The 57,671-nt window shown below is 61.0% G+C and carries 42 protein-coding genes (1 of these 42 running past the window's edge); 11 read left to right on the plus strand and 31 right to left on the minus strand.

Annotation, left to right across the window (positions count from 1 at the left end; all coding sequences use genetic code 11):
- Positions 1-287: 287 nt before the first annotated feature.
- A complete protein-coding gene (locus I4W07_RS05605) occupies positions 288-1,409 on the plus strand; it encodes an IS110 family RNA-guided transposase (protein ID WP_196025890.1) in 1,122 nt (373 codons plus the stop codon).
- A 426-nt stretch (positions 1,410-1,835) separates the two neighbouring features.
- Here I4W07_RS05605 and I4W07_RS05610 read toward each other — a convergent pair whose 3' ends face one another.
- Both I4W07_RS05610 and I4W07_RS05615 read right to left on the minus strand, forming a co-directional pair.
- On the minus strand, positions 1,836-2,393 hold the full coding sequence (locus tag I4W07_RS05610) for a hypothetical protein (RefSeq protein ID WP_035136614.1): 558 nt from the start codon (positions 2,391-2,393) through the stop codon (positions 1,836-1,838).
- 236 nt (positions 2,394-2,629) lie between these two features.
- On the minus strand, positions 2,630-3,166 hold the full coding sequence (locus tag I4W07_RS05615; RefSeq protein ID WP_035136613.1) for a PTS sugar transporter subunit IIA: 537 nt from the start codon (positions 3,164-3,166) through the stop codon (positions 2,630-2,632).
- 584 nt (positions 3,167-3,750) lie between these two features.
- Between I4W07_RS05615 and I4W07_RS05620 the strand changes: the two genes are divergently transcribed.
- Positions 3,751-4,923, plus strand: a complete 1,173-nt coding sequence (locus I4W07_RS05620; RefSeq protein WP_055310776.1) for a Fic family protein — start codon at positions 3,751-3,753, stop codon at positions 4,921-4,923.
- Positions 4,924-5,276: 353 nt separating this feature from the next.
- Here the strand turns inward: I4W07_RS05620 and pyrE are convergent, their stop codons facing one another.
- Positions 5,277-5,957 (minus strand): orotate phosphoribosyltransferase, encoded by a 681-nt coding sequence (gene pyrE / locus I4W07_RS05625; RefSeq protein ID WP_055310632.1) that lies wholly within the window; start codon positions 5,955-5,957, stop codon positions 5,277-5,279.
- Between the two features lie 437 nt (positions 5,958-6,394).
- Between pyrE and mgtA the strand changes: the two genes are divergently transcribed.
- Complete coding sequence (gene mgtA, locus I4W07_RS05630; RefSeq protein WP_196025891.1) at positions 6,395-9,163, plus strand: magnesium-translocating P-type ATPase; 2,769 nt, start codon at positions 6,395-6,397, stop codon at positions 9,161-9,163.
- Between the two features lie 181 nt (positions 9,164-9,344).
- Here mgtA and I4W07_RS05635 read toward each other — a convergent pair whose 3' ends face one another.
- Positions 9,345-10,889 carry a helix-turn-helix transcriptional regulator gene (locus I4W07_RS05635; RefSeq protein ID WP_196025892.1) on the minus strand — a complete coding sequence of 515 codons (1,545 nt, stop codon included), beginning with the start codon at positions 10,887-10,889 and terminating at the stop codon, positions 9,345-9,347.
- 375 nt (positions 10,890-11,264) lie between these two features.
- Here I4W07_RS05635 and I4W07_RS05640 point away from each other — a divergent pair, with 375 nt between their 5' ends.
- From I4W07_RS05640 to I4W07_RS05655, 4 genes are all read left to right on the plus strand, one after another.
- The gene (locus tag I4W07_RS05640; protein ID WP_055310636.1) at positions 11,265-12,002 is read left to right on the plus strand and encodes a DUF4428 domain-containing protein; all 738 of its coding nucleotides are present in this window, start codon (positions 11,265-11,267) and stop codon (positions 12,000-12,002) included.
- A 24-nt stretch (positions 12,003-12,026) separates the two neighbouring features.
- A complete protein-coding gene (locus I4W07_RS05645) occupies positions 12,027-13,349 on the plus strand; it encodes a hypothetical protein (protein ID WP_196025893.1) in 1,323 nt (440 codons plus the stop codon).
- A gap of 48 nt (positions 13,350-13,397) precedes the next feature.
- Positions 13,398-14,636 (plus strand): SPFH domain-containing protein, encoded by a 1,239-nt coding sequence (locus I4W07_RS05650; RefSeq protein WP_196025894.1) that lies wholly within the window; start codon positions 13,398-13,400, stop codon positions 14,634-14,636.
- Positions 14,637-14,716: 80 nt separating this feature from the next.
- Positions 14,717-15,559, plus strand: coding sequence for a hypothetical protein (locus I4W07_RS05655; RefSeq protein ID WP_196025895.1), 843 nt, complete (start codon positions 14,717-14,719; stop codon positions 15,557-15,559).
- 110 nt (positions 15,560-15,669) lie between these two features.
- On the opposite strand, the gene I4W07_RS05660 is transcribed toward I4W07_RS05655, so the two are convergent.
- The 7 genes from I4W07_RS05660 to I4W07_RS05690 all read right to left on the minus strand — a co-directional run bounded on the left by I4W07_RS05660 (position 15,670) and on the right by I4W07_RS05690 (position 23,183).
- Complete coding sequence (locus tag I4W07_RS05660) at positions 15,670-16,290, minus strand: response regulator transcription factor (RefSeq protein ID WP_195363254.1); 621 nt, start codon at positions 16,288-16,290, stop codon at positions 15,670-15,672.
- Positions 16,287-17,780, minus strand: a complete 1,494-nt coding sequence (locus I4W07_RS05665) for a sensor histidine kinase (RefSeq protein WP_328291087.1) — start codon at positions 17,778-17,780, stop codon at positions 16,287-16,289. The genes I4W07_RS05660 and I4W07_RS05665 overlap by 4 nt, the downstream gene beginning before the upstream one ends.
- 2 nt (positions 17,781-17,782) lie before the next feature.
- Positions 17,783-19,582, minus strand: coding sequence for a histidine kinase N-terminal 7TM domain-containing protein (locus I4W07_RS05670; protein WP_196025897.1), 1,800 nt, complete (start codon positions 19,580-19,582; stop codon positions 17,783-17,785).
- Between the two features lie 253 nt (positions 19,583-19,835).
- Entirely contained in the window at positions 19,836-20,480 is a 645-nt protein-coding gene (locus I4W07_RS05675) for a DUF4867 family protein (RefSeq protein WP_161115218.1), read from the minus strand.
- A 144-nt stretch (positions 20,481-20,624) separates the two neighbouring features.
- The gene (locus tag I4W07_RS05680) at positions 20,625-21,113 is read right to left on the minus strand and encodes an S-ribosylhomocysteine lyase (RefSeq protein ID WP_195503029.1); all 489 of its coding nucleotides are present in this window, start codon (positions 21,111-21,113) and stop codon (positions 20,625-20,627) included.
- 102 nt (positions 21,114-21,215) lie between these two features.
- Positions 21,216-22,190 carry a nucleoside hydrolase gene (locus I4W07_RS05685; protein ID WP_138374336.1) on the minus strand — a complete coding sequence of 325 codons (975 nt, stop codon included), beginning with the start codon at positions 22,188-22,190 and terminating at the stop codon, positions 21,216-21,218.
- A 30-nt stretch (positions 22,191-22,220) separates the two neighbouring features.
- Positions 22,221-23,183, minus strand: a complete 963-nt coding sequence (locus I4W07_RS05690) for a ribokinase (protein WP_196025898.1) — start codon at positions 23,181-23,183, stop codon at positions 22,221-22,223.
- A 186-nt stretch (positions 23,184-23,369) separates the two neighbouring features.
- Here I4W07_RS05690 and I4W07_RS05695 point away from each other — a divergent pair, with 186 nt between their 5' ends.
- The gene (locus I4W07_RS05695; RefSeq protein ID WP_196025899.1) at positions 23,370-25,586 is read left to right on the plus strand and encodes an acyltransferase family protein; all 2,217 of its coding nucleotides are present in this window, start codon (positions 23,370-23,372) and stop codon (positions 25,584-25,586) included.
- Positions 25,587-26,130: 544 nt separating this feature from the next.
- Here I4W07_RS05695 and I4W07_RS05700 read toward each other — a convergent pair.
- From I4W07_RS05700 to trhA, 8 genes are all read right to left on the minus strand, one after another.
- Positions 26,131-27,327 (minus strand): Nramp family divalent metal transporter, encoded by a 1,197-nt coding sequence (locus I4W07_RS05700; RefSeq protein WP_006235731.1) that lies wholly within the window; start codon positions 27,325-27,327, stop codon positions 26,131-26,133.
- Between the two features lie 74 nt (positions 27,328-27,401).
- Positions 27,402-29,246, minus strand: a complete 1,845-nt coding sequence (locus I4W07_RS05705; protein WP_196025900.1) for a magnesium transporter — start codon at positions 29,244-29,246, stop codon at positions 27,402-27,404.
- Positions 29,247-29,566: 320 nt separating this feature from the next.
- The gene (locus tag I4W07_RS05710; RefSeq protein ID WP_230317503.1) at positions 29,567-30,973 is read right to left on the minus strand and encodes a polysaccharide deacetylase family protein; all 1,407 of its coding nucleotides are present in this window, start codon (positions 30,971-30,973) and stop codon (positions 29,567-29,569) included.
- Positions 30,974-31,045: 72 nt separating this feature from the next.
- The gene (locus tag I4W07_RS05715) at positions 31,046-31,801 is read right to left on the minus strand and encodes a PRC-barrel domain containing protein (RefSeq protein ID WP_196025901.1); all 756 of its coding nucleotides are present in this window, start codon (positions 31,799-31,801) and stop codon (positions 31,046-31,048) included.
- Complete coding sequence (locus I4W07_RS05720; protein WP_196025902.1) at positions 31,801-32,190, minus strand: YtxH domain-containing protein; 390 nt, start codon at positions 32,188-32,190, stop codon at positions 31,801-31,803. The genes I4W07_RS05715 and I4W07_RS05720 overlap by 1 nt, the downstream gene beginning before the upstream one ends.
- 136 nt (positions 32,191-32,326) lie before the next feature.
- Complete coding sequence (locus I4W07_RS05725; protein WP_230317504.1) at positions 32,327-33,172, minus strand: cyanophycin synthetase family protein; 846 nt, start codon at positions 33,170-33,172, stop codon at positions 32,327-32,329.
- Positions 33,173-33,196: 24 nt separating this feature from the next.
- Complete coding sequence (locus I4W07_RS05730) at positions 33,197-34,570, minus strand: hemolysin family protein (protein WP_196025903.1); 1,374 nt, start codon at positions 34,568-34,570, stop codon at positions 33,197-33,199.
- A gap of 110 nt (positions 34,571-34,680) precedes the next feature.
- Positions 34,681-35,364, minus strand: coding sequence for a PAQR family membrane homeostasis protein TrhA (trhA, locus tag I4W07_RS05735; protein WP_196025904.1), 684 nt, complete (start codon positions 35,362-35,364; stop codon positions 34,681-34,683).
- A gap of 186 nt (positions 35,365-35,550) precedes the next feature.
- On the opposite strand from trhA, the gene I4W07_RS05740 reads away from it, so the two are divergent.
- Complete coding sequence (locus I4W07_RS05740; protein WP_196025905.1) at positions 35,551-36,516, plus strand: alpha/beta hydrolase; 966 nt, start codon at positions 35,551-35,553, stop codon at positions 36,514-36,516.
- Between the two features lie 251 nt (positions 36,517-36,767).
- On the opposite strand, the gene I4W07_RS05745 is transcribed toward I4W07_RS05740, so the two are convergent.
- The 4 genes from I4W07_RS05745 to I4W07_RS05760 all read right to left on the minus strand — a co-directional run bounded on the left by I4W07_RS05745 (position 36,768) and on the right by I4W07_RS05760 (position 41,419).
- Positions 36,768-37,973 carry a DUF362 domain-containing protein gene (locus I4W07_RS05745; RefSeq protein WP_196025906.1) on the minus strand — a complete coding sequence of 402 codons (1,206 nt, stop codon included), beginning with the start codon at positions 37,971-37,973 and terminating at the stop codon, positions 36,768-36,770.
- A 118-nt stretch (positions 37,974-38,091) separates the two neighbouring features.
- A complete protein-coding gene (locus tag I4W07_RS05750) occupies positions 38,092-39,297 on the minus strand; it encodes an ABC transporter permease (RefSeq protein ID WP_196025907.1) in 1,206 nt (401 codons plus the stop codon).
- A complete protein-coding gene (locus tag I4W07_RS05755; RefSeq protein ID WP_196025908.1) occupies positions 39,284-40,471 on the minus strand; it encodes an ABC transporter permease in 1,188 nt (395 codons plus the stop codon). Before I4W07_RS05755 ends, I4W07_RS05750 begins: the two co-directional genes overlap by 14 nt.
- A 9-nt stretch (positions 40,472-40,480) precedes the next feature.
- Entirely contained in the window at positions 40,481-41,419 is a 939-nt protein-coding gene (locus I4W07_RS05760; protein WP_196025909.1) for an ABC transporter ATP-binding protein, read from the minus strand.
- 199 nt (positions 41,420-41,618) lie between these two features.
- On the opposite strand from I4W07_RS05760, the gene I4W07_RS05765 reads away from it, so the two are divergent.
- Positions 41,619-42,764 carry a sensor histidine kinase gene (locus tag I4W07_RS05765; protein WP_196025910.1) on the plus strand — a complete coding sequence of 382 codons (1,146 nt, stop codon included), beginning with the start codon at positions 41,619-41,621 and terminating at the stop codon, positions 42,762-42,764.
- Complete coding sequence (locus I4W07_RS05770; protein ID WP_196025911.1) at positions 42,761-43,390, plus strand: response regulator; 630 nt, start codon at positions 42,761-42,763, stop codon at positions 43,388-43,390. Before I4W07_RS05765 ends, I4W07_RS05770 begins: the two co-directional genes overlap by 4 nt.
- 605 nt (positions 43,391-43,995) lie before the next feature.
- Here the strand turns inward: I4W07_RS05770 and I4W07_RS05775 are convergent.
- From I4W07_RS05775 to bilR, 8 genes are all read right to left on the minus strand, one after another.
- Positions 43,996-50,229 carry a Spy0128 family protein gene (locus I4W07_RS05775; RefSeq protein WP_196025912.1) on the minus strand — a complete coding sequence of 2,078 codons (6,234 nt, stop codon included), beginning with the start codon at positions 50,227-50,229 and terminating at the stop codon, positions 43,996-43,998.
- Positions 50,230-50,695: 466 nt separating this feature from the next.
- On the minus strand, positions 50,696-51,037 hold the full coding sequence (locus tag I4W07_RS05780; RefSeq protein ID WP_196025913.1) for a 4Fe-4S dicluster domain-containing protein: 342 nt from the start codon (positions 51,035-51,037) through the stop codon (positions 50,696-50,698).
- A 7-nt stretch (positions 51,038-51,044) separates the two neighbouring features.
- A complete protein-coding gene (locus tag I4W07_RS05785; RefSeq protein ID WP_196025914.1) occupies positions 51,045-52,133 on the minus strand; it encodes a hydrogenase large subunit in 1,089 nt (362 codons plus the stop codon).
- 5 nt (positions 52,134-52,138) lie between these two features.
- A complete protein-coding gene (locus I4W07_RS05790; protein WP_196025915.1) occupies positions 52,139-52,852 on the minus strand; it encodes an NADH-quinone oxidoreductase subunit C in 714 nt (237 codons plus the stop codon).
- The gene (locus I4W07_RS05795) at positions 52,852-53,451 is read right to left on the minus strand and encodes an NADH-quinone oxidoreductase subunit B family protein (RefSeq protein WP_196025916.1); all 600 of its coding nucleotides are present in this window, start codon (positions 53,449-53,451) and stop codon (positions 52,852-52,854) included. The genes I4W07_RS05790 and I4W07_RS05795 overlap by 1 nt, the downstream gene beginning before the upstream one ends.
- A gap of 12 nt (positions 53,452-53,463) precedes the next feature.
- Complete coding sequence (locus I4W07_RS05800) at positions 53,464-56,346, minus strand: proton-conducting transporter transmembrane domain-containing protein (RefSeq protein ID WP_196025917.1); 2,883 nt, start codon at positions 56,344-56,346, stop codon at positions 53,464-53,466.
- Between the two features lie 179 nt (positions 56,347-56,525).
- Positions 56,526-56,921, minus strand: a complete 396-nt coding sequence (locus I4W07_RS05805) for a helix-turn-helix domain-containing protein (RefSeq protein ID WP_196025918.1) — start codon at positions 56,919-56,921, stop codon at positions 56,526-56,528.
- 449 nt (positions 56,922-57,370) lie between these two features.
- Positions 57,371-57,671, minus strand: the final stretch of a protein-coding gene (gene bilR / locus I4W07_RS05810; protein ID WP_230317505.1) for a bilirubin reductase, long form. Its footprint extends 1,730 nt past the window's final position; the window shows 301 of its 2,031 coding nt (coding positions 1,731-2,031); its start codon lies off the right edge, out of view; its stop codon occupies positions 57,371-57,373.

The following is a 57,671-nucleotide window of genomic DNA, read 5'->3' on the forward strand; positions in this document are numbered from 1 at the left end:
CATATCGTTGGGGCCAGGCCCGATTTTGCCTCTTGACAATGTCCTGCTCATATTAAAAGGAACGTCCCCAAGTGCCGCCTTCGGCAGCGATGGCAACGCCACAGGTACAAGCGCCACTTTAAGCCAGCCAAGGGAACACCGTTGTTTTGGCAACGACAGACACTATGACCCAATCCGAGGGCGCTAAAAAGACAGGAGCCCCCGCTCGTGACCGCGGGTCGGGGCTGCGACAATGATGTTGAAGTGCCATAGGCGCAGCCGCGCCGCAACGAGGTTGGGAGGCTCCCATGCCAAAGTATTCTACCGCGTTCGGGATGGACGTCCACCTGAGGTCGACCACCGTCTGCGCCCTCGACGCGGACACCGGCGAGGCCGTGACGAGGAGGTTCCCCGGCAACCCCTGGGGCGAGATCGCCGGGTGGATGGATGGGTTCCCCGGGCCGTCGCTCGCGGCCTACGAGAGCGGCTACCTCGGCTTCGCCCCGCAAAGGGAGCTCGCCGGGCTCGGCGTCGAGTGCGTCGTCGCCGCGGTCTCGAAGATCCCCAGGTCGGCCGCCGACTCGGCCTCCAAGAACGACAGGAACGACGCCGCCAGGATGGCCAAGGCGATACTCGCCCACGACATCTCCCCCGTATGGGTCCCCTCCCCCGAGGTCGAAGGCATCAGGGACCTCGCCGGCGCCTACGACGGGGCGACCGCGCGCCTGGCGACCGCCAAGCAGCGGCTGCTCGCCTTCCTCGCAAGGCGGGGGTTCGTCTACGGCGGCACCACGCCCGCCGGCAACCCGAGGAAGTACTGGACCTACGACTTCCTGAGGTGGCTCGACAAGGTCAGGCCTGAGGACGATGGCGGGGTTCGGGCGCTCGCCGCCCTGAGGAACGAGGTCGAGGCCGCGGCGGAGGCCCGGGCGGACCTGCTCTCCGAGTACAGGGCGGCCGTGGATGCCAGCCCGATCGCCGCGGAGGTGGCCGCCCTCCAGTCGATCAAGGGCTGCGCCTTCGCGCTGGCCGCAGCCTTCTCGGCCGAGGTCGGCGACTTCACGAGGTTCCGTTCCGGAAGGCAGGTCACGGCCTATTTCGGCCTCGCGCCGAGTCAGAGGTCGAGTGGCGACTCCGTGCGGCTCGGAGGCATCAGCGGTGCGGGCAACGCGCTCGTGAGGAAGCTGGCCGTTGAGGGCTCATGGTGCTACGCCGCGGCACGGCACCAGCCGAAGCTCATGCCAAGGGACACGGGCGTGCCCCTCGAGATAAGGATGCACGGGAGGAAGGGGTCCGAGCGGCTCCTGCGGCGGCGCGAGGAGATGCTCGCCCGCGGCATGCCCGCGGCGAAGGCCAACGCGGCCACCGCGGCCGAGCTCGTGAGGTGGCTTTGGGCCCTCGGCACGATGTGCCGGGAGGGCGCGGAATAGACATAGCCCCCGTCCCGGCGAGCCGGGCGGCCTTCGGGGATACCCCCTATTTCGCTGTGCGCGCGGAGCCCTCCGCATGCGCCTCGACAGACTTGGGGAACCCCGCCGAAGGAATGGAGTGCGGGCCGACAGAACGGTATCCGCGGATATGAGACTGAGCCGAAGGCGTCGACGACATGCCGGGGCGGACCGGGACGGGTTCAACGGCAGGCCCCGCCGACCGATTGCAAGCGGTCGGCGGGGCCATTGTGGCTCTTGACAGCGGATTGGGTCATATGAGCGAAAGCCCGCCAGAGCGAGCAAGGTGCCTTGAAACGAGGCGGCATTGACCTTCTGGTCATGCCGCCGAAGTTGAAAGGCAGATTGCCGCTCTGGCGGGCTTGCAGCGTCGAGCAGTTGCGGCGTTTGGTAAAACGCCGCAACGAACTAGCTCAGCATTGCATCCATCATCTCGGAGTTGACGGAGTCGTCGGCAGACCACTCGCCGTCGTCGTTGCAGGTGTACTTGAAGATAACCGTGGTCTTCCTGGGCTCGGTGGCCTTGGTCACATCGACCATAACCTGACCGGCCATCTTGTACAGCTCGTCATCGGAAGGAACCGTATCAAGCGCGGCGACCTTCTCCTGATACTGGGTGGAGAAGTCCTCGACGATCTTGTTCATAGACTTGCAGGTGATAGAGACCTCGGCGGTCGCGACACCCTTGTCCTCGTCGACCGTCACGTCGCCGATCTTGTAGTCAAAGCCCTCGAGATAGGTCTTGGCATACTCCTTGGGATCGATACCCAGCTGCTCGAACTCGTCGCCCGAAGCCTCCTCCAGACCAGAAAGGAAGTCGTCGCCACCGTTCTTGACCTCGTCAAACTGCGTCGTAAGATCCTCGGTGATGAGCTCCTCAACCGAAGGACCTCCACAGCCGGAAAGCACGACCACACATGCAACCAAGACGGCCATGAGGGGCGCAAGCAGCAGCTTCTTTTTCATGTTGTTCCTCCCAATGAGCGGCACTGCGCTTCCCAGACGCGGCGCACGTTGTAATAAGTAAGCCCATACTATCCACTTATGAACACCCTCGGCAACGCGAAGGCGCGGTCGGTTCGTTTTAGCGTCCGAACGGTTTGCAAGCCCACCCAACGTGCAATAAAACGCTTTCCCGCGGTGCAATAAAAAAGGTGGCCGGAAAACCCGACCACCCTCGCACAGCCTTTGGATGCCGCAGTTTACTTGCGGACGACCTTGACGATGGCGTCACCGGCGGCGACGGCGGACTCTGCCTCAACGGTGAGCTCGACATCGGCAAACTCGGCGGTGTTGGACACGGCCACGACGACGCAGTCCTTGTAACCGGCAGCGGCGATCTTGGCGCGGTCGATCTTGAGTATGGGCTGGCCAGCCTTCACAACGTCGTCGGCCTTGACGAAGCCCTCGAAGCCATCGCCGTTCATGTTGACGGTATCGACGCCAACGTGCACCAGAACCTCGATGCCGCTATCGGACTGCAGGCCCACGGCGTGACCCATGGTGACGGTCACCTTACCGTCGCAGGGAGCGTAGACCAGATCGTCCTCGGGCCACACGGCACAGCCCTTGCCCAGAACCTCGCCACCAAAGACGGGATCGGGCACGTCGGCCATCTTGATGACCTTGCCCTTGACGGGCGAGCACAGCACGTCGGCGCCGGCAGAAGCAGAGATGGAGGCCGGAGCAGCGGCAGCCGCGGGCTCAGCCTTCTTCTTGAACATATCAAACAGACCCATACGTTTTCTCCTCTTGATTAAGCGCAACGTTGTGCGCATGCCTACGGTAATTATAGTGCCAAATGGTTCAAATGCTAAGGTGGGGACTCGAATCGCAAGCCCTTCCCGGTAGTGCTCGTGGGATGAGCATCTCCTTTGCATCGCGGTTCGATAAGCCGAGTATCGCCCACGCGCGGGACGGGCAGAAGCGGGCACGCCAAACCCGATACTTCTTTTCGCAGCGGCACCCCGCCGCCACCCCGCTCCTGGCACCTCCTGATACCTACCGAAACGTGCCAAAATAAACCCGTCCCTTTTTGGTAGGTTTGGCGAGTGTGGATTTTCGGACGCTTAACTAACGAGCGTGGATAATCTCCCACTTTGACTTTGAGGCCGTCACCGAGCCAAAAACGGGAGATTATCCACGTTCATTTTGGATGACCCCCCCCCGTACCAAGCCGAGCTCCATGGTCAAGTAATAACGACTTCTCATCATTAGATTGTTTACATCAATTCTAATAACTATTTAATCCTTAAACTCGTTATTAGAATTGATATGATTGGCCTAATAACGAGTTTCCGGCACTAAAGATATGGAGGGCGCGATGCAAATCGAGGAGAACGGCCAGGGAACGCTCCGCAATAATCTATCGGGGAAATTGGCTTACTATTCGTTTTTTCCAACGCCCTTGCAATCATTGAGGCAGCTAAACCTCACCGAGGAAACCTATCGCACGCTTTCCGCATGCTCACGAAAGCTTGGAGAGCTTGAAGGCATGCTCTACTTTGTTCCCAACGCCGATATGTATCTGACAATGTACGTGCGCAAAGAAGCACTCCTTTCTTCGCAAATTGAGGGAACCCAGTGCACGTTTGACGACCTACTTAGTCCATCGCAAACACAACTCCATCATAAAGATGTCGCAGACGTCGTGAATTACGTCCGTGCTGTCGACCGCGGCGTAGAACTGCTCAAAAAGATGCCCTTGTGCACGAGACTTCTTAGGCAAGTACATGCGGTCCTGCTGGACGGAGTGCGCGGAACGGAGAAGAATCCAGGCGAGCTGCGCTCCTCACAAAACTGGATTGGCCCCTCAGGCTGCACCATTGCAACCGCATCGTTTGTCCCTCCAAACATTGAAGATTTGAGTAACACGCTCCAGGACCTCGAACGCTTTATCAATGAGCCTCAAGTCGAAATGGATCCGATTGTGCGGGCGGCGCTCGTCCATTACCAATTTGAAACTGCCCATCCATTCCTAGACGGAAACGGTCGCCTGGGCAGGCTTCTCATTACACTTATGCTCATCAATGATGGCGTTCTTCATTCTTGCTTGTTCTATCCATCGTTCCAGTTCAAGAAAAATCGAAGCGAGTACTACCGGCAACTCACATCCGTAAGGGAGAGAGGCACTTACGAGGAATGGATAGAGTTTTTCTGCAACAGTCTTCTCGAAAGTGCGAAGGACTCGGTAGGGTCTTTAAAAAACCTTGTTGACCTCCATAACCGTTCCACAGCAACCATTACCGAAAATCTCGGAAGGACTGCTGCAAACGGGCAAAGGCTGTTGGGCATTCTTGAAGAGCACCCCATCGTCGACACCGCATTCATCGCTGCCCAACTCGATATCGGCAGGAGTACCGCGAGCGCGCTCGTCAAATCATTTGAAGAATTGGGTATCCTCCGTCCGCTCGACGAGTCAAGACAGAGATACCGGCAGTACGGGTATGAAGAGTATCTTTCGATTCTCAGGGAAGACGCCGAGCCGATTAGATAGGCATCGCAACCCAGGCAAATTAAAGCGAGCGTGGATAATCTCCCACTTTGAGCCTGCACACAGGCCAAAAACGGGAGATTATCCACGCTCATTCCTGAGTAGTCATTTATGAACGTCCCCAATGACTAGTCCGGCAACGCCGATGTTTCGGCAACGACAGCGAGCGAGCCGCATTCGGAGCAAGACGACGCCGCAGGTAGAGAACGGACAGCGAGCGGGTCGCATTTGAGACAAGGTGACGTGAAACGAAAGGGCGCTGACCTTCTGGTCGCGCCCTTGAAGTTGAACGTCAGATTGTCCAAATGCGGCCCGCACAGCGTCGACCGGTCCGCCGTTCGGCAGAACGGCGGAACCTACTTGACTCCGTACTGCTCGTAGTAGGCGTCGATGGCGGTCTTGAGCTCGTCGTCGATGACAACCTTGCCGTCGATCTCGTGGTTGTAGAGGGTCTCGACGACCTCAGCCATGGAGACGATGCTCGCGACGGGGAAACCGTACTTGGCCTCGATCTCCTTCTGCGCGGTGGTCACACCGCCCTTGCCGACCTCCATGCGGTTGAGGGACACGATCAGGCCCTTGATCTCGACATCGGCAGCAGCCTTGACCTTGGGATAGGTCTCGTCGATGGACTTGCCGCTGGTGGTAACGTCCTCGACCATGACCACACGGTCGCCGTCCTTGGGCTCATAACCCAGCAGGTTGCCCTTATCGGCACCGTGGTCCTTGGCCTCCTTGCGGTCGCAGCAGTACTTGACCTCCTTGCCGTACAGCTCGTGGTAGGCAATTGCGGTCACGACGGCCAGCGGAATACCCTTGTAGGCCGGTCCAAACAGCACATCAAAGTCGTCGCCAAAGTTATCGTGGATGGCCTGGGCGTAATACTCGCCCAGCTTCTTGAGCTGATAGCCCGTCACGTAAGCGCCGGCGTTCATAAAGAACGGGGACTGACGGCCGCTCTTGAGCGTAAAGCTGCCGAACTTAAGGACGTCGGACTCGACCATAAACTTGATGAACTCTTGCTTGTAAGCCTCCATGCGGGCTCCTCTCGTAATCGCGTACGTGCCTTCCAGTTTAGCGCAGGCGAAGCGTCGATGCGGGCGCGCTTTGGGGCCACGGCATTCTGTAAAGGCTTTGTCAGGGGGAATGGTTTTCCGAACAATGGGGTTGACATGTCAAACCCCCTCATCAAGAATACGGGCGGATTAAAAAGGGGTACGAGATACCCAAAGCGCGCTGCGCTCAGCCTTTAGGAGGTGTGCCATGGAAGGCAGTCCTAGTCGAAAAACCTGCATGTCGCCCTCGGCACGCCGCGAGGACTCCGCACACGCATAAACGCCACCGGCAGATCGCCAAAACCACCGCAAAGGCGCGCTGCACCCTTTGTGGGCTCAAGAGCTTGACGTGAGCGACATCTAGGTTTTTTGAAGCAAATACGACACGTACGCTAACTCCCCTCAACAAGGAGGACCCTATGCTGATGCTCAAAACCGTCACGGTACTCGAAGCCATCTCCAAGCGCCGCCGCACGGCGCGCCCTGCCGCTCATACCGGCCTGTCCAAGAACACCATATTCGCCGCCACCCATAGTGCCGAGGACGCCCTCGTACTGCTTGACGCCACGGCAAACGGCCTCACCGTCGAGCAGGCAACTGAGCGCCTGAACGCCGTCGGCCCCAACACCATCGAGGCAACGACCAAAACGCTCGCCCGCCGCATCGCCGACGCGTTCATCGATCCCTTCGCCGGCATCCTCGCCGCGCTCGCACTGGTCTCGCTCTACATCGACGTGCTCGCCGTGCCCGAACCGCAGCGCGACCCCTCCACGGTCATCGTCATCGGCACCATGCTGCTGGTATCGGGCGGCATGAAGTTTATCCAGGAAGCCCGCAGCGGCAATGCGGCCGAGGCCCTCAAGGACCTGGTCTCCAACACTTGCACCGCCCTGCGCGACGGCGAGCGCATCGAGATCCCCTTCGACGAGCTCGTCCCCGGTGATGTGATCCGTCTCTCTGCCGGCGATATGGTGCCGGCAGATGCCCGCATCATCACCGCGCGCGACCTGTTTGTGATCGAGTCCGCACTCACCGGCGAGAGCGAGGCCGTCGAGAAGACCACCGCCGTCACCGTCGTCGAGGGCGCCGACGGCTCCGCACTGCCACTCTCTGCCTGCAAGAACATCGTCTTTACCGGCACCTCCGTGCAAAACGGCGCCGCCATGGCGCTTGTCGTTGCCACCGGCTCGGACACCTACCTGGGCGGCATCGCCAAGATGCTCAACGGGCGCGGCGAAAAGAGCGCGTTTGACCGCGGCGTCTCGAGCGTCTCCATGCTGCTGGTGCGCCTGATGCTCGTTATGGCGCCGGCCGTCTTTGCCATCAACGCCGCCACCAAGGGCAACGTCATCGACGCGCTGCTGTTCGCCACGAGCGTGGCCGTGGGCATCACGCCGCAGATGCTTCCCGTCATCGTGACCACGAGCCTGTCGCAGGGCGCCAAGGACCTCGCCCGTCGCCAGGTTATCGTCAAGGAGCTGCCGGCGATTCAAAACCTCGGAGCGATGGACGTCCTGTGCTGCGACAAGACCGGCACCCTCACCGAAGACCGCATCGTGCTCGAGCGCTACCTCAACACCGATGGCAACGAGGACGCGCGCGTGCTGCGCCATGCGTTTTTGAACAGCTTCTTCCAGACCGGCCTCAAAAATCTTATCGACCTGGCCGTAATCGACCGTGCCGATGTGACGCCCTCGACCGTCGCACCCGATTCCATGCTGGGCCAGAGCCTGCGCGACCGCTACACCAAGGTCGACGAGGTTCCCTTCGATTTCTCGCGCCGTCGCCTGAGCGTAGTTGTCGCCGACGCCCAAGGCAAAACCCAGATGGTTACCAAGGGCGCTGCCGAGGAAATGCTCGAGATCTGCTCCTTTGTCGAGATCGATGGCATCGCTCAGCCGCTCACCGACGAGAAGCTCGCCCAGATTCGCAAGCAGATCGCCGGACTTAACGCCGAGGGCCTACGCGTAATTGCCGTGGCGCAGAAGACCAATCCGCGCTGCGTGGGCGAGTTTGGCATCGCCGACGAGTGCGACATGGTGCTGATGGGCTTTTTGGCCTTCCTCGATCCGCCCAAAGCAAGTGCCGCGGGCGCCGTCGCCACCCTCGAGGCCAAGGGCGTGGCGGTCAAGGTCCTAACCGGCGACAACGACCGCGTCGCCGCCACCGTCTGCGAGCAGATTGGTATCGATGCGAGCAACGTCTTGCTCGGCTCCGAGATCGATGCGCTCGATGACGCCGAACTTGCCAAGCGCGCCGAGAAAACCCACCTCTTCGCCAAGCTCTCGCCGCTGCAGAAGGCGCGCCTGGTACGTGTCATGCGCGAGATGCTCGGCCACACCGTGGGCTTTATGGGCGACGGCATCAACGACGCCGCCGCCATGCGTGCGAGCGATTGCGGCATCTCGGTCGATTCGGCCGTCGATATTGCCAAGGAATCCGCCGATATCATCTTGCTTCAGAAGGACCTGGGCGTGCTCGAGCGCGGCATCATCGAAGGCCGCCGCACTTACGGCAACCTGTTCAAGTACCTCAAGACCACGGTGAGCTCCAACTTTGGCAATGTGCTGTCCGTGACCGTCGCGAGCCTGTTCTTGCCGTTTTTGCCCATGAGCGCCCTGCAGCTGGTACTGCTGTCGCTGGTCTACGAGATCGTGTGCATCGCACTGCCGTGGGACACCGTCGATGACGCCTGGACTGCCCGCCCGCGTGCCTGGGACGCCGCATCCATCAAGGGCTTTATGCTCGAGCTGGGCCCCGTGAGCTCGCTGTTTGACATCGTGACCTTCGCCGCGCTCTTCTTTGTCGTGTGCCCCGCCGCCGTGGACGCAAGCTGGTCCGAGCTTGCCGCCGCGGGCGACGTCGCGGGTATGGCGACCTTTGCTGCGCTCTTCCAGAGCGGCTGGTTTGTCGAGTCCATGTGGTCGCAGACACTCGTGGTCCACATGTTGCGCTCCCCGCATCTGCCGAGCCCGCGCGACCACGCCGCGCCCGCATTGTGCGTTCTTACCGTGCTGGGCCTGGCGCTCGTCACCTGGCTGCCGGCAAGCCCCATCGCCGATGTGCTCGGCCTCATGCCGCTGCCCACGAGCTTTTTTGGGCTGCTCATTGGCATCGTTATCGCCTATATCGCGCTCACCCAGCTGGCAAAGTGCCGCTACATTGCCCGCCACGGCGAGCTGCTGTAGCAAGTAGACGGAAAACACCCTGCCAGCTGCCGTTGCCACTACCACAGCTGCCAACGCCGCTGCCGCTGCCTCTGCCGCCGCCGCAGTCTATCCCCCCAGCAGTTGCGGTGAAATAGTTCCTGTTTAAAGCCCCGTGACTTTAATTTAGGGACTATTCCACCGCAACTTATTGGGAGGTTAGCTAGTCCTTGGGTGTCCAGGACCAGAAGAAGTTGATAAGGGCCACACGCGAGGCGGTACCGGCCTTTTTGTTGATCGAGGAAATGTGGCGATAGAGCGTGGAGCGCGAAAGAAAGAGCGTTGTGGCGATGTCCTGAACGCTCTGGTCCGAAACGCCCAAGACCTCAAGAATATCGCGCTCGCGCTCTGTAAGCCCAAAGGTGGCGACGAAGGCATCAAGGCGTTCATCGGACGTGAGCTCCGCTGCCTCCACGGGCTCGGGGTCGGAGCATGTGGGCGCAAGATCCCCACCAAGATCGTCGGTGGCAAGCGGCAGTCCGTCCCGCATCGCGGCATCATCGGCCCGTTGCCCCAACTGCCCCAGCAGCGTAATCGCAATGCCCACAAACATCACGAGCGCCGCACCGACCGCAGCCAGCACATTTTGACTCGAGATAATCGCCACTGCCGGCGCCGTCACGAACATCGAGCACACGTTGTTGACGACGCGACCCATGCACGGCCAAAAATATGACCAGCGCGCATAGAGCGAGACGGCGGCATATTTTGTGGTAAAGAACACCACGAAAAAGCCCAAGCCCAGATAAAAGATGATCGTGGCAGCAAGCTCGTTGCCGCCATTGCCATCGACGATGAGCACAAAGAACGAAAGCGTGGACAGTATGGCGGCACATGTCATGCCGATATTCATATACGAGCGGCCGTGCAGGTCAAATAGTGCGCCAGCGACCAACGAGCTCACGACAAGCAGCAGGCGCGGCCAATCGCCCAAATCGACGGCTCCGACAGCATGCAGGGTCGTGAAGCCCGCGTTGAGAGCGGCGAATACGCTGGAAAGATACGCCGTCGCCACGGTCAGGCGAACTACGGCGCGACGGAATGCCGCCTTTGCCTCGGGATCGTCATGCCACTTGGCGCCATATTCCAGAGCATCTACCGAAAGCCCGGCAGCACTGGGTTCAAAGTTGGGATCGGACTCGTCGCGCAGCTTGGCGCGTCGGGCACCGTGGAGCAACGCCACCTGCGCGATCGCACAGACGACCAGAACAGCCTGCTGAGGAATGCCGACAGGCACCACCATGTGGTTGAGAACCTGCACCAGAACGCCCATGGCGTAAGAAAGTGCGGCGGCGCGCGCCAAGCAGGGCGTTCGCGCAAAGCGCCTCGCAAAATTTGCATGAGCAGTCGATCCGCAGTAGCCCAGCGCGCAGCACGCCACCAAACCGCCGGTAATTACCACCTCAACCTGAACCGCCATAATCAACAGCAGCAATGCCGCCACCAGCAAAACGCCCGTGACGTCACTCGTCGCGTCAATGGCATGGGGACGGCGATAGTACAGAATGGGACGCACAAAAAAGCCAATCACGCTCGCGCCGATGACAAGGCTCTCATAAATAACGACCTCGTTCGGAGACACGAACTCGGCCATGCGCACATCAAAAAGATACTCGCACGCCAAAAACGTGAAGAAGAACAGCACCAGGCATATAATCTCCCGAATGCCCCGACGCAAATATGCGATTGTGTCTCCCATGCCCCTCATGGTTAACCCCCAGCCGCTCAATTGTCTGGAAATCTATTTTAATAAAGAACCAGTCTCAATATCGAAGCCAGGCTTGAAATGCTGCAAATTTGACCCCAGCCGTTCACGTCACACCGCGGTTTTGAGCCTCATGGACCAGAAGGGGCACGCGCGGCCTCTAGCTCGGCCAGGAGTGTCCCCAACTACCACTCATTTAAGTACGTCCCCAATGAGTGCAATGACTACCCGCAGCAAGGAGTGTCCCTATGTGTCGGATGAAAAATGGGCCATGTGTCCCAGTTGTGGAGACTCCTTGAGCCGTCTGGGTATCGCGAAGGATCGCGCACTCCCCCATCATCAAAAGTGACACACGCTACCAGTTGATGGGAGGCAGCCATGGGCTTCTTTGACAAGATGTTCGAGAAGAAAGAGTGCGCGATTTGCGGTACCGAGCTGGGACTTCTAGGTAAGACAAAAATCAATGAAGGCTACCTGTGCAAAGAGTGCGCCGGCAAGCTCTCCCCCTACTTTCACGGCTATCGCTCCAGCACCGCGGACGATATCCGTGAGCAACTCGCCTACCGCGAGGCCAACGCCGAGCGCCTGTCTTCGTTCAACCCCACGCGCACGCTTTCTGCCGGGCGCACCAATATTATGCTCGATGAGGACGCGGGCCTGCTGATCATCACTTCGCAGAGCCGCTGGCGCGACGCCAATCCCGACATCATCGAGTTCTCGCAGGTACTCGGCTGCGATATGGATATCGACGAGCAGCGCACCGAGATCTATCGCGAGACCAAGGACGGCGAGCGCGAGAGCTACAACCCGCCGCGCTACGACCTGGATTACGACTTTAATCTGACCATCCACGTCAACACGCCGTACTTTACCGAGATCAACCTGCGCGTGAACGACTCCACCATCGATCAGCGCGGCTCCATCGAATATCGCGAGGCCAAGCGCCAGGCAACCGAAGTCCGCGATGCGCTGGTGCAGCTGCGCCAGGAGACGCGGGACAGCGTCGTGGCCGCCAAGGCCCCCAAGACCGCGGTGACCTGCCCCTTCTGCGGAGCCACCACCATTCCCGATGCCAGCGGGCGCTGCGAATACTGCGGCGGCGCCATCGGCGCATAGCCCCCGGCACGGAAAGGACCGATCATGGCCTTCGAGAGCGTTAACTATCAGTGCCCTGCCTGCGGTGGCCCCTTGCATTTTGCAAGCGCCGAGCAAAAGCTCGTCTGCGACTACTGTGACTCGCGCTTTGAAGTCGAAGAAGTCGAGGCCCTCTATCGCGAGCGCCAGGACAAGGCAGACGCCAAAGCCGATGCCGCAGCCGCAACGCCAAAGCCCGTCGCCGACGACGCGGTGCAGGAGCTCGCCCAAAACGCCGGCTACATCTGCTCGTCGTGCGGCGCCGAGCTCGTGTCCGACGGCACCGTCGCTGTCACCACCTGCCCGTACTGCGGCAACTCCGCCGTAGCGCCCGGTCAGCTTTCGGGCGACTTCTCGCCCGACCTGGTGATTCCATTTAAGCTCGGCCGCGACGACGTTATGGCCGCGCTCAAAGAGCACTACAAGGGCAAGATCCTGCTGCCCAAGAGCTTTGTCACCGGCAACCACATCGACGAAGTCCAAGGCGTCTACGTGCCGTTTTGGCTTTACGGCGCCCGCGTGGACGGCGAAGTGTACTTTGATGCGACCAACGAGACCGTGACCGAGGAATCCGACCGCACCGTCACGACCACCGACCACTACGACGCCTACCGCAAGGGAAACATCTCGTTTAAGCGCGTGCCCGTCGACGGATCGTCCAAGATGCCCGACGGCCACATGGACGCCATCAGGCCGTTTGACTACGATGCCCTGCGCCCGTTTTCGGTCGCGTATATGCCCGGCTACATCGCCAACCGCTACGACGAGGACTGCGAAACCTGCAAGGCGCGCGCCGAACGCCACATGGAGGAAAGCACGATCTCGGCCCTGCGCGAAACCGTCGTCGACGAATATGACGATGCCACGGTCGAAAGCAAGCAGCTCGACTACACCTGGGAAGACAGCGACTATGCCCTGTTCCCCGTGTGGATGCTTTCCACCTCGTGGAACGGCAAGAGCTACCTGTTTGCCATGAACGGCCAAACCGGCCGTATGGTCGGCGAGCTTCCTTGCTCCAAGCCCAAGCTCGCTATCGCCTCGGTGCTGTTCTTTGTGATCGGATTTGTCCTCTCCCAGATCCTCTTCATGGGTGAGAACGCCTTCGATCCGGATTACCTCACCTTTGATATCGAGGGCATCCTCATCAACATCGTCGCGCCGCTGATCATCGTGGTCATCGCAGACGTGCTGCTGGTGGGCCAGCTCAAGACGGCCAACGAGGCCACCCACGCCGATTGCTACTGTGGCGAGCTCGACCTGACCGAGAAGCACGACACCTTCAGCCACACCGAGACCACCGTTGTCATGAAGGACGACAAGGACGATTAACCATCCTGACCAATACCACCCGGCCTTTGACGAGAAAGGAAGATCACCATGGGACTCTTGAAAGCTGGATTGGGTGCTGCCGGCGGCGTCATGGCCGACCAGTGGAAGGAATTTATCTACTGCGAATCGATGCCCGCTGACGTCTTGGCCTGCAAGGGCAGCAAGCGCACCGGCGGCCGCAGCTCCAACACGCGCGGCGAGGACAACGTCATCTCCAACGGCTCGGTCATCGCCGTCAACGACGGCCAGGGCATGCTCGTGGTGCAAAACGGCAAGATCATCGAAGTCGCGCTGGAGCCCGGTGAGTTCGTCTTTGACACCGGCAGCGAGCCGAGCGTCTTTAGCGGCAACCTGGGCGACTCCATCAAGGAAACCTTTGCCAATATCGGCAGCCGCTTTACCTTTGGCGGCGACGCGGGCAAAGACCAGCGCGTCTACTTCATCAACACCAAGGAGATCATCGGCAACAAGTACGGCACCGCCTCGCCCGTGCCCTTCCGCGTGGTCGACAACAACATCGGTCTGGACGTCGACATCTCCGTGCGCTGCAACGGCGAGTATTCGTACCGCATCACCAACCCGCTGCTGTTCTACACCAACGTGTGCGGCAACGTGACCGATAGCTACACGCGCGACAAGATCGACAGCCAGCTTAAGTCCGAGCTGCTCACCGCCCTGCAGCCCGCCTTTGCCAAGATCTCGGAGATGGGCATCCGCTACAGCGCCATCCCCGGCCACACCACCGAGCTCGCCCGCGCGCTCAACGAGGTCCTCTCTGCCGACTGGCGTGACCTGCGCGGCGTTGAGATCGTAAGCTTTGGCGTCAACTCCATCGCCGTCTCGCAAGAAGACGAGCAGATGATCAAGGACCTGCAGAAAGCCGCGGTCATGCGCGATCCCACTATGGCGGCAGCCAACATTGCCAGCGCCCAGAGCGACGCAATGCGCGCGGCAGCCGCCAACCCCAACGGCGCGATGGCGGGCTTTATGGGCATGGGCATGGCAGGCGGCATGGGCGGTATGAACGCCAGCCAGCTGTTCGCCGCCGGCCAGGCGCAGCAGCAGGCCGCCCCGCAGCCGGCTCCGGCACCCGCTCCCGCACCGGCTCCCGCCGCACCTGCGGCCGGCACATGGACCTGCAGCTGCGGCGCCACCAACACCGGCAAGTTCTGCTCCGAGTGCGGCAGCCCCGCGCCCGCGCCCGCACCGGCCAAGTGGTTCTGCCCCAACTGCGGCAGCGAAAACGGCGGCAAGTTCTGCAGCAACTGCGGAACGCCCAGGCCCTAGCGCCCCTAACTGGTAATGAGCGGGGGATCCGCCACCCCCGCATTTGCTTCTATGGGTTTCGTTCGATGAAGGAGGACACCATGAAGACAACGTTCAAAAAGTCCGTACTCGCATTTCTGACATGCGTCCTGGCGCTCGCCTTTGCCCTGACGGGCTGCAGCGGCGGCGGCAAAGACCCCAAGGCCAACTTCGTCGGCAGCTGGGAACTCTCGGGTGGAACCTTGGACGGCGAAGAGCTCACCGATGAGTACATGAAGATGCTCGAGGATTGGGGTGTCCACTGCGTCTTGATTCTCGATGAGGACGGTACAGGCGCCCTCGACCTGTTCCTTGAAGTCGTCGACCTTAAATGGGAGGCAAAGGACGGCACCACCGTAACCATCACCGCCGAAGACGAGTCGCATGACATGAAGCTCAAGGACGGCAAACTCATCCTCGAAGAAGATGACGGCAATCTTGTCTTTACCAAGTCCGACAAGGATCTGTCCGGTACGGTAAAGAAGGATCGCGAGAACGCCGAGAAGGAAGAGGAGATCGATGAGGCCGTCGAAGACGACGACGTCCAGAGCATCGAAATCTCCCCCGCCGTCACCGTCGCCGATGACGACCTGTGCACCATCACCATCACCGAGAAGTTCAAGGACGACTGGGGCGACATCGGCTTTGTCGTTAACATCACCAACAAGAGCGACAAGGACCTGACCTTCTACGCTCCCTCCGGCAAGACCAATGTCAACGGCACTATGAAGGACCCCTGGTTCTCGGCTCACCTGATGCCCGGTACCAACGCCACCGAGGAATTCACGTTCTCGAACGGCGAGCTTGACAGCCTTGACGACCTGGTCAACACGACCATCGGCATCGACGCCTATCTGACCGATTCCTACGAGGACGTCGCCTCTTACACCGCAACCATCGCGTAACGGCACGTAACATCAGCCGCGGATTGGCGGACACATCCGCGCACTTGCCAGGCGGGGCCGCAGGAGATAATCCTGCGGCCCCGCCGCTTTATGCCGATGCGTAACGAGCGCTAGCGCTCCATGTTGGGAACGATGCTGCCCTCGGTCACCGCATGCACGGCCAGGCGCATGATGTTGTCGTAGCCGGTCTTGCTTAGGATCTCCGAGATGCGGCGCTTGATGGTGCCCTCGCTCATAAACAGCTCGGCCGCGATCTCGCGGCGGCTCTTGCCCTCGCAGGCAAGGCGCAAAATCGACAGCTCGACATCGTCGAGCGCCGCCGTACCCGAAAAAATGCTCTCAGGCGGCTTGGGAAACGTGCAATAGCCCGCCAGCGTGGAGCGCATCACGGCGAACAGCTCGTCGATACCGACGTTCTTGTACACAAAGCTATCGACGCCCGCCTCGCGGGCCTGATCGACAAAGGTGATCTCGGGCATGCCGGTCATGATAATGATGCGGCACTCGGGCAGCTGCTCCTTGATGCGCGCCGCCGCCACGATGCCGTTGGAATCATGCTCGGTGCACACGTCCATCAGTATCATGTCCGGGCGCTCCCTGAGCGCGACACCCAAGGCCTCGGAGGCATCGGCGATGGCGGAAACAACGGTCATATCGGGCTGGTCGCCAACGGAGCGCGCCAGGCTCTCGCGCAGGATGGCCTGGTCTTCGACTATAAGGACGCGAATCATGAACTTCTCCTTTGGACCGTGGCGTTGGAGGCGAGCGGGATGGACACCGTAAGCGTGAAGGGCGGGGCGGTGTGGACTTCCAGGCTGCCGCCCAGATTCTGTGCGACATGCCTCATACCTGGGATACCCGTTCCCTCACGATACGATACGGGTGCAGGCGCGCCGTCGTTAGAAACGGTCATCCGCGCAACAGCACCGTCTTCCGACGTCTCCTGCCACAGACGCACGTGGACCCGATGCGCCTGTGCATGCTTGGTGGCATTGGTCGAGGCCTCGCGGATAATCTGCAAAAATGCGGCGGCGACACGCGCGTCCTCAGGCAGCGCACCCTCAACATCGATCTGCACACTCACCAGGCCAAAGGCATGGACGATATATCCCAGTTGCTCTGCCGGTTCGGTGTCGCCCCCGCTGCGCAGATCGGCAGCGATTGAGCGCAGCAGCGGGTCGATCTGCTCGAGTGACTCGTCATCCAGGCGCCCCTCCTCCAGATAACGATGGAGGATGGACAGGCGCTGCCCGATCACGTCGTGCACGCGAGCGCGCATACGCAGATAGGCCGCATTGTCAGCAACTTTTTTGACTTCTTCGATCTGGGCTTGGAGCTCTTGGCCCGCAAGCTCAAGCAGGTGGTTGGCTTGCGCCAGGCGATCATGAGCATGCGCATACTCTGTTACATCCAGGCCGATAATGCGCTCGAAGAGGCGGCCCGAAACCATAACGTCATCGTGCACAAACAAGCGAATCTCGGCGGGAGAAACCTCGACCACCGCCCGCGCCTCACCAAAGCGGTCCAGATTAATCCGCACGCGGTTCTGGCTGCTTTCGGGCATTTGCATGCTGAGTTTGCGCAGGTCGTTCCATGTACCGCTCATATCGCCTAGGTCGGTGGGCATATGAAGCTCCACCAGGTTTTTTCGCATGCAGCGGTTCATGAGCAGCGGGCGGCCCCTCGGGTCCAGATACAGGATGCCCACGGGAATCACGTTGATGGTTTCGATCGTCGAGAACGCGGTGATATCCTCCTGGCGGTTGCGGACATCCATCAAGAGCGCCGCAATGGAGCGGAACAGGAAAAACGCTCCCTCTGCGATAAGGACCGTGGTCCACGCCGAGCCCATGGCAAGCACCACCGGCGGTGTCACGGCGGCAACGAGCAACAGTTCGGCCAGCATGACGGGGCGACGATAGTGCACCATAAGCACCATGCCGTAGGCAAAGATCACGGCATTGAGCCACAACGCTCCGCCCATTGCCCTGGCGCAAACGTCAAGCGGCGCCACCAGATATGAGCCAGACGACGCGAACAAGATGAGCGCCGAAATAATTAGGTGAAGCACAAGGCTCGCCTCGTAGGCACAAATCACCTTACGGTTATAGGACGAGCGGCGCGATGCGATGAGCGGGACGTGGATCGTCTGCAGACACGCAGCCAGGGCAAAGACAACATCGAGCGCAACGATTTGGGGAAGAATGAGCGAAATCTGCATCGTCACTCACCCGCCCTCGGCATCAAGACGATCATGCGCAGCTGGCCGGGCTCGCCCTCAAGGCGGTATGCCACGTTGCGCCCTTGCAGAGCGCTTTCGAGCTCTTGCGCAGCGGGCGTCTGCGAAAGATCTGCATCATCGTTGGAAAAAAGCGCGGCACGCAGCTCGACACTGCATCGGTCATGATCGCCCAAGTGATACATAAGCGCCGGATGGTCGGTGGTGTAGGCAAAAAACGCAAAGTCATACACGCAGTCGTACAGGGCGCTTACCGTACTGGCGTGCATCGGGCGCCGTATGGCGATAATCGAGGCGCAATCGATATCGATGGTGCGCAGGTCGCTTGCGAGCTCGTTGGCAATGAGCTGAATGCGGTCGCGATCAAAACCGCTCTCCCCGTGCTGTGCCAACGTGAGCGACCCCTTGCGCTTGCAATAGGCGACGAGCATCTTGGCGCGCTGCAGCATGCGGTAACGCTCGTGCGAAGACGATTCATCGGTCAACGGCGGTAGCGAGCTCAGCAGGTCGTACATCCCTTCGAGCGCGCGGGCAAGCGCCTGGTCCACGTCTTGGACCAGCAAGGTCTCGGCCTCTTGGTCTGCCAGGTGCGTCTTAAGGTCGTAGTCGGCGGCGAGCAGCTCGTTTTGACGCTGCAGCTCCATGCGACGATGTGCCAGTTCACGGTTAAGCTCGTTGAGATCCGACACGTCTTGGGCAAGCAGGGCCGATCCGCCCAGCAGTGGAAAGGCACGGTACATCACATCGGGATCGGACGCCACGGCAAAGGCATGGGCGCGGCCGTGCGCCTGGGTCCGCAACTCCTCGCGCACGCCTACCGGCATTGGCTTTGACACTGGCGTGGCATAGACTTCCTGCAGGTCGCGCGTTAGAACTTTGAGGTCAAGCGGCAAGGTGTCGAAAATGCCGGCGATGTCGTGATATGACGGAATGACACCGCAATCGAGACAGATTTCCATCGCCGCCACGCACAAGACGCAATAGATGAGCGAGAAGTTGAGCCTCCATGCCCAGGGCACGCGCAACGCATATGAGATGGCAAAGAACGCGCCGCCCAGCAGCACGAGCGCCGCCGTGCCCGAGAAACGTTGGATGCGAAAGGACGAGGACCGGCCCACCAGGATAAAAAAGGCCACAAAGTTAAAGGCCGTCCACACGAGGACGGCGAAATAACCCCAGCCGTACGTGTAATCGTTGCTCCAGGTGTCGCTTGTACGGTCAAAGTGGAAGACCTGCTGGTGAAAATCGTTGGTGAGCACAAATCCGATAAGCAGGATAGCCACAATCCACAGCGCAGCGCAGTAGCGGCGACCCAGGCGGTGTTGCTCCAGGCCCGCAAGGCGCAGACCACACAACTGGTAGAGCAGCGGAATGAGTGTCATGGGCACGTAGTACAGGTACCACAGCACGGTGGCATAGAACGGCGTGAACGACTTGTACTTGAGAATGACTTCGATCATCCACAGGGCGCAGATGGTGGCGACGGCAACAAGGCGGCGGCGCAGCACATAGTCCAAACAGCGCAGATAGACCGATACGCCCCAGATCGAAAATATAATTGCGGCGACAAGCAGCGGGAGAGAGCTCGAGTGGGCGAGCGCATCCACGACCTCTTCGGACACCTCGCTATAGGCGGGCACGGCGTTAGAAAGTTTGGGGTCGAAGGCGAACAGCGCCGGCAAGACTGCCAAAAGCATGAGGAACAGCGCGGTGATGGCGCCGGCGATAGCAAAGACGCGGTGGCGGTACACCTGATGTGTTATGCCAACAAGGAATCTCGGCATGGCGAAGAGCCTGCCGCCCCTGGGATCCGCAGCCGGTGCGGTCCGGGCGGCCGCGTGGCCGATATGTCGCTCGCGGGTACCCATAGTGCTTTTAGTGTACCGACAGATGGGTCGAAAAAGCGGGCCGCATGTCCCAAAATCCGCAGACGGCAAGGCGCCCGGCAGCCTCCCCCGTCTGGCACTCCCCGATATCCGCCCGCCCCAAACCACCGCAAAGGAGACAGGCACCTTTGTGGTGGTTTGGGGCGATGCGCTAGTCCACGGTGATGTCGAGATTTTTGCCGATGAGGCCTACGTAGCCGCCTTCGGCTGCCTTGGGGCTGTCAGCATGGCAGAGGACCCACTTGTCGGCCTTCCAGTAGCAGTAGCTGTCGCCGGCCGCAGGCATGTCGGCCGCGACCTCGGGGCGCGGGCCGTTGGTGCCGGCGGGCAGCGCCACCATCACCTGGAAGCCACCGTCGTCGACCATGCACGGCGTGTAGTGGAGCGTGGTGTTGAAGACTTCGACGACCGTACCCGCCGGCACGCGAAACGCCTTGACGCACGCGGTGTCGAGCTTGCCGTCCTCGATCTCCCAGCGATGCGCCACGAGCAGGATAAAGTCGCGAGCGCCCAGGTTGAATTCGCTCGCGCGGTGATACTCCAGGCAGTTGAGACGCGTATTGTGGCCGTTGCACCAGCCGAGCTGGAAGGGACGGCCACCAAACATGAGAAAGCCAAGCTTGTCGGCATCCTTGACGTCCTCGAGCTCCGGCGCACTTGCAACGTACTTGCTGCCCTCGGGAATGGGCGTGGCAGAGAGCGCCTCGAGCACGGGCGACGTGAGCTCGGACGGAACGTTATCCCAAACGTTGCCATAGGACTTGAACTCGGGATCGTTGACAGAGTAGATATGCATGTTCGCTCCTGTTCGTTTATGTGACAGTATGAACATTCTAGAACAAACATAAGCGATTTTAAACACTCGTCCCGACCACTCAGCAAAAAGGCACCCCCGCATAAGCGAAGACGCCCAATGCGCGCGTTTTGGGCGATAAAGCTCTTACGCCTGCTGATAGTGCAGATGCTTCTCGTCGATATCGGCCAGGTCGCGGTCGAGGTAGCGGCGCGCAAGCCAGTTGGCCATGGGGAGATTCTGGTCCAGGTAGTTACCGCATTCCCCGGGAGCGGCACCGGGGACATCGCCCTCGAAGCCGGCGACAAACTCAAACAGCTCGCGGACGAGCGGCAAGACCTTCTCGCTCGTCAGCTCGCCAAAGACAACCAGGTAAAAGCCCGTGCGGCAGCCCATGGGGCCAAAGTAGACAATGCGGCTCGACCACTCGGCATGATTGCGAAGGAACGTCGCGCCCAGGTGCTCGATGGTGTGGCACTCGGCCGTGTTCATGACCGGCTCCTTGTTGGGCGTGGTCAGGCGCAGGTCAAACGTGGTGACGGCGGCACCGGTCGCCGGATCGCGGTCGATGCGGCTCACATACACGCCGGGCTCAAGCAGCAGATGATCAACGGAAAAGCTGGCGATGCGCTCCATGGCAGATCCTCTCGATAGTCAAATTGGGACGGGGCTCTTTTAGCTGGTTCGATTGGTCGCACCAATCATACCAGTCAAAAAGCCCCGTCCCAAAAAGACAACTTAGCCAAGGACACGGGCCATACGCGTCTTGAACTCGGACAGGAAGCGCGGAGCATCCACGGTCAGTGCCACAAGCGCGCTCTTGTCCGGATCGGACAGGCGACGCTCATCGCAGATGGTGCGACCGCGGTACTCGCCCAGCAGATCAACACGCAGGTTGCAGCCGAGCGCACCTACGAGCGTGGGGTCGATCGCCACGGCAACGGCCAGCGGATCGTGCAGCGCGCAACCACCCAGGTAGGGTGCGTTCATCTCGTACGAGCCAATGTAGTGCTCGACCATGCTCGCAAATGCGCAGCCCGCCATGGTGCCCGAGCCCGTCCAGCCGGCAATGTCGCGGCGTGTGAGCACCACGCGATGCGTCACGTCCAGACCCACCATGGTGAGCTTACGGCCCGAGCGCAGCACCGCGTCGGCTGCCTCGGGGTCGCTCGCCATATTGGCCTCGGCGCCCGCGCTCACGTTGCCGGGCACGGTAAGGGCGCCGCCCATCACGACCACGCGGCCGATGGACATCATCGCCGCCGCATCGCGCTCCAGGGCGAGCGCCAGGTTGGAGAGCGGGCCAGTCGCTACGTAGACCAGATCGGGACCATAGGTGCGCGCGGCATCGATCAGATAATCGACCGCAGCGTTGCCGTCGGCCGAGGTCGCCCCCACCGGCTCGTAGGGCGACGCGGGCACGCTCGCGCCGCCGATGCCGTTCTTGCCGTGAATGAGCGCGGTGGACGCCGGCGGCGTATAGGGCTCAGTCGCTTGCAGAGGACGGTCGGCACCCAGGTACACCGGAACCTCGGGGCGACCCAGCAGATCGAGCACCGCCAGGCAATTGTGCGCCGATTGCTCGACGCGCACGTTACCAAAGCACGTGGTGATGCCCACGAGCTCCACCTCGGGGCTCGCGATGGCATAGGCCAGCGCCATCGCATCGTCAACACCCATATCCAGATCAAGGATCAGCTTCTTGATTGCCATTGTTCTACTCCGCTTCTCCGTCTTTATCGTTTAACCAAACCAATGTTCAACTTCGGCGCGCGTGGGAATCGATTGCTGAGCGCCCAGGCGCGACACCGTCACTGCCGAGGCGCGAGCACCCGCGGCCATGCACTCAAAGAGCGGCAAGCCCTCTAGGCGAGCCGCCGCCAACGCGCCGATAAACGTATCGCCGGCGGCCGTGGTATCGACTACCGTACTCGAAAGTGCCGGCATGCGCAGCAGCTCACCGCCATCGCCGAGCGTAACCGAGCCGGCACCGCCCAACGTGATGACCGCAGCTCCGGCACCCTTGTCGAGCAGCGCATTGAGCGCGGTGACGCAACTCGCGTCATCCGTGGGCAGAATGCCCGTCAGCACCTGGCACTCGGTCTCGTTGGGGCAGACCAAGTCGACCGCAGGCCAGACCTCCGCAGGCAGCTCGCAGGCGGGCGCTGGATTAAAGACCGTATAGAACCCCAGCTCGTGAGCGCAAACAAGCGCCTCGGCCGTCGCTGCAAGGTCACATTCGCCCTGGGCGATAAAGACGCTTCCGGCAGCCGGGGCAATCTCGCTGGCGTCGCCGTCGAGCTCATGAGCCACCAGACGCCTCAGCGCGCAGGCAACGTCCGCGCCCGCAAGCGCATGGTTGGCGCCCGGTGACAGTACGATGCGGTTGTCGCCCTCGCAGCGAATGATGGTCGCCGTTCCCGTCTCCACGTCATCGCGATGCATTACAAAGTCACAGTCCACGCCGGCGTCTTGGAGCCCCACCACGAGCGACGCGCCGAACGCGTCGCGACCGACCGCGCCGATCATGTGCGTGCACGCGCCCATACGCGCGGCAGCTACGGCCTGATTGGCGCCCTTGCCGCCGGCGTTGGTGATAAACCCGCTGCCGCCGACGGTCTCGCCCGCGCGCGGTATGCGCTCGCACGCCACCGAAAGGTCCATGTTCATGCTGCCGAACACCGCAACGATGCCGCGATCTGCCATGGAAACCTCCTCATCTGCGGGCTTTGCACCCACCGTCGACCGTCGATTGCGCGCCTTCGCACCTCTATAACTTTAGTTCACTTTGATGTGAACGCACCCTTGAGGTTGCGCCAGCAGCAAGCATTCACAGGAGCAGGCAGCTACAATGAATACGTGCTGATTATTCTCGTCATTGGATGATGTTTTATGGAACAATTCTCGCAATCGGGCTCGCGCGGTCGACGCCGCACGGGCAACGAGCCGGCGCCGCACGAACGCGTGAAGAGCGAACGCCGTGCCAACGAGCCGCGACGCACCACGAGCCCCCATCGCGCTTCTGCCAACAACGCGGGCCGCGCCAACACTCCCGCCGCGGAGCAGACGCCTGCTCGCCCCAAGTCCCGCTACATCCCTGCCCTTGACGGCCTGCGCACGCTTGCCGTCGTCGCGGTGGTGCTCTATCACCTCAACCTCACGTGGGCGCAGGGCGGTCTGCTCGGCGTCACGATCTTCTTTGTGCTTTCGGGCTATCTGATCACACGCCTGCTACTCAACGAAGTCGCTAAGACCGGCCGTATCGACCTCAAGAGCTTCTGGATCCGCCGCATCCGTCGCCTGGTCCCCGCCGTGGTGACCGTCGTGGTGGTGACCTGTGCGCTGTGCACCGTCTTCAACCACGTGATGCTCACCAAGATGCGCCCCGATATCCTGCCGTCGCTGCTGTTCTTCAACAACTGGTGGCAGATTGCCCAAAACGTCTCGTACTTCAATGCTCTGGGCGACCCCTCGCCGCTCACGCACTTTTGGTCGCTTGCCATCGAGGAACAGTTCTACCTGATTTGGCCGCCACTGCTGTTTGCCATGGTATCCATGCATGTGAGCAAACCCAACACGCGCCGCGTGGTTCTGGGCCTTGCCGTGGTATCTGCCCTAGCCATGATGGTGCTTTACAACCCTGTCGCCGACCCCAGCCGCGTGTACTACGGCACCGACACCCGCGTGTTCTCGCTGCTGCTGGGTGCCTGGATGGCCTTTATCCCCGATCGCGACCTGGCGCCGGTGCGTCTCGCTCATCGTTTGGGGCTCAATCGCCTGGCTGGCGCCGCCAAGCACGGCAAGAACGCCGAGGGCAAACCTGGCGAGAAGGCCGACGAAGCAGCCGAGACCGGCCCGGCACAGCCGAGCGCCCTCGTGCGCTTTTGGTCCTCGCCCGCATCCATCGATGTGTTGGGCCTCGTGGGTCTGGTTGGCCTTGCCGCCATGGTCGCGCTCACCAACGGCTACACCGCGTTCCAGTATCGCGGAGGCACGCTGCTGTGCTCGATCCTCACACTCATGGTCATCGCGGCCTGCGTGCAGCCCCAGGGAATGGTTGCCCGCGCGCTGTCCGCCGAGCCGCTCGTATGGGTTGGCAAGCGCTCGTACAGCATCTACCTGTGGCACTATCCCCTGCTGTTGCTCATGAACCCGGTCGCCAACATCAACGATACACCGTGGTGGCAGTACATTTTGCAGGTGCTGTTGGTGGTCGCCGTGGCCGAATGCTCATATCGCTTTATCGAGACGCCGTTTAGGAAGGGCGCCTTTGGGCGCACCGTTGCCGAATTCCGCGATGGCACCACCACGCCCGCCAACTGGGCACGCACGCACGTCCCCGTCTGCGCAGCCTGCGCTGTCGTATTGGTCGTTGCACTGGGCGGCCTGATCTTTGTGCCCGAGACGTCTGCGCTGAGCGGCGAGGGCGCCGAAGTCCTCAACAAGGAAGCCAAGAACACCGCGCCCACCGACCAGCAGGCGGCCGACGACACCGACAAGGACAACGACGGCTTCCCCGATGGCTCCTACGATCTGCTTATGATCGGCGACTCCGTGTCGCTGCGTGCCGTAGACACCTTTGACGGTGTGTTCCCGCACAGCCATATCGATGCCGAAAAGGGCCGCCAGTTTGATGCGGGCCGCGCGACATTTGAGGGCTATATCCAGCAGAACCTTGCCGGCAAGATCGTGGTCTTTGCACTGGGCACCAACGGCTTGGTAACCGACGACCAGATCGACGCCATCATGGACGATGCAGGAGATAAGCGTATTGTGGTGTTTGTGAACACGCGCAGCCCGCAGCCGTGGGTTGGCTCTACCAACCAGGCCATCGCTAACGCCGCTACGCGCTACAAGAACGTGCGCGTTATCGACTGGTACGGATACAGCGCCAACCGCAACGACCTGTTCGATGGCGATGGCACGCACCTATCGACCACTGGCGTGACTGAGTACCTCAACTTGATCCACGATGCCGTCAAGAAGGACCTGCCCGTGCATCCCGAGGATCACGTCAACGATCCGCAGCCGGCAGCCGTCAAGTCTGCCACCGACGCACTCGTCAATGCGCTTGCCTTCAAGCCGCACAAGCTGGGCACCGACAAGTAACCTGCAGCGCAAACTTCCCACATCCGGAGGGGGCGTCTGCCGTGGCAGACGCCCCCTCCGGCAGTTAGGGACGTTCCTTATGTGCCGGTACCTAGGGACACTCCTGGCGCAGCCAATGAAGACCTCTACGGATGAATTCCAGGCCGCTCCGTCGCTCCAGACATCGTTTCCGCGCCTCGTGCCTGCCCCAAACAATCAAAACAAGCCCTTTTCGCCGCACCCTCAAAGGTCTGTGGGCAAAAAAGGGCAAATATGAGTACTGTTACCATTTTAGTAGCAGGCAAAACCACCCAAAATGACGTCCGAGCGACCCCTACAACCCCCTAAAGCAGCCAACCTGACTGGTTTAAGGCGTATTGGAGCCAATTTTAATGAACATACTAAAGGCTATGTTCATTATCTTTTAGGATGTAAATGCTATTCACTTAGCAACAGTACTCATATTTGGCATTTTTTGTCCATTGCTATATAACTAACACCCTATAGCAGACAAAAAACAGGCCGCAGCCCATCGCTGCGGCCTGTTCGGAAGCAAAAGTGGGCGTTAAGCGCTGTAGCCCATCGCCTGCAGAACAAACATGACGACCGTGAGCACCGTAATCACACCGATAGTCGCCCAAGTGAGCACATTCCACACGCGGCCGTTGCGGTTGGCACCCATAATGTGACGGTCGGCTGCGATAACCACCTGGAACACCAGAACCACGGGCAACAGCACACCATTGATGACCTGTGAGGTCATCATAATCTGGAACAGATCGACGCCGGGCATAAGCACCAGCACGGCAGAGATACCGATGATGGCCGTAATGATGCCGCGATAGACCGGGGCCTCGTCCCAGCTGCGGTCGGCACCGCGCTCCCAGCCAAATGCCTCGCAGATAGCGCTCGACGTAACGCCCGGCAGCACGCAGGCAGCCAAGAAGCTCGCCGCGACCAGGCCCGAGGCAAACAGTACCGTGGACCACTGACCCGCAATAGGCTCCAACGCGCGGGCGGCATCGGCAGCATCGCTAATCTGAATACCCGCCGGGAACAACACCGTACCGGTCGTGATGATAATAAAGCCGGCAATGACATCGGCGGCAAGCGAGCCGCTCACGGTATCGATGCGCTGCAGCACGATATCGTCCTCGCCCGCGTTCTTGTCGACCACGTTGTTCTGCGCCAAGAAAATCATCCACGGCGCGATGGTGGTACCGATCGTTGCGACCACGAGCGACACGTAGCTGGGGTCATTTTGAATGTTAGGCACGACCAGGTCGACCGCGACCTCACCCCAGTTGGGGCCAGCCATAAACGCGGCGACAATATAGGTCACGAACACGCAGCTCACCAGCAGCAGAATCTTCTCGATGCGCTGGAAACTACCCGACATGGTAAGCATCCACACCAGCAGCGCTACCAACGGCACCGAGATGCTCGCCGGCACGCCAAAGAGAGCAAGGCCGCTGGCGATGCCCGCGAACTCCGAAATGGTCACAGCCGTGTTGGCGATCAACAGCGCCGCCATAGCAAGTACACTCTTGCGCACGCCAAAGCGCTCGCGAATGAGCGATGCCAGGCCCTTGCCCGTGACGCAGCCGCAGCGCGCCGCGGTCTCCTGCGTCACGATGAGCAGCACAGTCATGACGGGAAGCATCCAGAGCATCTTGTAGCCATAGCTGGCGCCCGCGCTGGAATACGTTGCAATGCCGCCGGCGTCATTGCCCGAAAGCGCCGCCAGCAGACCGGGACCCATAGCGCCAAAGATGGCCGCGATTGTCAACTTTTGCTTGGTGCCCGACTTTTGCTTGGTATTTTGCACGCGACCACCTAACCCATGACTGACATGGTGAGCAGCACCGCGGCGATGCAGTACGCCACACACGAGATCATGACGGCAATGACGTTCATGGCGGTGCCCGACGTATTGAGGTCGTGCTCGTCACGCCAGAACAGCACCATCAGGTAAATCACGGCACTCATGTTGCCAATCAGGCAGACGATGGCCGCGATGTTAAAGCAGCCGGTAAAGAGTTGCTCCTCAAACATAGGCGCGTCGAGGAACGCGGCGGTGCGCACCAGCTGGGCACACAGGTAGGTCACGAGCGACAGAATCAAGCCCATGCCCGTACTCTGGAAGAAAAATCCCAGATACGGCTTGGGCTCATCGTCATGGCCGTCGTATTCCAAGAAGTAGTTCTTGACGAACGACACCATACGCGAGGCAGCCAGCAGCACGAGCGGCATGGCGCACATGGGGAACACCACCAGATGCGCAGAGCCAAGCGCCGTCCCCAGCACTGTTGCCATGATGCACGAGGCAATGCCCCATACGACAACCCAGTACTGGCGATGCACAAACCAGCTGAGCACATTCGTCGAATCGTCAGACGCGCTATCGCCCGAGCCGACGCCTGCGATCTGCAGGTCCTCCTGGTGCTCCTCGGCGATAACGTCCATGGCGTCGTCAAAGGTCACGATACCCAAGATGTGACGATTCTCGTCGCAAACGGGGATGGCGACCAAGTCGTACTTGGTCATCTCGTCCGTTACGTCTTCCTGGTCATCGTCGGGCGATACATAAACCAGGTCGCGATAGGCCAGCTGGCCCAGCGTGGCGTCGCGGTCGGCCACGATGAGCGTGCGCAGCGAAAGCACGCCGGTGAGCATGCCGCTCGGGTCCTCGGTATAGACGTAGTAGACGCTCTCGAAGTCCTCGTCGAGCTTGCGAATCGCCTCGATGGCGTCACCGACCGTCGCCGTAGCGGGCAGGGAGACAAACTCCGAGGTCATGATACGGCCGGCGGTGTTGTCCTCATAGCCCAGCAGGTTACGAATCGCCTTCTCCTCCTGAACGCCCATCAGGCGCAAAAGCTTCTCGGCCTTCTCGTAATCGAGCTCGTCGATCAGGTCGGCGGCGTCGTCCGGGTCCATCATGGCCAGCATCGACGATGCGTCCGTGTCGGACAGGCCCTCGAGCATCTCGGTCATAAGCTCGTCGTCATCGAACTCCGAGATGGCCTCGGCGGCCTGGGCGGTATCGAGTTGCGCGAACACCTGCGCACGCAGGCGCGGGTCGAGCTGTTCGATAATGTCGGCAATGTCGGCAGGGTGCAGCTCTCCAAGCGTCTTGTGCGACACCGAAAGCTGGATGTTTTTAGTCGAACGATCGAGCAGGTCCATGTAGGACCAGGCGATGATATCCTCGCCGAGCGGTTTGCCCAGGTGCTTCATAAAGCCCTCGACGACATGCTCGAGTGTGGGGCTGATCGCGCGCAGCAGACCGCGGGCGCCAACTTCGGCACCCAGCAGGCGCAGCTGATTTTCGCCCGACATGGAAAACTTGATGTCGTTTACGCGCACGACCTTCATGCCCTGCGTGTCGACAATCTGTTTGTTGAGCACGTCGCGCGCGAGCAAGAGTTCGGTCGGCTGCAGGTACGAAAAACGGATTTCGGTGGCCGGCGACTTAAGGTGCACACCAGTCTCGTCGATACGGTCGACCCATTTGCGCCAGCTGATCATAAATGGCGTCTTGCCGGGTCCGCGGAACGCGAGCGACGTCACGTGCGGAAAAACTTCGCCGGTAGCAATGCCAAAATCGTTCACAACGCCGAGCTTTTCGCCATCGACGTCCAAGACCGGCAGTTTGAGCATCTCACTCAGATAATTCACTGGTGCTCCCCATCATTATTCCTTCGGACTGCGGCCATACCGGCACGCCATCCGTGGACTTTTAGATATGTATACGCATGCGCGGGCGGCACGCCGCTCGGCGCTCACACCCCGTGCATGCGCAAGAAGCACCTGCAAGGGGTCATCGACTGTATGGTCGAGGTTTGGATTTCACCTGTAACCTTTCTCTTGACCCTTGTTATCCGCAGTAACTATAGCATCAGCATCGCGCTGTGGCGCCAAATTTATGCTCCAAACATCACGGGCATACCAAACGCCGACGCATCCGTGACATAGTCATTGGGGACGTTCTTAAATAACTAGTCTGTGGTGTCGTCATCTTCGGCGAGCTGGGGGAACACGGCGTTTTTGGGCATGGTGACCTTCGCCAGCGAGTTGAGCTTTTTGCTCAGCGATGCGTCCGTCTTGACCAGATCGCTCAACGTCACGATTTTGTAACCGTCGGCAATAAGCCCGTCGATAATCTGCGGCAGCGCCACGAGCGTCTGCTCGGCACATTCATCACTGTCGGTCAGCAGCACAATGTTGCCCGGCGTCACCGAATCGAGCACCGTCGAGACCTGCTCGTCGGCACCGTTGAGCAGCCAGTCGCCCGAATCGATATTCCACGAGACCACGGCAGACGCCAGGTCCATCGCATCAATCCAGTTTTGCTCGTCAAAGGCTGCGTAGGGAGCGCGCAAAAGCATCGTCTTCACGCCGGTCGCGGACTTGATCGCCTCGGTGCCCTTCGAAATCTGCTCGCGCACCGCGTCGCGGTCCTGACCCTTGAGCGACTCGTCGCGGTAGCTGTTGGAGCCGACTTCGCACCCGGCATCGACAATCGCCTTGGCCGTGGCAGGCGAGGCCTCGGCCGCATCGCCCGACAGGAAGAACGTCGCAGTGACGCCCTTTTCCTTGAGCACCTGCAAGATCTGCTTGGTCGCGCCGCTCGGGCCCTCATCAAACGTCAGCGCCACGTACTTTTCGTTGCCCTTGGGCGCCACGCTCGCGCACTCGACCACGCAATCGGTGGCGGGCACGACCTCGCCACGGTCCTGCGTCTTGCCCGACTGCTCGCCGACCCACACCTCGGAGCGGCCCTGGATGCCCCACGTCTTGACGTACTCGATGGCACCCGTGCCCTCGACCTTGAGCTTGGGCTCGATAACCGTCGCCTGGACCTCGTGCTTCTCATACGTGTCGCGGCCGTCCTTGACCGTCACCTTCTCGCCGCCCGTAAGCTCGCGGCTTTTCCACTTGCCCTGTTTTATGCGCTTGCCGTCCACCTTTACCGACAGCTTTTCGCCGCCATGACGGGTCAGCACGCTGTCGTCAACAGCCAGCAGGTCCCCGGCATCGTAGGTATCGTCCAGCTCCTGGTCGTCGATGAGATTTTGCAGCGTAGAGCCGACGCGCACCGCAGTCTCCTGGCCATTGAGGACGACATCCACGCTGCGGTTGACGTAGCCCACGACGGCAGTGATAAACAACACGAGCGCACAACCCACGGCAATAAGCGCATAGGGCAGGCGAGACGAACGACGGGGCGTGCGGCTGTTGCCGATGCGAGCGCTGCGGTCGCTAAAGCCGCGGCTATGGTTGAGATACATCGCGCCGGGCTTACGGTGACGCTTGCGCTGACCGCTGGGCAGCTGCCCCAGGTCGCGGCGCGCCGTCGGACGCGCACCCGAGCGCCTGTTTAAGTTAGATCCGTTTTGACGCATGTGCCCTCCCCCATAAACGCAGCAAGCCGGAGCAACAGGTCTCCGGCTTGTCTCCCGTCATTTGGTACGTCGCTATTTGCTAGCTTTCGACGAGCCCCCGCTCGCCTTTTGATATTCGTCCTTAAAGGCCTTGAACATACCGCGCGTCTTGCCGAGCTGCTTGCCCAGCGCGCGGCTGCCCTTGTCCACGGCGACCGAACCCTTGTCATCGAGCACCTTGGCGCCCTTCTTGACCTTATCGCCCACCGCGACGCTTGCCTCGGCAGCCTTTGCAGCGGCACCGCCCGAATACCCGAGCGACTTGACCTCGTCCGAAACGATCATCGCGCCGTCCGCATAGCCGCGCAGCATCGTCGGCGGCATCTGCGTGTCGCCCACCAGCACACTCGAAGCAGCACCAGCGGTCACGTAGAACGTCTGCACGACACCCGAACGCGGCTTGAACTCCACATCCGAGCAATAGCCCACGACATCGCCCGACTCCGTGCGCACGTCCATGCCAACCCAGATAATGCAATCGTCCAGGTTGATGTCGAGGCGCTTGGCCGCAGCGGCATCGTAGGTGCCCTTGACGTCGTCAACCGCGATGGCGCCCTCGTAGACGCCAATGGCATCGAGCGCCACAAATCGGTCAGGGCGCTCGATCATGCCCGCGATATCGGACTGGCGAACCATAAAGCCCACCACGCGCGTACCGCCCGGGGTAAAAACCGGAAAGTGAATCTTGCCGAGCTTTTTAGGGCTGCGCGGCGTGCCATCTTTTTTGGTGCGCTTATCCTCGGTAGGCTTGCGATAGATCTTGGCGCCGACAAAATCCCCGGCGCGCATTATGCCTCGGTCGAAGGCTCCGCGGCCTCGGTGTCGGCCTCAACGGCGTTTTCGACCACGACATCGGCGGCGGGCGTCACGTTGCCGCCCGAGATGGCGTCGTTGAGCTGCTCCCGCAGCTGGTCCATGCGCTCGCGGGCAAGGTCAACCTTGGCACGCAGGTCATCGGTCTTGGCGTCAACCATCGGGCCAAAATCGTTGACCGCGGCACGGGCCCCCTCGGCACCGTGCTCGTAGGTGTCGCGCATGTTATCCCAGGCGTCGTTGGCGATATCGGCAGCCATGGCGCGGGTCTCGGCGCCCGAGCGCGGAGCCAGGGCGACGCCGATGATGGCGCCGGCGGCAGCACCGAAGAGCGCACCCGAGATAAAGTTGAAAGTCTTACCCATGTTCATTCCTCTCCTGCGGGCACCTCGGCGCCCACCGTTTGAATGCTGTCCATTATACCCGCAGCACTGCGCTTGCCGTCTTGCTCATCTGCGTACGGTAAAGGCGCAGGTACATGATGGTGATAAGCGAGTGAGCCTACTCCTGCGGCACGGCCGGCATGGCCACCGTGGCGGCCGGGTCTTCGCCGGCGCCGTCAACGAGCGGCAGCGTTCCCTCGTGCGCGGGGGCAACCAGAGCCGTCGCCGCGCCACCGTAGACGGCAGCGGGGGCCTCGTGGCTCTCAGCGGTCGCGCCCTCGGTATCGATTGCCTCCTGCGGCACGTCGTCAAAGTTCGGGACGCCCTGGGGCTCCGCGGACTCGGGCTCGGAAGCCGCCTCGGCAGGCGCCTCGTCGACAGGATCGACGGCAGCCACGGCAGGCGCCTCGCCCTCGGTCGCGTCCCCGGCCTCGTCCTCGGCGTTCGCGGCGGCGACGGCCTCGTGCGGATCCTTGCCCTCGGCCTCGGCACGCATGCCCAGCACCAGGTTGCGCAGGCCCGCGACCGTACCGTCCACATCGGGAGCGGGCTGGTCGGCATGCAGATAGGCCCAATCCATCATAAAGGTCGCCGAAGACAGCGCGCCGATGGCCAGCGCGTCGTCGGGACACGAAAGCTCGACCTCAAAGACACGCTCATCGTGCTCGCTCACACGAGTGCGGCCGCACGAAATGCTGCCGGCAAGCCCGGTCTCGTTCATGAGCTCGACCGTCACGTGCTCCAGCAGATGGCAAAGCTCGGTCTGGCCCATGCAGTCCTGGAACTCGCGACCGGAATCGCCCAGGCACAGATGCTTGGCAATCGCGGGCACCAGGTAGTACACGCGCGCCGTGGCTTCGATGTCCTCCGAGGTCATGAGCGGCATGCCGGGGTTCACCAGCACATGCGCGCAGATCTTGTCCTCGCTGACGGTGACCTTAAGGATGTTGAACAGGCCTGCCATAACTCTCCCCTACTCTTCCTTGCCCTACTCGTCGCCGTCGTGCGGGTCCGCAGAGCCCGCACCCGACACCGTCGGCTTATCTGCCGAGGGCTCGGAATCCTTCTTATCGGTTTCGGCCGGAGCGATCACGCGAATGAGCGAGATGCGCTGGCCACGCATCGACTGCACCTTAAACTTGTACCCCGCGACCTCAAACACCTCTCCGATGTCGGGTACCGAGTCGCAAAGCTCCAAAATCCAGCCGGCGATGGTCTCATAATCATCGCTTTCCTCGAGCGGCCAACCAAGCTCAATCGCGTCATCGCACGAAAAACGCCCATCGACGAGCCACTCGCGGCGCGAAAGGCGCGTGAGGTACTTGTTGTCGGGGTCGAACTCGTCCTCGATCTCGCCCACGATCTCCTCGACGATGTCCTCGATGGTGATGATGCCGGCCGTGCCACCGTACTCGTCCACGACCACTACGATCTGGTCGTGCGAGGTCTGCATCTCGGACAGCAACGGCAGGATGTCCTTGGTGTCGGGCACAAAGGCGGCGTCGCGCAAAAAGTCGGCGATGGGCTGGTCGCCCTTGCCGTCGAGCGAAGGCTGGATCAGGTCCTTGATGTGCGCGATGCCGGCGACGTTGTCGGGATCCTCGTGATAGACGGGGATGCGGCTAAAGCCGGTCTGGCGCATGGTGGACAACACGTCGGCGACCGTCTCGTCGTCCTCGCACATGGTAGTGTCCACGCGCGGCACCATGACCTCGCGGGCAACGGTGTCGCCCAGGTCGAAGATCTCGTGGATCATGCGCTTTTCCTCGTCGAGCAGGTCGTCCTGCTCCGAGACCATGTACTTAATCTCTTCCTCCGAGACGTTTTGGCGGTCGTCGGCGCTTTTAATGCGCAGGATGCGGGCCAGGCCATCGGAGCAAGCGCCGGTCAGCCACACGAGCGGACGGGCGATCTTTTGGAACACGGAGAGCGGTCCCACGACCTGCTTGGACACGCCCTCGGCGTTGGCCAGACCGATGCGCTTGGGCACAAGCTCGCCAATCACGATGGACACGAAGGCGACCGCAACGGTGATGATGACCGGCGCCAGGCCGCGCGCGATGGCAGAGAGCGGCGCGATGCCAAAGCTCGTGAGCCACGTGGCAAGCGGGTCGGACAGGCTCGTCGAGGCGACGGCAGACGAGGCAAAGCCCACGAGCGTGATGGCGACCTGGATGGTGGCGAGCAGCTGGTCGGAATCGGCGGCCAGCTTAATGGCGCGCTCGGCGCGCTTGTCGCCCTCCTCGGCCTCGTGCTCCAGCACGGCGCGCTTAGCCGTGGTGAGCGCCATCTCGGACATGGAGAAGTAGCCGTTGATGAGGGTCAAAACGAGGGTGGTGATAAGGGAGATGGTTATGTCCATCGGGAGTTTCTCGAACCTCCAAGATTCGGGACGTTAGGGTAAAACGTTGATGACAGATACGGCAATTGCACCGGCGCCCAAACGAGGACGCGGGCGCGCGGACATGGTCGCTAGATTACGAAGAGGATCACCGCCATGAACTGGAAGATGCTGCCGGCGAGCACCCACAGGTGAAACACGCTGTGCAGATAGCGCACGTTTTTGGCGATATAGAACGGCACGCCCGCGGTGTAGCACACGCCGCCGACGGCGAGCAGGGCAAGTGCCACGGGGTTGAGCAGCGCCACGAGCTCGGGCAGCTTAAAAACGACGAGCCAGCCCATCAGCAGGTAGACCAGGCCGCTTACCCAGTGCGGTTGACGCTCACGCATAAAACACTCGAGGGCGATGCCGACAATGGCAATAGCCCACACGGCAAAGAACAGCACAGCGCCGCCGTCGTTTGCGAGCGTGATGAGGCAAAACGGCGTATAGCTGCCGGCTATGAGCAGGTAGATGCAGCTGTGGTCGATAATGCGGAACACGCGTTTAGCGCCCGCGGGCTGAATCGCATGGTAGAGCGTAGAGGCTAGGTATTCGAGGATAATGCTGACGCCATAGACAATTGCCGCGGCCATGTGGGCCGGGCCCCCGCCGCGCAGGGCGGCGAATACGATCAGGAGCACCAGGCCCGCGATACCCAGCAGGCAGCCGACACCATGGGTGACGGAGTTCATGATCTCCTCGCCCACCGTGTAGTGTGGAACGGCCGCGGTCTTGGGTCGCGGCTTAGAACTGTCGCTCGAATCGGACATGCCGGTTACATCCTCCAACGTAAAGAGTTCTCAACACTATATCAAAGCGTCTAGGTACGTGCGAAATTTGCACCATACGTGACCCTTTGTTTACCCATTCTTTGCCTGTTGACGCATCAACGGCGAACGTCCATAATGCGCTTGCATTAAATGTTGATGTATTAACATCTTATAGGAAAGCTTCTTATGTCTCAAAACGCACGTTCCCATCGAAAGCTCAAGATAGCCGGCGTCGTTGCGCTGGTGCTCGTTGTCGCGCTGCTGGGGTTTGCCGGCAACTTTTTGTTTGACTTTGCCCTGAATCCCCAAGCGCCCTACACCATGAAGATGATGCAGGATAGCAAGAACGACAAAGAAGGCGAGCAGCCGGATGCCGAGGAAACCGAGGCGCGGGCGTGGTTTAAAGAGAATCGCGAGAGCAGCAGCCTCACCGCAGATGACGGAACCGAACTTGCCGCTTGGTATTTTGCCGCCTCGGAGAACACCCACGATTACGCCGTCTGCCTGCATGGATATACCAACGAGCCCATCGGCATGGCCCGATACGCCAAGCGCTTCCACGACCGCGGCATGAACGTGCTTGCGCCTGCCGCCCGCGCCCACGAGCGCTCCGGCGGCGACTATATCGGCATGGGCTGGCCCGAGCGCCTCGATATCGTCGCATGGATCGAGCAAATCGTTCAGGCTGACCCCGAGGCGCGCATCCTGGTCTTTGGCGAGTCGATGGGTGCAGCAACCGCTATGAACGTGGCGGGAGAATCTCTGCCCGCAAACGTGAAATGTATTATCGAGGACTGTGGTTATACGAGTGTTTGGGACGAGTTTTCTCTGCAGCTCAAGGACGTGTTCGGCCTGCCCAGCTTTCCCTTGCTCGATGTAGCAAACTTGGTGTGCAACGTGCGCGCGGGCTACGACTTTCATAAGGCGAGCAGTGTGGAGCAACTCAAACACGCGACGGTTCCCATGCTGTTTATCCACGGCGACCAGGACACCTTTGTGCCGTACGACATGCTCGACCAAAACTACGACGCGTGCGCCAGCAAAGTCAAGCAAAAGCTCACCATCCATGGCGCCACCCACGCCAAGAGCGCGCAAGTTGACCCCGAGCTCTACTGGAACACAGTCAACAACTTCCTCGACGAGTATTTTTAGGCAAAAAGCAACGTCTGGGGCTTTATCTGACCCCCTATTTTCGAAAGTATGCGGTAAAATCTGGAACTGCCGACCAGACCGCAGTTTTACCAACAATTTATCAGGGGTTTTGTTGCCAAAAAACGTCGTGTGCTCGGCGGTCTCGAAATTTGCCGCATACTTCCGAAAAGCCGCCCGTGAGCGCTGTGCCCACGGGCGGCTTTTGCTCTACTTGCGCCAGAAAAGCGCTTCATTTGTCCAATAACTAGGCGCTACTTGACCTCGATGAGCTCGTACTTGCTCGTGCCCAGGCCGATCTTCTCGGCGTGTGCGATACAGGCGCGCCAGTCGGTGTCGGGATGCGTGATGCAGAAGGGGTCCTTGGCCTGCTCGCCCTCCAGATGCTCGTGGTTGTGCTCCATCTTAGCCGCGCTATCGGTGAGCTCGGTGTTGGGCAGCGGCTCGGACGCCATGACGGCATCGGCACAGGCCTGGTCGATGGCGACCGGGTCGAAGCTCGCGAACATGCCGATATCGTTGACGATAGGCGTGTCGTTTTCGGGATGGCAATCGCAGTTGGGGCTGATATCCATGGCAAGCGAGATGTGGAAGCTCGGGCGGCCGTCGACGACGGCCTTGGTGTACTCGGCGATCTTGCAGTTGAGCACGTCGGCCGCAGCGTCATAGCCGGGCTTGATGCAGTCCTGGTTGCATGCCGCAATGCAGCGTCCGCAACCCACGCAGCGATCGTGGTCGATGGCGGCCACGTGCACCGTGCGGGTGTTGCCGTTGGCAAGCTCGCGCTCGCGGGTATCGTCAAACGAGATGGCGTTGTGCGCACAGATCTTTTCGCAGGCACGGCAGCCAACGCAGTGCTCGGTCGCGACGTTCGGCTTGCCGGCGGCATGCTGCTCCATCTTGCCGGCACGGCTGCCGCCACCCATGCCCAGATTCTTCATGGCGCCGCCAAAGCCTGCCTGCTCATGGCCCTTAAAGTGGGTGAGGCTAATCACGATATCGGCATCCATGAGTGCCTGACCGATCTTGGCCTCGCGCACGTACTCGCCGCCCTCGACCGGGACGAGCGCCTCGTCGGTGCCCTTGAGACCGTCGGCGATGATGATCTGGCAACCCGTGGCATACGGGGTAAAACCGTTCTGGTAGGCGGTGTCGATGTGCTCGAGCGCGTTTTTGCGGCTACCCACATAGAGCGTGTTGCAGTCGGTGAGGAAGGGCTTGCCGCCCAGCTCCTTCACGACATCCGCGACGGCGCGAGCGTAGTTGGGGCGCAAAAAGCTCAGGTTGCCCAACTCGCCAAAGTGAATCTTGATGGCGACGAACTTGTTCTCAAAGTCGATCTGCTCAATTCCGGCGTGACGGATGAGGCGCTTGAGCTTGTCGAGCTGGCTCTCGCGAGCATGCGTGCGCAGGTTGGTGAAGTACACCTTAGCGGGTGCTGCGGGTGCAGTTGCGGTCATAGATCTATCCCCTCGGTCTATATGGCGTTACAGACATAAGAGGATGGTACCCGTTAAAGTAGGGTCAAAGTCAAGCGCGACACCTAGTCATTGGGGACGCTCTTAAATGACTAGGTGGCTAGACGCGGAATTTGGTGCGTGCGAGGGCGAGGCCTGCGGCGGCGATGGCCACGGCGAAGAGTGCCGTGACGCCCAGGTCGCAGGCGATGTCGCCCAGCACGGTGGACGTTAAATCCGAGGCGAGCGCCTTGCTGATCGCGTCGTTCACCCAAAACGTCGGCACAAAGTGCGCCACCGTCTGCACGGCCGATCCCATGAGCGACAGCGGCATCCAGGCGCCGCCCAAAAACGTCATGAGCATGCCAAGCAGGTTGCCCACGCCGTTGAGCAGCTCCTCGCGCGCGCCCAGGCTCGACAGCGCAAAGCCAACGGCAAGCGGCGTGCACGCCAGGGCAAACGTTGCTGCCAGCGCCAGGCACACGCGCCCCACGCCGACCTCGGCGACCGCGACGGCAAAGCCCACGACGCCCATCATGCTCGACACAAACCAGATGCAGACGGTAAGCACGGCGGCAGCCGCGAACACGGCGAGCGAACGCCGGCGCTCGGAGATTGGGCCGGCCTCCATGCGGCGCACGCGCTCGGGCTCGTTCATGCCCGAGAACACCAGTCCCACCGACACGATGACCGACGAGATAATCGCGTACGCACCAAAGTTGAAGTACGACTCGAGCGTGGCGGCGGCAGTCGAGTCAACCTTGACCTGCTCGACCTCGACCTTGGCGCGCTTCGCGGCGGCATGCTCGGCCGCCTTGGCAACATCGCCGTTGGGGGCAGCGGGCTCAAGCGCGGCCGCAGCGCCCGCGAGCGAGATCCAGCGCGAGGCCTCGGCAGACGAAAGCGCCGCTGCCATGGTGCCGGCGCCGTAGGTCACATCGAGCTTGGGCAGAGACTCCCCCGCGCGGGCGGCTGTAACAAGGTCGCCCTCAAACCCCTCCGGAATAAAGAACACGCAGTCGGCGCTACCCTTGGCGCTGTTGCTCTTGGAGAGCGCGTCCGCAAGGTCATAGGTGTCGTCGCCGACGCCCGTGACCAGCTCAAAACGCGAACCCAGATGCTTGGCAAGCGCACGCGAAAGGTCGCTATTGTCGCGGTCGACCACGATCACGTTGGTGTCGTAGGGCTTGTACTCGGTGAGCTGCGACGAGTTCCAGCTCACCGATGCCGCGATGAATACGCCCATGAGCGAGATGAACACCGTATAGATGAGCAGGTAGAACGGGTGCGCCAGCGCCATGCGAAGCGCGGTCTTAAAGGTGCTCATAGCGGCTCCTTCCAAAGATCAGCGTGGCGGCGGCAACGAACAGCAGCGCCATCAGGACGAGCGCGCCGGCGCGAACGGCAAAGGGGCTCAGGTCCTCAAAGAAATACAGGCGGTTGAACATGTCGCAGATGAGCTTGACGGGGTTGAGCCAGCACTCGGCCGGGCAGGCGCGGGCGACGTCGTCGGCAAGTGCCATCGCCGGCTCGCCGTAGAGGCCGGCGAACAAGGCGCACGTGGTGGCAAAGCCCGTGAGGATGCCCGACTTGGGCGCCTTGCCGCCCTTAACGGGAAGCGTGCCCACAAAGAGCCCCAAGCCCGTGGCGGCAAGCGCGGAAGCGGCACCGCCCACCAGACACAGCCCATCGCGCCCGCCAAAGTCGACGCCAACGACTAGACGCACGTAGCCAATCGCAATCGCCATCGAGGCAAAGGAGACCAGCCACGAGCCCACAAAGATACCGGCTAGCGACGCCGTCTTGGAAAGACCGCCCACGCAGCGGCGCGCGCCAAGGCCCGACAGATTGGGCTGCAGGTCAACGACGCTCAAGGCGGCAAACTCGGCAGACATCATCGCGACCAGGCCAAAGAGCGCGTAATAGTAGATGACCGTGCCGTCGGGCGTGGTGCGTGTCAGGCTCACGCGGCGGGTTCCACCCTTGAGCGACAGGGCGCGCGCAACCGCCTCCGGGTCGGCGAGCGCCGCCGGGTTGTCTTGGGCAATCTGGGACATGAGCTCGGCATTTTGTGTATACGAGCTTGCCACCGTCTCCAGAATGCTGCGGTCGGTGAGCACCGTCGACGCACGCGAGCTGTCATAGCTCGAAAGCAACGTGAGTTTGGGCGCGCCCGCATCGTCGACCGCATAGATGCCCGTGACCTCGCCGGCCTTGAGCGCACGGTTCGCATCGGCTGCGTCGTCGTACTCGTGGATCTCGAGCAGTTGATCGTCGCCCTCCTTGGCAAGCGACGTCGCCACGTCCTTAAAGGTCGAGGCGTCCCAGGCTTCGTCCGCCACGACGGCAACCGGCACCGGGTCGACCGTGCCGTCGGAGCTCAGATTCGCAAACATAAACATGAACATCGTGGAAAGCGCGACGGGAAAGACCGCGCCCCAAACCCACGTGCTCGGCCGACGCAGCAGCGTCTTAACCGTGGTGATGATGGTGTTGAACATGGCTGCCCCCTAGTCGCGCAGCTCGCGGCCGGTGATCTCGAGGAACACGTCGTTGAGGGTCGGCGGCTCGCTCCACACGCGGCCGAGCGCCACGTCGGCGGCACGCAGCGTGTCGAGGATGTCCACCAAGTTGTGCGGGCTCGCCTCGCAGGTGCAGACGAGTTCGCCGCCGGACAGCTCGACGCTGAGCACGTGCTCGAGGGCGCGCAGGCGCTCGACTGTGGCGGCCTCGACGGCGCCGACCTCGACAGTCACGCGCTCGCCCATCTGAATCATGCGCTTGAGCTCGTCGTTGGTGCCCTGCGCCAGCACGCGCCCGCCGTCCATGATCATGATGCGGCTGCAGATTTGCTCGACTTCCTCCATGTAATGGCTGGTATACACCACCGTGGCGCCCTCGTCGCGCAGGCGGCAGATGCCCTCCAGGATGGCGTTGCGGCTCTGCGGGTCGACCGCCACCGTGGGCTCGTCAAAAAAGATGAGCTCGGGCTTGTGCGCGATGCCGCAGGCAATGTTGAGGCGACGCGCCAGGCCGCCCGAGAGCTTGCCGGGGCGAAACTTGGTAAAGTCGCCCAGCCCGACAAAGTCGATGGCCTCTTCGACCAGCGCGCGACGGCGCTTGCGGTCGTTAACGTAGAGGCTGCAGAAATAGTCGATGTTCTCGCGCACGGTGAGTTCGTCGAACACCGCCACCTGCTGCGGCACCACGCCGATGCGGCGCTTGAGATCATAACGGGCGGGCGTCATGGGCTCGCCGAACAGCTCGATGGTGCCTTTGTCGTAGGCGAGCAGCTGCAGAATACAGTTGATGGACGTGGTCTTGCCCGAGCCGTTGGGGCCCAGCAGGCCAAAGATCTCGCCGGGGGCGATGCTCAGGTTAAAGTGGTCGAGCGCAATAAGGTCGTCATAGCGCTTGACGAGGTTTTCGACGTGGACGATATCTGTCATGAGGCGGCCCTTCCGTTGATTGCGGCCCGGTACGATTGCATCATCGCAGGAGCGGGCGGCGCGCACCAGTGAGCTTTGTCACGAGTGCGGAGGTCTTAGTCGTGCGGCCTGCCGACGCCCCCGCTTTGCCGCGCGGGAGGAATGTCACGGTTGCGCAGGCGGCCCCTCCACCACGCGCAGCTTCGCGTACAATACCCGTATGAACAGGCTTTTCGACAAATCGATCGTGCTAGTGTGCTGCATCGCAGCCGCCGTGGGCCTTGCTGTGGACGCTCGCCTGGTCGCGGCGTTTTGCCTTGGCGTTATTGCCACTTCGCTGGCCGAGGTCGCACAGGAAGAACGCATGCGCCGCACAAGCGAGGCCGCGAGCTTCGTCTACATCATCGCGGCTGTCTTCGTGCCGCCGTTTGTGCCGTTTGCGCCTCTCGCCCTCTATGACATCGCGCGGCGCGTGCGCCGCGAGCACGCCTGGGTCGCGCTGGGCATTGGCGTCGCCTTTGTCTTTGCGCTCGTCGCGGGCCTTCGCACCGACGCGCTTACTGCCCGAACGCTCCTGCTGACCGCCATCCTTTCGGTTGCCGCCACCTTGTTATCGCTACGTACCGCCCAGTTAGAGCGCGAGCAGCAGCGCATGCGCCGTATCCGCGACGAGTTGCAGGAACGTGCTCTGGCGCTCGAAGCGCGCAACCGCGATCTTGCCGACCGCCAGGACTACGAAGTCGAGCTCGCGACGCTCGCCGAACGCGCCCGCATCGCGCGCGAGATCCACGACAATGTGGGCCACCAGCTCACGCGCGCCTCGCTGCAGGCCGAAGCCCTGCGCGTAGTCCATGCCGACGAGCCCAGGGTTGCCGCCGATTTTGCCGACGTCAAACGCACGGTTGACGAGGCGCTCCAGCTTGTGCGTGCCAGCGTCCACGCGCTCAACGATAACGCCGTCGACCTTTCCGTGCAGCTCGAACGCATTGTCGAAGGCGCGCGCTCGGACGGCGGCCCGCAGATTGAGCTTGATGTTATGACCGAACATGCGCCCGCAAACGTCGCGAACTGCTTTGCGGCGGTCCTGCGCGAGGCGCTCTCCAACACCATGCGCCATGCTTGCGCCCAGACCGTCACTGTACGATGCATGGAGCATCCGTCGTTTTACCAGCTCATCGTTACCGACGATGGCGTGGTCGGAGTCCAAGCAAGCGGCCGCGGCGCCGCGGAGGGCATGGGGCTCGCCTCCATGCGCGAGCGCATCGAGGCGCTTGGCGGCACCTTCACCGCCGGCCCGCGTGCCGGCGCCGGCGGCTGGCGCGTGTTTGCCACCGTTCCCAAACAGCAAGGAGATGAGGATCGATGAGGCTCATCGTTGTCGACGACGACCGCTTGGTGGTCGATTCGCTCAAGATTATCCTGGGCGCCCAGCCGCAGATCGAGGTAGTGGGCACCGGCGCCAACGGCGGCGACGCGGTCGCGCTCTACGCCGAGCACGCACCCGACATCGCGCTGCTCGACATTCAGATGCCGGGGCGCGACGGACTTTCGGCGACGCACGAGATCCTTGAGCGCGACCCTGCGGCACGCGTGGTGTTTCTGACGACATTCTCGGATGACGAGTACATTGTGTCGGCGCTCAAGCTGGGCGCCCGCGGCTATCTGATTAAAACCGATGTCGCCGCCATTCCACCGGCGTTGGCGCAGGTTATGGACGGTAAACGCGTGCTCGAAGGCAGGGCGATCGAGGACATCGACTTTGACGGAACGGACGTCGAGGCGGGCACGCCTCGCCGGCCCGCGGCCTTTGCCAGCCTGACCGACCGCGAGTTCGAAGTCGCCGAGCTCATCGCCCGAGGCCTCGACAACAAGGAGATCGCCGCCACGGCATACATGGGCGAAGGCACCGTGCGCAACCACATCAGCTCGATCCTTGCCAAAATGGGCCTACGCAACCGCACGCAGATCGCCATCGCCTACCTTCGAGGGTAGTTGCCCAAAGACCGAGCCCCCCGGCATAGCAAAATGGCTGCTACCGATTTAACGCCATTTCAAAACTATGCCGGTTTACTACGATGAATCGCCCACCTTCGACCACGGTAAATTGCGCGCTTGCAATACCGCAGGTAGAACGCTTGCAATATTTAGAAAAATGCAGTCATGGTCGGGAATGTCGAATTCATCGTAGTAAACCGACATAGTTTTGTTCGGGCGCCCCTGCACGAGTGCCTCCGCAAGCCTTGCGGGACCAAAATGATCTGTTTTCTTCCGTCCCCAAGGGATCAGCGGAACCGCTCGCCACGAAATGGGGCCCATCCACTACGCTTGACTCGATACCCCCGACCATAACCGCGTTTCATGGAAAATCGCAGGCGTTCTACCTGCGATTTTGTTTTCGCGCTTTTTGGCATGGTTGGGGGTAAGGGGCTAAACGTAGTAGATGGGCCGGTTCCGCGGCAAGCCCTTCTCGCCTACGCACAAAAGCGCCGCCACGGAGAAGGGAGATGTCTCCGTGGCGGCTGGGGGTGGGGCGGGGCTATGTTTTGGCTCCCCGCCAGCGGCCCGGGGCCTTTTGGCCCCGGGCGCTGTCAGCGCGCCTAGCGCTTACGGATACCCCAGACTAGGGCTCCGACGCCGGCCATGGCTATGACGAATGCCATGAGCAGTGCGGCGGCCTGCTGGTCACCCGTGGTGGGCAGGAAGCCCTTAACCGTCTTGACGATATTCGTCACGGTCTTGGACGGACCGGGATCGGGCGCCGGCACGGGCGTCTCGGGCTTCTTGTACGTGTTGTTGAACACGATACCCTCGACGCTCTTGTCGCCCTTGGTAAAGGCGACGTTCGCCTTGAGGTTGCCCTCGCCGTCATCGACCACGTTAACGGTCACGGTAAAAACGGACTTGTCGTAGGTCATACCGGCCTCGTCGCCCTTGACCTCGCTGATGGTGTAGACGTACGAACCGGGCTCGTCGTACTCGAACTTGTCGAAGTTGATCTTGCCGTCGGCATCGTTGGTGACGGTGGACTCGGCGTCCTCGCCAACGAGCTTAAAGCTAAACTCGTCCTTCTTGAGTTCGCGCCCCTCGAGCACCTTGATGGCGCCGATGGAAACCTGCGTGGACATGGCGTGATACTTGTTGGTAAAGCCAGCCGACTCGGTGGTTCCCTCGAGCTTGTGCGTCGCGGCCAGCGTGCCATCGCCGTTGTCGGAGACGGTGGTCACGACGGTGTAGGTCGTGCCGTCATAGGTGACGCCCTTGTACAGGCCGAGCGCGTTGGGGCAAGCCTCGCGCAGCGTGTACGTGTGCGTGCCTGGTGCCTCGTAGCGGATCGGGCTCAGCGTAACGTTGCCGTTGGCGTCGTTGGTGCCACTAGCGACAGTCACGCCGTCCTCGAGCAGCTCAAACGTGAACTCGCCAGCTGCAAGGTCGCGGCCGATCAGACGCTTAACCGTCTTGACCTGATCGGTCACGACAGAATTGGTGGGCGTCACGCTGTAGGTGTTGGTGAACGTGAAAGCCGCACCGTCGTCGCCGTTGCGCACGACACTCAGGTGTCCGGCACCGTCGTCAGTCACGGTGTAGGAAACCTTGCGCGCGGTGTTGGCGTCGTTAGTCACGCCGGGGGCGGTACCGGACTCGGCCACCGTGTAGGTAAAGGTGTGCGAGCGCGGAGCGGTGGGGGCCGCGGGCTCGGACTCGTCGTTGGACCCATCGGTCTCGGCAGCGTCGGCGTCAACCTCGGCCTCGTCGGCGTTGGCCTCGGCGTCGCTCGATGCGTCGTCAGAAGCATCGGTCGTCACGCCCAGGGCGCGGTTGAGGTCCTCGAGCGTAAAGTGGATCTTGCCAAAGTCCACGTTGCCGGCCGCGTCATTGGTTGCGGTCGCGCGCTCGGGCATCGGGGCGCCCGCCTCGTCGGCGGTCACGGTAAAGGTGAACTTGCCCGCGATGTCTGCCGGGGTCAGGCCCTCGGCAGCCTGGAGCTTCTTGGTACCAGCGAGCGCGGCGTCAACGGCATCGGCGCCGTAGACGTTCTCGAACACGGGCTCGACGCCACCGTAGTCAGGCTTTGCCGTCAGGGTACCGTCGCCGTTGTCGACGACGATGACCTTAAAGCTAAAGCTCGACTTCGCGGCGGTAATGCCCTGGTCGGCCAGCAAGTTCGTGTACTCAAAGGCCGTGTAGTTGATAGTCCACGCAAGCTTGCCGTCCGTGTCGGTGCGGATGGCGCGCCCGGTGCTTACCAGGTCAGCGAGCATCTTGGTGTCGTAATGCAGCGTGCCAAAGCTCACCTGGCCGTTATAGTTGAACGCCGGCGTGCCACTGATGGCTTCCGTCTCGCCCGCATAGGCGATGCCAAAGTAGAACTCGCCGTCGGCCAGCGGACGGCCGGTCAGGGTCTTGGTGGCGACAATCTGTGCAGAAACGCCCGGGTTATCGGTCGATGCGCTATAGCTGTTTTCGAACGGGACCAGAGCGCTCTCAACCTTGTTCTCGCCGCTCTTGTGGATTGTCTCGTGCGTGCCCTCGGGACCGCCGGAGACGGTCGTCGTAGCGGTAAGCGTGCCGGCACCATCGTCGGCGATAGCAATCTTCACCGTGCGCTCGGCGTTGTCGTAGGTGTAACCGGGCTTGCCGTCGTTCTTCTCGGCCACGGTGTATTTGAAGGTCTTGCCGGCGTCAGCCTGCGTAAACTTGACCTCATGGCCCGCCAGAATGCCAATCAGACCGACCGTTGCCTCTGCCGTTGCAGGGGATTTGAAAGTGTTGGCCCCGGGCAGCAGACCAAGTGCGTTGGCCGAAGCCTCGTCGGCGGGCGTCACGGTAAAGCTAAACTGGCCCTCAGTCATGGGACGTCCGGAGAGGGTCTTGCTGAGCTTAAGGCCGCCGGCCGCGGCGTAATCGAGCTCAGTGCGGTACGTGTTGGTGAAGTGGCCGTTTTCCTTCTTGGTGACGTTGGCGGTCAGGACGCCCTCGCCGTTCTCGGTCACGGTCACTTCGGCGGTCGCGACATGCCCGTCATACGTCATGCCGGCCGCGTTGCCCGCGTTCTCGCGGATCTCGTACTTGTAGGTTCCGGCGGCAGCGTAGTGGATCTTGCCGAACTTGATGGCGGCGATGCCATCCTTCGCGTCCTTCTTGTTCACGGTTACGGTTGCGGGATCGGGCAGCGGGGCGCCCTCGGGAGCGGTGATGGTAAAGCTGAACTCGTCTGCATCCGTCCAGTCGCGGCCGTCGACAGCCTTGCTCAGGCCAAAGTCGAGCTCTGCATCGAGCGGGGTCACGCTATAGGCGTTCTTGAAGGTCGCAGACGTGGCGTCCTTCAGGACATGCTCGGCCTTGAGTGCGCCGTCGCCGTTGTCGGTGATGGTCGTCTCGACGGTATAGGTCGTGCCGTCGTAGGTGATGCCCTTGCCGATGGTTCCGCCGTTGGCCTCGCGCAGCGTATAGGTGTGCTTGCCGGGTTTGTCGTACTTGACGGCGCCCATCGTGATCGTGCCGTCGGCACCGTTGGTGCCGGTGGCGACGACCTCGTCGCCCTCGACGAGCTCGAAGGAGAACTCGCCTTCCTTGAGGTCGCGCCCGGTCAGGACCTTGTTCGCCTTGATCTCGTCGGTGACGCTGGAGTCCGTAGGCGTCAGGTTGTAGGCGTTCTTGAACTCGGCAACCTTGGCGTCCTTCAGGACATGCTCGGCCTTGAGGGTGCCGTCGCCGTTATCGGTGATGGTGGTCACGATGGTATAGGTCTTGCCGTCGTAAGATATACCGTTGCTGGCGGTTCCGCCGTTGACCTCGCGCAACGTGTAGGTGTGCTCGCCGGCCTCGGTGTACTCGATGGCAGTCATCGCGATCTTGCCGTCGGCGGCGTTAGTGCCGGTGGCGACGACATCGTTACCCTCGACGAGCTCGAAGGAAAACTCGCCGGCCTTGAGGTCGCGCCCAGTCAGGAACTTGGTCGCGGCGATCTTATCGGTGACGCTGAAGCTCTTGGGGGTCAGATTGTAAGCGTTCTCGAACTTAATGTTCTTGACGCCCTCGGCACTCTTCAGCTCGTGCGTAGCCACCAGCTGGCCCTTGTCGTTGTCGGCAATGGTCGTCACGATGGTGTAAACCGTGTTGTCATAGGCAATACCACCGGCGTTGCCCTTAACCTCGTGCAGCGTATAGGTGTGCTGACCTATCTCGGTGTACTTGATGGGGCTGAACGTAACGTTGCCATCGGCGGCGTTCTTGACGGTCTCGATAAGCTCAGAGTCCTCGCCCTTAACCTCGCGCAGCTCAAAGCTGAACTCGCCGGCCGCAAGGTCGCGCCCGGTCAGGGACTTGGTCACGTCAATCTTGTCGGTAACGCTGGACTCAGCAGGATTCGCAGTGTAGGTGTTCTCGAACTTGGCCTTGCCCGAGGTCACCTCCACATCAGCGCTCAGCTCGCCCTTCTTGTTGGGAATCACCGTCACGGTAATCTCCGCGACGTTCTTGCTGTAGGCGATGCCATCGATAGTTTGACCAGCGTTCTTCTCGCGGACCTCATAGGTGTACTTGCCCGGCTCGGCATAAGTAATCTTGTCAAAGTTAATGGCTGCCTTGTCCTTGTCGAGATCGGCATTGGTCACAGTTACGGTCGCGGGGTCGGGCATCGGGGCATTGTTGTCGGACGTCGCGGAGAGCTCAAACTCAAACGCATCCGTACCCGTCCACTCGCGGCCCTCGAGCACCTTGGTCAGACCAAACTCCGCCTTGGTATCCACCGTTGCCGGCGTCATGTTGTACGCAAAGCTAATCTTGCCGTTATTGCCCAGGTGAGAATCAATGTGCGTTGCGCTCGCCTTGGACGACGTGTCATTCCACCTGGGATTGAGCACGTCGGACGCGGTGCCGGTCGCGTTGGGGTTCTTGTCGGTATGAAGCTCGTCAATAAATGCCAGGCGCGCGGTTCCCGCACTAAACGACAGGTTACCGTCCTTATCGCGAACTATGGCGCCGTCAAGCTTCGCAGCGTCGCGGCCGATAAACTCGATGACGGCGGTGGCGGGCTTGGCCACGCCGTTTTCGCCCTGCTCCTCAAACTCATCCTTGTAGTAATAGGTGCCGGTATCTGCCAGCGGATTCTTTGCAGGCTGCGTGCAGTCCTTGTCCGTGTAAATAGGGGTCTGCTTCTGGAAGTAGTAGTAGCGGTTGGTGTCGGCAGGCTCAAAGTTCGCGATCGTATCGCCCAGCGCGCCAGCGTTCCACTTGTTCGCGTAGAAGTTAACGGTCTTGGAACCGTTCTCCCCGGTGGTCGTATTGCTCTTGATGTAGTCCTCGAGCCCCTTTACGTTCTTGGGCGTAAACAGGTTATCGAGCGCTTCTTTCTTAACGCTCGAGGTGTAGTTCACCTGAATGGGCTCAGTATTGTCGACCGTAAGCACGCCGTCGGTGATCTTAAAGTGGCGCAGCGGAATCAGCGACGCAGGAATCTTAACCGTTACGATATCGCCGGTCTGAGGCTTGCCCTCTTCGGCATGCTGAACGGTGATGACCAGGTTCGCAGCGGCACCAGAAAATGTGTAGGTGTCGACGTTACCCTCGGGCTTCTTTGACGGTTTTTCAAACGTCTCGCCACCATACACGACGGACGTAAAGTTGTCGACCTGCATAAAGTCGCCCAGCTCATCGGTAAACGTGATGTAGCCGGACTTATGCTCGCCATAACCGCTGTGAACTTCTGTCGGGTAACCAGTTTGGATAATGCTTCCCGAGATCTCTTCGAAGATTTTCTCGAGCTCAGAGGCGCTGGTTGCCGACTTGTAGTAGTCGGAGTTTTCCGCACGCGTGCCATAGTCGATGACCCACTCGCCCCAGAAAGAGATGCTTGACGTGGCACCAGGATAGTTGCTCGACACAGCATGCATGAACTTGTTCACTTTGCTCGTGCCTTCAGCTGTGGGGTCGGCGCTGGGATTTGCTCCGTTAAAGATGCCAATAGTATAAATGTCGGCACCATTAGCTTTGAGGCTCTTGGCGCTAGCGATGGCGCTATCGGCAACACTTGCCTGGAATCCACTTGAACTCGTAGGTGAGCCATCGGTAAAGAACACAACAATCTTCTTGGCATCTGCACGACCAGAATTAATAGTAATGTTCTCGGCCAGCTCCAGACCATAGTCGGCTTGCGTGGAACCGGCAGGTTTGATGTTGCCAACCGTGTCCTTGAGGCTATCCGCATCCTTGCCCTTGCAGGACGTCAGGTTCTTCATGGTCTGCGAGTAGTTGTAGGTGTACCGTCCATCACGATAAGTGTCGTTGCCGACCTTATCAGTCTTCTTCTTGCCCGCAAACTTTACGATGGTAACCCGATGCTGCTTGGACGCATCTGTAATGCTTTGGTTTTGCGCGGCGATGGCGTCAATAAAGGTATTGGCGGCCGTCTTTAGCGCATCGATGCGCTTTGTGTTGTCGCCCGTGCCCATAGGGTCGTCCATCGAGCCAGAAGCATCCAGCACCATCACGATGTCGAGCGGCTTGCCGGAAATCGTCGTATCGGATGTCGAAGAGATGGCAGACAGCGTGGTCAGGAAATCCGAATCCCCGCTCTCGACTGCCTTGACCGTCTTGTCGGTCCAGATTCGGCCGACGTTTTGAGTTGTTACTTCCTTTCCGTTATAGCCGCCGGCCCAGAACTTCCAGTAGTTGCTGGTGTCGGGGTCGACGACCTTTCCGGTCATTGTCGGTCCGTCCATTCCGGTGCTGGACCTGGCGTTGGCCTCGGGCAGCATGGCAAATGCTGCAGCCGGCAACACAAGCACTACGGCAAGTATCACCGCCAAGAGACCCCTCGTGTACTTACTCATCGCGTCTCCCTTCTCGCGGTCTCAGACCTTGCAACAGCCTAAAGTTACGAAATGAGACACAATTTGGGCAGGTGACACATGTTCCAGATTCCGTTTTGGGCGTGAGACAAATGTCTCACCAAAGTTGAGACACGGCATTTTCGCAGGAAAACGGGTGCGACTCGGAGCCATCAGGCAAAAATGATCCGTTTTCCTCCGTCCATGGGAGATCAAGGGCTGTCACCGGTATGGTGGCATTTCAAAAGTATGCCGGATTACGGGGCAAATGTCGGGACCCTCATCCATACCCTCATTTTTTGAAAACGGCAGACTATCTACCTGCGGGTTTGTTTTTGCGATTTTCTGTATGGTCGGAGGTTCGCTATCCAGCCCCGTAATCCGGCATAGTTTTGTTCGCGACGGCACAGCCGCGCGTTTAAACGCGGGGCCGGTGGGGCATTTTTGCCCCACCGGCCCCATTCCAGAGCTACTCCGGTTTGGTTTCTACCGTGGGAGTCTTGTCCGCTGCGACTGGAGTACGGGCGGTGTCCATAGTCAGGCAGTGCTTGGGGCAGCTTTCGATGCACTCACCGCATACCACGCAAGCGTACGGATCAATCGACCAGGTACCGCCCTTGCGATTGACCGCAAGCGCGCCCGCCGGGCAGCGACGCGCACACATGCCGCAGCAGACACACACGTCCATGTCGTTGACGATATGCCCGCGCAGGCGCTCGGGTGCCGCGAGCTTCTCCTGCGGATAGCACACCGTTACCGGCTGCTTAACCATAGAGCCCAAGGCCGTCTTGGCAAATGTCAGCAAACTCATGCCGCGCCTACCTTTCCGTGCAGCTAATGCAGGGGTCGATGGTCAGGATAATCATGGGCACGTTGGCAAGGAGCACGCCCTGCAGTGCATGCGTCAGACCCGCCAGGTTCTGCGACGTCGGCGTGCGCACGCGAAAACGGTCCAGGTTCTTGGTGCCGTTGCCGCGCACATAGTAATACGCCTCGCCGCGCGGCTGCTCAATCACAACCTCGCCGCGCGCGCCGTCGGCCGGCGTGAGCTTGGTGCGCCCGCCGATTCCGTCGTGCGGTATCTTGCCCACAAGCTCCTTAATGATGTCCATGGCCTGCGTGACCTCGGCGCAACGCACCCGGCAGCGGGCATAGCAGTCGCCATCGCTAGCAACGATAGGCTCAAACGCGGCCAGGTCCGCATAGGCGCCGTCGCCAAACATGCGCACGTCGTAATCCACGCCCGAGGCGCGCCCGAACGGACCGACCATCGAAAGCTCCAGCGCGTCTTTCTTGCTGATCACGCCCACGCCATGCAGGCGCTCGCCGCAGCTGTTGTCGTCCAAAAACGTATGCACCAGGGCCTCGTAGTCGGGACGCATGGCATCGAGCGTCTGGACAATGCCCGCCAGCTCGGAGTCCTCGATATCGTGCTTAAGGCCGCCGATCTCGTTAATCGACAGAATCACGCGCCCGCCGCAAGTGCTCTCAAAAATCTTGAGTATCTGCTCGCGCAGGGTCCACGACCGATAGAACAACGCCTCAAAACCAAAGGCATCGGCGAGCAGGCCCAGCCACAGCAGATGCGAGTGGATGCGCGAAAGCTCGTGCAAAATGGTGCGGATATACTGCACGCGGCCGGGTACCTCGATGTCGAGCATGCGCTCGCAGGCGCTGGCATAGCCGCAGCTGTGGCCCACGGCGCAGATGCCGCAGATGCGCTCGGCGATGTAGCCAAACTGGTGCATGTCGCGCTTTTCGGTGAGCTTCTCGAGTCCGCGGTGCACAAAGCCGATCTGCGGAATTGCCTCGAGAACGCGGTCGTCCTCGATCACCAGGTCCAGATGAAGCGGCTCGGGCAGCACCGGGTGCTGCGGGCCAAACGGAATGACGGAGCGATGTGCCATGGGCCTTACGCCTCCTTTTTCTGCTTGTCGCGGGCGGCCTTGGCGGCAAGCGCCGCGCGGACCTTGGCTGCTTTCTCGGGATCCATGGCAGCGAGCCTTGCCTCCATCTCGGCAGCCTTGAGCGCGGCCTTCGCAGCAGCCTCATCGTGCTGAGCATCGGAGCCGGCAGCCGCAGCGGGCTGAGCAGCGGCGCCCGCGGCATCGCCGGCGCCCGCAGCGCCCTCCCCTGCAGCAGCCGCAGCGGCGGCCTTTTCGGCCGCGGCCTTGCGCGCCTTGGCCTCGGCAGCGGCACGGACCTTCATGGCTTTCTCGCGCGCGGCCTTCACCTCGGGCGTGATAGCGCTCATGGGCTCGGCAGTCGAAACCTGGTAGAAAAAGCCCTTAAAGTCGACCTGCATGTCGGTGATGGCAAGGCCAAACAGGTCGTGGGCCTCATTTTCAAACGGGAACACCGCGGGGTAATACGAGCTGATGGACGGAACCTCCTGGTACTGGTCGATGCCCTCAACCACCAGGTTCTCGATCGCATAGCTGCCGTCCTGCGCAATCTGCTCCTGAGCAACACGAACGTTGATAAACGTATAGACCAGGCGATACGTGCCGTCGTCGACGTTGCGCTCGGCGTGCATTTGCACAAAGCGCGCGCCGACGCCCTTGAGCGCCTGGACATGCGACAGGAGCTCGTCGATCCCGACGGTGGTATAGATAGCCTTTTGCATTACTCGGCCTCCTTTGCAGCGGCGGGCGCGGCGGACCTGGTGGACACGTTGGCCTCGACACCGTCACCGGCACCATCAGCCCCGGCCCCCGCAGCCACAAACCCGTCCTCGCCCAACTCAACGCCACCGTCCCAAGTAGCGGCACCGCCCACGGTAAGTGGATCGCCGCCAGCGCGCATCACGGCCTCCTTCTGGTCCAGGATGCCGCACGCCTCCACGATGGCATCGATCACGGTCTCGGGGCGAATGGCGCACCCGGGCGCGTACACATCCACGGGAATCGCGCGGTCCACGCCGCCGATCACGTTATAGGCATCGCGGAACACGCCGCCCGAACACGCGCAGATACCGCAGGCCACCACGCACTTGGGCTCGAGCATCTGGTTGTAGATCTGGCGCACGACGGGCAGGTTCTGGGCATTGACCGACCCCGTCACCAAAAAGATATCCGCATGCTTGGGGTTGCCGGTGTTGACCACGCCAAACCGCTCCGCATCGAACTGCGGGGTAAGTGAGGCCAACACCTCGATATCGCATCCGTTGCAGCTCGAACCGTCGTAATGAATAACCCACGGCGAGCGCGACATTTTATGATCCATGGATGCCGCCTCCTAAATAAACACATCGACGAGGATGGGCATAAGGTTGAGCAGGCCAAACACTAGCGCCACGCCCCATCCGAGCCTAAAGCAGCTGCGCCAGGTGCTGCGTGCGAAGGTGTTGTCGATCAGCACCTCGACAAAATACGTCGCAGCCATCACGACCAGGGCGACCACCCAGCTCACCGGGTTGTCCCAAACAAAGAACATGCCCACCCACATCAAAAACAGCACGGTCTCGCACCAGTGCATAAGGGTCATCTTGGCCAGCGTGCCGCCGCTCATCTCGGTGGCGACGCCCTGGACGATCTCCTGATGCGCGTGATGCGAGTACGAAAGGTCAAACGGCGACTTGCGCAGCTTGATGGTGAGCACCGCGAGCAGCGCGAGGAAAATGGGCGCGCTGTACACGATGATGGGGGCCGACTGCCCCGTCACGGCGATGGAATCGAAGCTGTCGGTGGCAAGGTACAGGCCCACGCTCATCAGCAAAACGGCGGGCTCGTAACTCATGACCTGCAGCAGCTCACGGTCGGCGCCGACCTGGGCAAACGGGCTTTGCGTCGAGGCGGACGCCAACACCACAAAGATCGCAGCGAGGGTCACCATAAAAGCGCACAACAGCGTGTTGGAACCCGACACAAAGATGCCGCCGCCCACCACGGTAAAGATGAGCGCGCACGCCATGTAGGTATCGTCCATGGTGTTTACGCTGGCGGGGGCCTTGCGCAGCAGCTTGGCCACATCGTAGAAAGGCTGGAGCAGGCGCGGGCCCACGCGGCCCTGCATGCGGGCCGAAAGTTTGCGGTCAACGCCGTCGATCAGGCCGCCCACAAGCGGCGCCAGTAAGGCAAATGCCACGGTGCCAATAAAAATGCCCACGACGCCCGAACCTTCAAAATACTTGCCGCGCAGCACCGAGGGCGCACTCATGGCAAGTCGCTCGGGCCCAATCCACGCGCAACACAGCAGCGCAAACAAGATAATGCTGCAGCACACGACGCTACCCGCGGGGCCAATACGCTTCTCGCCAAGGGCGTCCTCCGAGTACCAATTGCGCTTTTCGGCCTTCACCTCGTGTCCCATCGAGCCGCGGAAATGGCGATATTTGTCGGTTCCCACGCCCGAAAGATATACGTTTACATGCGGTTTGTTGCTCACTCGGAATGAAGTCAGCAGCACCACGGCGATAAACGCCACGATAACCACCATCAGGTACATGGCGTCCTTGCCAATAACGTACGGCACGCGGCCAAACACCATGGCCAAGTAAGGCGACACCAGACCGCTCGAGATAACCGGGAACGCCACGCAGCACAGAATCAGCAGCGCGGCGATGGTGTTGAGGGCCATCCATTCGGTCTTATGGACATTGACCTCAACGTTTTGAGCCGTGGGGTCGACGCCCGAAAGCTTGGCAAGCCACTTGCCCCAGAAGAAAAACGTCGCGGCCGAGCCAAAGGCCAGCACCATAATCATGAGCACGTTGCCGGTCTGCGCGAACGCCACCAGGGCGCCCCACTTGGACACGAGCATGCCAAACGGCGCCACAAACATGCCCATGATGCCCAGCATCATCAGGCGCGTCAGGTGCGGCATGCGGCTGAACATACCGTCCATGTCCTCGATATTGCGGCTGCCGATATGATGCTCGGCCGTGCCCACGCACAGGAACAGCAGCGACTTTGCCACCGTGTGGAACAGGATCAGGAAGATGGCCGCCCATACGGCCTCGGGCGCGCCGACACCCAAGCAAGCACTGATGAGGCCCAAGTTGGAAATGGTGGAGTACGCGAGCACGCGCTTGGCATTGCTCTGCGAGATGGCCATAAGGGCAGCGAGCAAAAACGTGATGGCGCCCACGCTCGTGACCATAAAGCCGGTCACGGGATAGATGGCATAGAGCGGGCTCAGCTTGACCATCAGGAACACGCCGGCTTTGACCATGGTTGACGAGTGCAGCAGGGCGCTCGTGGGCGTGGGGGCAACCATGGCACCCAACAGCCAAGTGTGGAACGGCATCTGTGCGGCCTTGGTGAGCGCGGCGAGCGACAACAGGATGACCGGCATCACCAGCAGCGCTGATTGCGCGGTACCGGCGCCGGAAAGCTCGATCATGCCCGAGATGGTCAGCGGCATGCCGTTAACGTGCAAGAACATAAGGCCCGCCAAAAACGCGATACCGCCCAGCATGTTAAGGATGATCTGGGTGAAAGCGTTCTTGATGGCCTCGGGCGTGCGCGTGTAGCCAATCATAAGGAACGAGCACACGGTGGTGATTTCCCAGCCGCAGAACAGCCACTCAAGGTTGTCGCTCGTCACGATGACGAACATGGCTGAGAGGAACAGGAACATAAGCGCCAGGAACTGCGGGCGACGGTCGGGCGCGGTCTGCCCGCGCAGTGCGGCCTCGTGCTCGTCGTGGGCCTGGAAGTCCTTCATATAACCCAAGGCATACACGCAGATGAGGCTGCCAACAATGCCGACGGCGAGGACCATGATCACGCTCATGTAGTCCAGGTAGAGCGGCGTCGCCGTGACGGCTTCGGCCGCGGGCAGCGTCATGGCTGCAAAGGCGAGCGAGCCCACCAGCTGGACTATGCCGAGCACCATGGTGAGCGCGTTCCTATATTTGTACGCGTTGTACAGGATGACGGCGCACAGAATTACGTCGATGACGGAGCTGATGATCGAGAGCACATGCGAGGTGCCGGGGGCAACCTCAAAGCTCTGCGGACCCGTGCCAAAAAACATGACGGCGACTACAACTGTCACCGCCATAATAATGCCGGAGCCTATGAGCCCCACCGCATCGCGGGCGCGGTCACCGCGCGCGAGCAGCATGCCCAGCGCCGGTACCAGCGGAAACAGGGTAAGGAAATACAGTAGCGTCATACCATCACTCCCCCATGCAAAAACGCTGCAATTGTTTAACGTTATAGCTCAATTGAGGAATAGCGGCGGCAGGTTTTCGGTCAACTGGGGAGTTTTAGGCGTACGGGGTAAGGGCACGTCCGCTTTGGAGCAGAGAGGCGGCAAGAAAAATGCGCCCCGTGGGCGCACCATCCCGTTTGCTATTCCGCCTTTTTAACGCGCGGCTTGCGACCGCGCGGCTTATCGACCAGTGCGGACTCACCGCTCTCACGGTACTGACGGCACCAAGCCTTGACCGAAGACTCGCTGGGAATCTTGTGCTTGATCATGGCCTCGCGAACCGTCAAGCCGTTTTCCAGACGGTCCTTAACCACAGCGAGCTTTACGTTGTACGAATAGGTGTGATGATGCGAACCGGCATTGAGAACGGCGTCGGCACCGCCCACGGCATACGCGCGGGCCCACTGACGAGCCGTGGCCTGGGGAATGCCAAGCTCCGCAGCGAGGGCGCGATGACCGACCCCCTCTTGGAGGATCTCGACGGCGCGCTGCCTAACCTCGGGCGCATGCGTGCGAGTCCTAGTTGCTTCCGACATACCTGCCACTTCTTAGCCTTAACCGTTAATCTGCCTTCTTACGTGCAAGTTAGATAGTAGCATTTTACTGTTTGCTCAAAGCAGTTAATTAAAATAGACGCGGCGTTATCTGGGCATTTGGCACCAAATTACGACATTTCTTTATCGATTATTTACGCTGGTAGCTGACTCGCAGCTAATCGTCATTCGCTTGTCAACAAAATTGGCGTCTCTTTATGTCCTTTGGTATAGAGGATATAGTTATTAACCCCTCCCCCAATAATTTTGAGTGATCTGCAAGGCAGTAGACGTCCTCACTCCTCATGATTACCGCGCATTACCATCCACAGGAGCAAAACAAAAAGGGCGGGACCTGCTGCGTTTGCAGGCCCCGCACCGGTTGACACCCGACGGGACACAGCCGGGCGAGACGGATCCGTGCTACCGCCCCGCCTGGCCGCGATGTTCAACTACAGCTCGTTGGCCGCGTGATACGCCGTGCGAATGGCGCTCGCGATGTCGGCGGTGCGCTCGCCCGAGCAGTCGCCCACGCAGGTCACGGGCACCGTCACGCCGTCCAGGTCAAACGCGTTGGCCTTGGAGCCCACGGCCATCACCACGTAATCGCAGGCGATCTTCACCGGCTCCTCGGCGCCGTCCTCGGCGGTGCGAACGGCCTCCACGCCCTCGTCAGTAATGGCGGTCAGGCGGGTCTTCACGTGCTGCTCCACGTTGTGCTCGGCAAAGTCGCTCATAATCAGCGGCAGGATG

Source organism: Collinsella aerofaciens (assembly GCF_015670745.1).
GTDB lineage: Bacteria > Actinomycetota > Coriobacteriia > Coriobacteriales > Coriobacteriaceae > Collinsella > Collinsella aerofaciens_T.

Coding starts and splice junctions, on each gene's coding strand:
- I4W07_RS05605 (WP_196025890.1), top strand. CDS start 288: ATGCCAAAGTATTCTACCGCGTTCGGGATGGACGTCCACCTGAGGTCG.
- I4W07_RS05610 (WP_035136614.1), bottom strand. CDS start 2,393: ATGAAAAAGAAGCTGCTGCTTGCGCCCCTCATGGCCGTCTTGGTTGCA.
- I4W07_RS05615 (WP_035136613.1), bottom strand. CDS start 3,166: ATGGGTCTGTTTGATATGTTCAAGAAGAAGGCTGAGCCCGCGGCTGCC.
- I4W07_RS05620 (WP_055310776.1), top strand. CDS start 3,751: ATGCAAATCGAGGAGAACGGCCAGGGAACGCTCCGCAATAATCTATCG.
- pyrE (WP_055310632.1), bottom strand. CDS start 5,957: ATGGAGGCTTACAAGCAAGAGTTCATCAAGTTTATGGTCGAGTCCGAC.
- mgtA (WP_196025891.1), top strand. CDS start 6,395: ATGCTGATGCTCAAAACCGTCACGGTACTCGAAGCCATCTCCAAGCGC.
- I4W07_RS05635 (WP_196025892.1), bottom strand. CDS start 10,889: ATGAGGGGCATGGGAGACACAATCGCATATTTGCGTCGGGGCATTCGG.
- I4W07_RS05640 (WP_055310636.1), top strand. CDS start 11,265: ATGGGCTTCTTTGACAAGATGTTCGAGAAGAAAGAGTGCGCGATTTGC.
- I4W07_RS05645 (WP_196025893.1), top strand. CDS start 12,027: ATGGCCTTCGAGAGCGTTAACTATCAGTGCCCTGCCTGCGGTGGCCCC.
- I4W07_RS05650 (WP_196025894.1), top strand. CDS start 13,398: ATGGGACTCTTGAAAGCTGGATTGGGTGCTGCCGGCGGCGTCATGGCC.
- I4W07_RS05655 (WP_196025895.1), top strand. CDS start 14,717: ATGAAGACAACGTTCAAAAAGTCCGTACTCGCATTTCTGACATGCGTC.
- I4W07_RS05660 (WP_195363254.1), bottom strand. CDS start 16,290: ATGATTCGCGTCCTTATAGTCGAAGACCAGGCCATCCTGCGCGAGAGC.
- I4W07_RS05665 (WP_328291087.1), bottom strand. CDS start 17,780: ATGCAGATTTCGCTCATTCTTCCCCAAATCGTTGCGCTCGATGTTGTC.
- I4W07_RS05670 (WP_196025897.1), bottom strand. CDS start 19,582: ATGCCGAGATTCCTTGTTGGCATAACACATCAGGTGTACCGCCACCGC.
- I4W07_RS05675 (WP_161115218.1), bottom strand. CDS start 20,480: ATGCATATCTACTCTGTCAACGATCCCGAGTTCAAGTCCTATGGCAAC.
- I4W07_RS05680 (WP_195503029.1), bottom strand. CDS start 21,113: ATGGAGCGCATCGCCAGCTTTTCCGTTGATCATCTGCTGCTTGAGCCC.
- I4W07_RS05685 (WP_138374336.1), bottom strand. CDS start 22,190: ATGGCAATCAAGAAGCTGATCCTTGATCTGGATATGGGTGTTGACGAT.
- I4W07_RS05690 (WP_196025898.1), bottom strand. CDS start 23,183: ATGGCAGATCGCGGCATCGTTGCGGTGTTCGGCAGCATGAACATGGAC.
- I4W07_RS05695 (WP_196025899.1), top strand. CDS start 23,370: ATGGAACAATTCTCGCAATCGGGCTCGCGCGGTCGACGCCGCACGGGC.
- I4W07_RS05700 (WP_006235731.1), bottom strand. CDS start 27,327: ATGGGTCCCGGTCTGCTGGCGGCGCTTTCGGGCAATGACGCCGGCGGC.
- I4W07_RS05710 (WP_230317503.1), bottom strand. CDS start 30,973: ATGCGTCAAAACGGATCTAACTTAAACAGGCGCTCGGGTGCGCGTCCG.
- I4W07_RS05715 (WP_196025901.1), bottom strand. CDS start 31,801: ATGCGCGCCGGGGATTTTGTCGGCGCCAAGATCTATCGCAAGCCTACC.
- I4W07_RS05720 (WP_196025902.1), bottom strand. CDS start 32,190: ATGGGTAAGACTTTCAACTTTATCTCGGGTGCGCTCTTCGGTGCTGCC.
- I4W07_RS05725 (WP_230317504.1), bottom strand. CDS start 33,172: ATGGCAGGCCTGTTCAACATCCTTAAGGTCACCGTCAGCGAGGACAAG.
- I4W07_RS05730 (WP_196025903.1), bottom strand. CDS start 34,570: ATGGACATAACCATCTCCCTTATCACCACCCTCGTTTTGACCCTCATC.
- trhA (WP_196025904.1), bottom strand. CDS start 35,364: ATGTCCGATTCGAGCGACAGTTCTAAGCCGCGACCCAAGACCGCGGCC.
- I4W07_RS05740 (WP_196025905.1), top strand. CDS start 35,551: ATGTCTCAAAACGCACGTTCCCATCGAAAGCTCAAGATAGCCGGCGTC.
- I4W07_RS05745 (WP_196025906.1), bottom strand. CDS start 37,973: ATGACCGCAACTGCACCCGCAGCACCCGCTAAGGTGTACTTCACCAAC.
- I4W07_RS05750 (WP_196025907.1), bottom strand. CDS start 39,297: ATGAGCACCTTTAAGACCGCGCTTCGCATGGCGCTGGCGCACCCGTTC.
- I4W07_RS05755 (WP_196025908.1), bottom strand. CDS start 40,471: ATGTTCAACACCATCATCACCACGGTTAAGACGCTGCTGCGTCGGCCG.
- I4W07_RS05760 (WP_196025909.1), bottom strand. CDS start 41,419: ATGACAGATATCGTCCACGTCGAAAACCTCGTCAAGCGCTATGACGAC.
- I4W07_RS05765 (WP_196025910.1), top strand. CDS start 41,619: ATGAACAGGCTTTTCGACAAATCGATCGTGCTAGTGTGCTGCATCGCA.
- I4W07_RS05770 (WP_196025911.1), top strand. CDS start 42,761: ATGAGGCTCATCGTTGTCGACGACGACCGCTTGGTGGTCGATTCGCTC.
- I4W07_RS05775 (WP_196025912.1), bottom strand. CDS start 50,229: ATGAGTAAGTACACGAGGGGTCTCTTGGCGGTGATACTTGCCGTAGTG.
- I4W07_RS05780 (WP_196025913.1), bottom strand. CDS start 51,037: ATGAGTTTGCTGACATTTGCCAAGACGGCCTTGGGCTCTATGGTTAAG.
- I4W07_RS05785 (WP_196025914.1), bottom strand. CDS start 52,133: ATGGCACATCGCTCCGTCATTCCGTTTGGCCCGCAGCACCCGGTGCTG.
- I4W07_RS05790 (WP_196025915.1), bottom strand. CDS start 52,852: ATGCAAAAGGCTATCTATACCACCGTCGGGATCGACGAGCTCCTGTCG.
- I4W07_RS05795 (WP_196025916.1), bottom strand. CDS start 53,451: ATGGATCATAAAATGTCGCGCTCGCCGTGGGTTATTCATTACGACGGT.
- I4W07_RS05800 (WP_196025917.1), bottom strand. CDS start 56,346: ATGACGCTACTGTATTTCCTTACCCTGTTTCCGCTGGTACCGGCGCTG.
- I4W07_RS05805 (WP_196025918.1), bottom strand. CDS start 56,921: ATGTCGGAAGCAACTAGGACTCGCACGCATGCGCCCGAGGTTAGGCAG.